Source organism: Pseudarthrobacter cremeus (genome assembly GCF_051857465.1).
In the GTDB taxonomy this organism is placed as follows: domain Bacteria; phylum Actinomycetota; class Actinomycetes; order Actinomycetales; family Micrococcaceae; genus Arthrobacter.
Genome location: NZ_JBPZHC010000002.1, coordinates 169,322 through 222,766 on the forward strand (window position 1 = coordinate 169,322; position 53,445 = coordinate 222,766).

Here is a 53,445-nt window from a genome sequence, read left to right on the forward strand (position 1 = left end):
TGCCCCGGCCGCCGCGGACCGCGGCGCTCGGCCCCGGCGGCGTAGAAAAGTCCGTGCCGGCACCTTCCCGGGTGCTTCGCACGGGGGCGTCGTTCCCCGCAGCAACGCCAACGACGGAAGTGCGCGACGACGACGCCCTCCTGATGATTTTCACTTCCGGCACGGAGGGGGCCAGCAAAGCCGCCGTACTGACGCATGCAAACTGTTTCTGGACCAACCTCTCGCTCTCGCGGACCCTGGACATCGTCAGCACCGACGTGGTGCTGGCCGTCCTTCCCCAGTTCCATGTGGGCGGTTGGAACATCCAGCCGCTGCTGGCGTGGTGGACGGGCGCCACGGTGGTCCTGGAGCGTGGGTTCGAACCGGGCCGGGTGCTGCAGCTGATCTCCGAACGGCGCGTGACCATGCTGATGGGCGTCCCCACCCATTACCTGATGCTGGCCGAGCACCCGGACTTCGGCCAGGCCGAACTGGGAAGCCTGCGGCATGCCGTGGTGGGCGGGGCGCCCATGCCTGCGCCGCTGCTGCGGATCTGGCACCGCCGCGGAGTAGCCCTGAGTCAGGGTTACGGGCTGACCGAGGCCTCACCCAACGTCCTGTGCCTTGCCAATGAGGACGCCGAACGCATGGTGGGCTTCTCCGGCAAGCCCTACCCGCACGTTGCGGTTGCGGTGGCGGACCCGGTCACCGGGGAAGTGTACGACGGCGAGGCCACGGGCGAGCTTTTGGTGGGCGGCCCGGGGGTTTTCGCGGGGTACTTCCGCGACCCTGCCGCCACGGCTGCAGTCCTCGCTGACGGCTGGCTGCGCACCGGGGACCTGGTGGAACGTGATGCCGACGGGTACATCCGTGTGGTGGACCGGCTCAAGGACATTTACATCTCCGGCGGCGAAAATGTGTCACCGGCCGAAGTGGAGGAAGTTCTGCTGTCCCATCCTGCCGTGGCGCAGGCCGCGGTGGTGGGAGTGGAGGATGAACGCTGGGGCGAAAGCGGGCACGCCTTTGTGGTGGTCCGGCCCGGCATGGCAACGGATGAACAGGAACTGCTGCTGCACTGCGCGTCCCAGCTGTCCTCGTTCAAGGTCCCCGCCACGGTGGCGATGGTGGGTTCACTGCCCCGCACGGCACTGAACAAGGTGCTCCGCGCCAGGCTGCGGCAGGAACTCGCGGGAAGCCATCCCGGTGTGCGGGGACAGGCGCCGCAGCACACTGAAGGCGGCCGCAGATGAGTGCCGTTCCCCGCACCGCCAGGGGCACGCGCACCCGGGCCAAACTGCTCGAGGCCGCAGAGACCGTCTTCGCCTCCGTGGGCTACCACGAAGCCTCCATCGTGAAGATCACTGAGGAGGCGGGCGTCGGGCTTGGCACCTTCTACCTCTATTTCGACGGCAAACAGACCATTTTTGACGAGGTGGTGGAGGACCTGAACCGGCGGGTCCGGCATGCGATGGCCGACGCCGCCCGCAGCGCCGGGACCAGGCTCGAGGCTGAACGGGCGGGTTTCCGGGCGTTCTTCCGGTTCACGGCCCAGCACCCGGCGCTCTACCGGATCATCCGGCAGGCCGAGTTCGTCTCGCCCGGGGCGCTCCGGCTGCACTACACCCGGATCGTCAACGGCTATATCGAAGGGCTCAAAGCCGCGCAGCTCAGCGGGGAAGTCCGGGAAATGGACCCCACTGTGGCCGCGTGGGCGCTGATGGGAATCGGCGAGCTGATCGGCATGCGCTGGGTGCTCTGGGACGAGGAAGGCGCCGACCCCATCCCGGGAGCGCGCCCCGATGTGCCGGAGGACGTCTTCGAGGAAATGATGCAGTTCATCGAGCGCGCCCTGGCACCCGGCCCAAGCGCGGCATCCGGCCCAAGCCCCGCACCCGGCCCGAGCGCCGCCGTCGGGCCTGCCCCGGGCAACACCGGCAGTCCCGCCCCAAGCCCCACCCCCAGCTCTTCCCGGCCCGATGAAGGGGACACCGCATGACGCGAGAAGCCAGCAACGCCACGTACCGCACGGCCGAGGTGGAGGTCCGCGGCGGCACCCTGCACACCGCCCTCTGGGGTCCCGAGGATCCGGACGCGCCCACCATCCTCGCCGTCCATGGGGTGACGGCCTCCCACAAGGCCTGGCAGCATCTGGCCGAGGCTTTGCCTGACGTGCGGATCATCGCCCCGGACCTGCGCGGGCGCGGCCGCAGCAACGGACTCCCCGCCCCGTACGGCATGCCCACCCATGCCCAGGATCTGGCAGCCGTCCTGGCAGCTTTCACCACGGAGCCGGTGGTCGTCGTCGGCCATTCCATGGGGGCCTTCGCAGCCCTGGTCCTGGCGAATCTTTTCCCGGAGCGTGTACGTTCCCTGGTCCTGGTGGACGGCGGCCTGCCGCTGCAGGTTCCGGCCGGAATTTCGGACGAGGACGTGGTGGCCGCGGTGCTGGGGCCAGCCGCCGAACGCCTGAACTCAACGTTCCCCAGCCGCGAGGTGTACCGGCAGTTCTGGCGCCAGCACCCGGCGTTCAGCAGCGACTGGACCCCGTTCGTGGAGGCATACGTGGATTATGACCTGACCGGCCAGGAGCCCGAGCTGCGGCCGGCCACGAAGTACCAGGCGATGGCGGAGGACACCGCCGAGCTGCACCGGGGCGCGTCGCTGCTCAAAGCACTGGATGAACTGGCGGTTGATGCCCAGGTGCTCCGTGCTCCGCGAGGCCTGCTGAACGAACCTGCCGCCCTCTACGCCCCCGGCTACCTGGAGGCGTGGGCGCTGAAGCTGCCCTCACTCCGGGTCCGTGAGGTGCCGGACGTCAACCACTACACGATCGTCATGGGCGAGGCCGGCGCCGGCGCTGTTGCCGAAAGCGTGCAGGAAGCGCTGGCAATCCGGTAGCGGGCATGATTCCATTCACTGTGTGACAGAGCCGGCCGCCAACATCCTGAAGCGGCCATACCGCTGGGTCACCATCGGCGCCTGCGCCCTGGTGTTCCTGGCCACATTCGAGTCGCTGGCCGTGACCACCATCATGCCCGTTGTCAGCCGGGAGCTCGACGGAGCCAGCCTGTACGCGCTGGCCTTCGCCGGGCCGCTGGCCACCGGGGTGATCGGCATGGTGGCGGCGGGAAACTGGTCCGACCGGCGCGGACCCGGGGCACCATTGTTCGCCTCAGTGGCCCTGTTCGTGCTGGGCCTCCTGATCGCTGGCACGGCCATGTCCATGCCGCTTCTGGTGTCCGGCCGGCTGGTGCAGGGCCTTGGCGGCGGGGCCCTGACGGTGGCGCTATACGTGGTGGTGGCCCGCGTCTACCCCGCAGTTCTCCACCCCGGGATCTTTGCCGCCTTCTCCGCTGCCTGGGTGATCCCCTCCCTCGTGGGCCCGTTCGCGGCGGGCATCGTGGCGCAGCTTCTGAGCTGGCACTGGGTCTTCCTGGGGGTGGTGGGACTGGTGGTTCCCGCCGTCGTCATGATTGTCCCGGTGCTCCGCGGCCTGGACCGGCAGTCCGCGGACGCCGACGTCCCGCCGTGGGCGGTGGGCAGGCTGGGGTGGGCCGGACTCGCAGCGCTCGCGGTCCTGGGGCTGAACCTCTCCGCGGGCGCCACCCTCTTTCCGGCGGCACCGGCAGTCCTCGCCGCGGCCGCCGTTGTTGTCGCCCTCCTGGCGGTGCGCCCGCTGGTCCCCGGCGACACCCTGCTCGCCCGCCGTGGCCTGCCCAGCGTCATCCTGACCCGTGGCCTGGCCGGAGCAGCGTTCTTCGGCGCCGAGGTGTACCTGCCGTACCTGCTGATCGAGGAGTACGCGTTCCCGCCGACGTTCGCCGGGCTGACCCTCACCGGCGGCGCGCTGGCCTGGGCCGGTGCCGCGGCCATCCAGGGCCGCCTGGGCGCCAGGCTGACTCACCGGGCGGCCGTGTGGACCGGCGCGGTGTTGGTCCTGGCTGCCATCCTCCTCGCCCTGGTGACAACGGCACTTCACTGGCCTGCCGCCGTCGCGATTGCCGGCTGGATATTCGCCGGCGGCGGCATGGGGCTGCTTTACCCGCGGCTCAGCGTGATGACCCTGGCGCTGTCCAGCAAGGAAAACGAGGGCTTCAACAGCTCGGCGATGTCCATTTCCGACTCACTGGGCGGGGCGCTTGCGCTCGCCGCTACGGGCATCGTGTTCGCGGCATTTACGACGACGGCGGCACAGTTCGCCGGGGTCTTCGCGCTGACGTCGGTGATCGCGGTCGCCGCGGTAGCCGTGGCGCCGCGCGTGGCCCGCTGACCCCGCCCGGCAGGGCGATGAACCAGTCCAGGGACATCGTCATTTCCGCGATCAGCCTTGCCACGGTGTGTTTTCTCCCGGGGTTGGGGGTGCCGACGCTTTGGTCAGGAAAGCCGGGTGGCGCGGAGAACGGTGTCGCCGATGACCGCTTCCCGTCCGTCCGGATCGGACACGTGCCGATCGCGGGTGGTGAGCACCTCCACCTGCCAGTCCGGCGCGGTGAGGTCCAGCTCCTGCACCAGCTGCGCCGGGGTGTAGAACATGTCCGGCGTGGTGTGGGTCTGGGTGCCCCACGGCGGCAGCATGTCCGGGTGGTGGCCCACAATCAGCAGGGTACCGCCGGGCTTGACCGCCGAGGCCGCCGTGCGCAGCGGTTCCTGCCAACCCATTGTCCGTGAGTGCAGGAACTGCGAGGACACCAGATCGTACTTCTCCTCCGGCCGCCATTCCTCCAGGTCGCACTGCTGCCAGTGGATGCGGCTGGGGATGGCGCCGGGACCTTCCGCGTGCACGCTTTCCCGGTCCAGTGCCGTCTTTTCGTGTGCGGCCGCCCGTTCCAGGGCGACGGCGGAGACGTCGACGGCGGTGACGGTCCAGCCTTGCTGGGCGAGCCAGATGGCATCCGCGCCCTCGCCGCAGCCGACGTCGAGGGCCTTGCCGGGGTGAAGCCCGGAAGCTTCGCGGACGAGCTGGGGGTTGGGTTTTCCGCTCCAGAGCTTCGGTGTGCTGCGGTACCGTTCGTCCCAGGATTCGGCGGAACTTTGCTCCGCTTTATCTTCAGGCCCCGCGGCGCCGTGGTCCGTTGCGTGGTGGTGGTCCGCACCCTGTTGCGTCATGCCTCAAGGGTGCCCCTCCCGGGCACATGAAGGCAACGCCCGGCGCGCACTTGGCGGGGGTTGGGCCGCCCCGGGCGGCGCCCGTGGACGGCCGGACCGCCCGCTGCTGATAGACTGGTGGAACTTGATGTGCAGTGATGCCCACTTTTGTTCCGGTTCATCAACCGGTTCCCCTGCTGGATTCCCCGGATTCCGCGGCCAGGGAGTGGGATTTTTTCATGTGAGAGGCACATCCTGCGTCGATGAACGCGTTCTATTTGGTCCCGGCCGCCGTTTTGTACAAATGGCAGCTGGCCGGTTGATCACCTGACTTTTCTTCGGCGAACCCCTGAGCCAACCGGCGTCGGGGGCCGATATCCGCATGGATACCGCCTGAAAGACCTTTACTTACATGACTACTTTCGCTGCCCTCGGCACGCCCAAGGTCCTCGCTGACTCCCTCACCGCGCAGGGAATCACCGAGCCGTTCCCCATCCAGGTCAAGACCCTCCCGGACACGCTGTCAGGACGCGACGTCCTGGGCCGCGGCCGCACCGGCTCCGGCAAGACCATCGCTTTCGCCATCCCGCTTGTAGCACGACTCGCTGAGCGGGAAGCGGCGCACTTCCGCAAGCCCGGCCGTCCGATGGGCCTGGTCCTGGCACCGACCCGCGAACTGGCCACCCAGATCAACGCCACCATCGAGCCGATGGCCAAGGCCATGGGCCTGACCACCACTGTGATCTTCGGCGGCATCTCCCAGGCACGCCAGGAAAAGGCCCTCCGCGCCGGCGTCGACATCGTCATCGCCTGCCCGGGCCGCCTGGAGGACCTGATCCGCCAGCGCATCCTGACCCTGGATGCCGTGGAAATCACGGTCCTGGACGAGGCCGACCACATGGCCGACCTCGGCTTCCTGCCCGTGGTCAAGAAGCTCATGGACATGACCCCCAGCCAGGGCCAGCGCTTGCTCTTCTCCGCAACCCTGGACAACGGCGTGGACAAGATCGTCCAGCGCTACCTGTCCAACCCGCTGACCCACGCCGTGGACGAATCCCAGGCTGCCGTGACCACCATGGAGCACCATGTGCTGGTGGTCAACGACCAGACCGTCAAGAAGCAGCTGATCGTGGAGCTCGCCTCCGGTGCCGGCCGCCGCGTCCTCTTCATGCGGACCAAGCACCACGCCCGCAAGCTGGCCAAGACCCTGACCGACGCCGGGATCCCCGCCGTCGATCTGCACGGCAACCTGTCGCAGAACGCCCGTGACCGCAACCTGGCCGAGTTCTCCTCCGGTGACGTCCGCGTCCTGGTGGCCACCGACGTCGCAGCCCGCGGCGTGCACGTGGACGACGTCGAACTGGTCATCCACGTTGACCCGCCCACAGAGCACAAGGCCTACCTGCACCGCTCAGGCCGCACGGCCCGCGCCGGTTCAGACGGAACCGTTGTCACGCTGACCCTCCCGGAGCAGCAGAGCGACGTCAAGAAGCTCATGAAAGCCGCCGGCGTCGAGGTCAACTTCGAGCGCGTCACCGCCAACTCCCCGCTGGTTGCGGAACTCGTGGGCGAAATGGCCGACAAGATTGATCCCCGCACCCGTGCAGCACTGCTGGCCAAGAAGGCCGCACAGCAGGGCGGGGGCACCTCCACCGGTGCCAACGCCGAGCGCAAGCGCGCCCGCCGCACCACCCAAGCCGCACCCACCGCGGGTGGCCGTGGCGGTCGTGGCGGACGCGGACGGGTTTCAGCCGAAGCCCCCCGCACCGACGGTCCCCGCGCCGAGCGCCGTGCAGTGGCTTTCGAGGGCCGCACCGAGGCCCGCGCAGCGTTCGACCGCGTTGCCGAGCAGAACGAGGACCGCGCCATTGCAGCAGCCGCTGCACGCCGGAACTCCCGCGGCCGTGGCACTGCGGCTGCAACCCACCGCAACGACGTCCCCGCGGCAGGTGGCCGTGCATCGGCTGGCCGCGGTTCAGACGGGCGCGCAGCGGATGGGCGCACTGATTCCCGCGTAACCCGCAGCGACGCTCCCCGCGGCGGTACCGGTCGCCCGGCTACCTCCGGCGGACAGCGTGGCGGCCGCCCGGCAACCGGCCAGCGTGCCGCAGCCGGCGCAGGCGCCGGCGCAGGTGCCCGGACCGGTGGCTCACGCACCGGCGGATCCGGCCAGCGCTCAGCAGGCGCCGGTGCAGCCGGTGGCAACAAGGCAGTCTGGTCCTCCAACACCGGTGGTACCTCGGGTGGATCCTACGCAAGCAACGGCGGCGGCGGCCGTTCCAGTGAAGGCCGTCCGGCCCGCAGCGCCGGCCCGCGCCGCGCGTCGGCTCCGGCGTCGAACGAACGCCGCAGCCGCTAAGAGTAGGGTATTTCGCTACGCAAAGTAGCTGGTGATACGCAAAATGCCGGGCGCTACGGGTATATCCGCAGCGACCGGCATTTTGCGCAGCGCCAATCGCAGGCCAGGTAGCCCGGCGCAGCGCCAGGCTGCAAGCTACCAGCCGCGGGCACGCCACTCCGCGAGGTGCGGGCGTTCCGCGCCGAGCGTTGTGGGCTGGCCGTGGCCGGGGTGGACCACGGTGTCATCCGGGTAGACATCGAACAGCCGCTCGCTCACATCGGTGATCAGCTGGTTGAACCGCTCAGGGTCCTTCTGGGTGTTGCCCACGCCGCCCGGAAAAAGTGAGTCCCCGGAGAAGATGTGGGCAGGTCCGGCCGGATCCTGGTACACCAATGCCACGGAGCCGGGAGTGTGTCCTCGCAGGTGCACGGCGGTCACGTCGAAGCCGTCGAAGTTGCCGACGCTCCCGTGGTCCAGCAGAACATCCACCGTCACCGGCAGCTCCGGGGCGTCATCCGTCCCCGCTGCGGTCCGCACCCCCGTCGCTTCCACCAGGGCCGCCAGCGCGCGGACGTGGTCCCAATGCTGGTGCGTGGTGGCGATCAGCTCCAGTGTGGGCGTTGCCGCGGTATCCGCGGCAGCGTCCTGCAGGAGCGCCTGGATGGCCGGAAGGTCATCCGCGGCATCAATCAGCAGCTGTGCCCCGGACTGCTTCGCGGTCAGCAGGTAGACATTATTGTCCATCTCGCTGACCGGGATCCGGCGGATGGTGATGTCCCGTAAGTCATGAATGAGCGTGTCCATGGGGACCAGTTTATTCACGGCCCTCGGACACCCAGTTCGGATCGGCAGAGCGGGAGCCGACGACGGCGTCCGCGGCCTGGTCCAGTGTGTTCAGTTGCGCCGGGGTCAGGTCCAGGGACAGCGCGCCCAGGTTTTCGTCGATCCGGTACGTTTTGCGCGTGCCGGGGATGGGGACAACGGGCAGTCCCAGCCGCCTGCCCTGGGCAAGCAGCCAGGCGAGTGCCACCTGCGCGGGTGTCGCGGCCAGTTCGGCGGCCACCACCGCGATGGCGGCCACCACACCCTGGTTGGCGTCGGCGGCGTCTTCGGCGAACCGGGGGATCCGGCGTCGGAAGTCACTGGCTCCCAGGCTGGAAGCGTCCACGGTACCGGTGAGGAATCCCCGGCCAAGCGGCGAATACGGCACAAAACCCACGCCCAGTCCGGCCGCCTCAGGAACAACGTTGCGTTCCACGTCGCGGCTCCAGATGGACCATTCGCTCTGGACTGCGGCGATCGGGTGCACGGAATGGGCCTCGGCCAGCTCCGCGGCGGTCACTTCAGACAGGCCAAGGTGCTTGATCTTGCCCTGCTGCACCAGCCCCGCCATGGCCTCCACGGTTTCCACAATCGGAACGCGGAGGTCACGGCGGTGCATGTAGTAGAGGTCGATCACGTCCGTGCCCAGGCGCTTTAGGCTGGCTTCCACGGCCTGCCGGACATAGGCCGCGTCCCCGCGGATGTCCGTGTACCCCGCCGTCGGAGTGCCGACCAGGGAGAACTTAGTGGCCAGCTGAATCTCACCCCGGCGCTCCTTGAGCAACTGACCGATGAGCTCCTCGTTGCTGCCACCCCCGTAGATGTCCGCGGTGTCAATAAAGCTGACGCCGGCATCCACGGCATGGTGCAGGGTTTTCAGGGCCTCGCGCGGGTCAACGTCGCCGTAGACCGGGGTGAGGGCCATCCCGCCGAAGCCGAGGGGACTGACCTTGAGGCCGTCGCCGAGGTGTACCAGTGGTGCAGTCATGGGTGCGCTCCGTTCCTTGAGGACTTGTCCCAGCCAAGAACCCCGCTGCGGGCCGAGGTATTCCGTGCCGGCGGCCTTCCCGACGTCCGCAAAGCATCGAGCGGCGAGCTCTCGGCGTTATGGGGCGGACTTAGCGCCGGGAAGTCGCCACTCGATGCGGTGTCCGGTCATGCGCGGTCTCCGGTAATGCGCGGCGGCCTAATGCCAGGGGATGATCCGGTCCGCATTCCGCCGCGTGGCCTCAATCAGCGCGGCGTTGGCCTCGTCCGGACCCGTCGCCCACGCTTCCGCGGCCGCCTGGTCCATGCCAAACTCCACATGCCGGTCCACCAGCCGGGCAAGCCGCAGCTCGGGAGGGGTGTCCATAAACCAGACCTCGTCCAGCTGTGCCCTGACCTCTTTCCACTGCGGCGGCTCGGCCAGCAGGTAGTTGCCTTCGGTGATCACCAGCGGCACGGAGGCCGGGACCGCGATGGACGCGGCCACGGGCTCGTCCAGCGTGCGCCGGAACTCGGGTGCGTAAACCACTGACTCGTCACGCCGCACCAGCCGCTGCAACAGCGACAGGTACCCGCCGACGTCGAACGTGTCCATTGCGCCCTTGCGCTGGCGAAGGGGTGTGCCGTCTATGATCGCGTTGCCCAGGTGGAAGCCGTCCATGGGCACCACCATGGCCAGCTCCGGGCCGAACTGCTGTTGGAGCCACGAGGCAAAGGTGGATTTCCCGGAGCCGGGCGCACCCGTGATGCCCAGCAGCGTGCGCCGCCCGCCGTCCAGTCGAAGACGCAGGGCAGCAACAGCCTGGGAAATCTCGGGGGAGTCCATGGCAAAAGCCTAACGGGGGCTGCCTCGGCGGGCGCGTCGGGCGTTCCACCCTGGTGACCATGGCGCAGGCGGAGGTCACCCGGACCGCTGGGAGAGCAGCTGTTCAATCCGTTCCGGGGCGTAGAGGCTTTCTTCAACCAGCCGGCACAGTCCCACGGCGGTGGAAGTCCGGCTGTCGGCCGGGACGATCTTCAGATCCACGAGCGATGGTTCGAAGGCGTCACTAAGGATCTGCTGCCGGCAGGCGTCCAGGAATCCCGGAAGCACGCCTACCAGCCCCCCCACCGCAATCCGGCCCGGGTTGAGTGTTCCCACTGTGGCCGCAAGCACCCGGCCGAGGATCCGCCCGGCTTCTGCGACCGCCGGGCCCACGGCGGGGTCGCGTCCATCCTCATCAACCAGCTGCCGCAGCGTCCGATAGCGGGCCAGCTGCGGTGCCGCCAGCAACGCCCGCCCGGACGCGACGGCGGCGAGGCAGCCGTCCCGTCCGCAGCGGCATCGCCGGCCGGCCGCCTCCGGAATGCGGACATGGCCGATGTCCCCGGCGGCGCCATGGGCGCCGCGGACCAACGTCCCGCTGACGATGATGCCGGAGCCGATGCCGGTGCTGACCTTCACCGCAACCAGGGACTCGAAGGGTTCGCGGACCTCGCCGACAGCCATGGCCCGGGCGTCGTTTTCCAGCAGGACAGGGCAGTCGAGCCTGGCCCCCAGCACCTCCTGCAGCCGTTGGAGGTCCCAGTGCGCCAGGACAGTGCGCTCGAGCCCCAGCCGGTGGAGGGGGTCCACGGGGGCCGGCAGTCCCACCCCGGCTCCGACCGGCTGCCGCCCATCGAGCAGCCGGAGTGCCTCCGCGGTGAGGCGATCAACCACGAGGTCCTGGGAGTCCCGGATTTCGATGGGGATGCGTGCGGAGGCCACGATATCCCGGCCCAGGGACAGGAGGTGGAGCCCGGCATGCGTGTGCCCGATCTCCAGGGCCACCACGAGCTTGTTGCGGTCATCGAAGCGGAGCGCGCGCGGGGGCCTGCCTCGCTGGGAACGCAGGGGAGTGGATTCGTAGACCAGGCCTGCCGCGAACAGAGCGTCGAGCCGCTCGTACAGCGTGGACCGTGCCATGCCGGTCATCTCCAGCAGGTCCGCGCGGCTGTGACCCGCCACGTTCGAACGCAGCAGCTGCAGAAGGTGCCCTGCGCTGGTCGCGGGCCCTCCAGGGGGCTGGCCGGAACCGCCGATGAGCGTCCTGGAATGGATCATGCGGGCAGGCTCCCAATGAAGACTTTGACCGCGGGCTTGGCAGCCGGGTCATTGACGTGGTGTGGATCACACAATTATGATCGATCATCAGACAAAACGCCTAACCACTCCCGCAGGAGGCTTCCATGTCGGACCTTGCCCACGATCCCGTCACCCGGCGAGCCGTGCTGAAGGGAGGCCTCACGGCGCTGGCAGCAGGTCCCCTGCTCGCCGCCTGCGGCGTAAACACCAGCGGGGGTGGAGGCGCCGGCTCGGTCAGTTTCCTCTCCACCCAGTTCGCCCCGGTGGAAGAACGGCAAAAATATGAGGCGACGCTCAAGAAGTTTGCGGGGGATGTCAGCGTCGCCTACAACCCGGTGGATACGGGGGTCTTCAACACCACCCTCAAATCCCAGCTCTCGGCCGGAAAGGTGGAGGTAGGCATTGCGGGCGGCCTGCATGGGGACCTGGTCCCCTTCGCATCGCAGCTGGAGGACCTCAGCTCACTGATGAACGACCTGTCCTCGGCCGGCTATTCCAAGGACGTGAAGGAGCTGGCCAAGCTCGGCACGGACGTTCCGCGCTATATCCCCTGGATCCAGGCGACATATGTGCTGGCGATCAACAAGAAGGCGCTCGCCTGGCTGCCATCCGGGGCCGACGTCAACAAGCTCACCTACGACCAGTACCTGGCATGGGCGAAGGCCGCCAAGGCGGCGAACGGCCGGCCTGTATTCGGCATCCCCGCCGGACCGAAAGGCCTCCACCACCGCTTCTACCAGGGTTTCCTCCTGCCCAGTTTCACCGGGGGACAGGTCACCACCTTCCGCAACCAGGATGCGGTCACCGCGTGGACCTATATGCGCGATCTGTGGGCGAACATGAATCCCGCCTCCACCAATTATGATTTCATGCAGGAGCCGCTGGGCAACGGCGAGGTCCTGGTGGCCTGGGACCACGTGGCCCGCCTCATCAACGCAGTCAAGGACAAACCGGACGACTGGCAGATGGTCCCGGCGCCGTCCGGCCCCAAGGGCAAGGGCTACCTCCTGATCGTGGGCGGCATGGCGGTGCCGCAGGGTTCCTCCCAGAAGGACAAGGCGTTCCAGCTCATCAAGGCCCTGTCCAAGCCTGAGGCCCAGATCGAGACCCTCAAGTCCAACGCCTTCTTCCCCGTGGTGAAGACGGATCTTGGCGGCGACCTCCCGGGCGGCATCGCACTGGAAGCCAAAGCCGTCAAGGCGCAGGAGGAGGCCTCCGACGTCCTGCTGGCACTGCCGCCGGTGGGCCTCGGAGACAAAGACCCGCAGGTGTCCCAGCTGTTCAAGAACTGCTTCCAGGAGATTTGCCTTAACAACGCAGACGTCAAAACCACCTTGGACCGCCAAGGAGCGGAACTTGCCAAGATCATGGACGCGCTCAACGTCCCCTGCTGGCCGCCGGATCCCAAAGCAGCCCAATGCAAGGTCGCCTGATGGCGGCCCCGGATGCACCTGCGGCTGCCAAACCGCAGCTTTCCCCGGCCGGTCCGAAGGGCCGGCCGCCAAGGAGGAAGGGAAACTCCGCAGCCCTGCTGTTGATTGCCCCGTCCATCGTGTTCATGACCCTGCTCTTCGGCTGGCCAATGGTCAGCGGCATCCTGCAGGCATTTGGTGGCCCGCAGGGACTGACCACGGCGAACTTCTCCCGGATGGCACAGGACCCGTATTTCTGGTCCTCGGTGGGCAACACGCTGCTGCTGATCCTGGTCATGCTCCCGATCCAGTTCGTCCTGGCCCTTGCCATGGCCCTGCTGATACGGGCCAAGCCGCGGGGGTCATCGGTCTATTTCTACATCTGGGCCATTCCCCTGGCGGTCAGTGATCTCGCGGCCGGCCTGGTCTGGCTGACAGTTTTCACCGACCGTGGCTACCTCAACTCGCTGCTGGCGTCCCTTGGCATGGCCCCTGTTTCCTGGCTGGCCTACGACAACTATGCCTCGATGTTTGGTGCGGTGCTGATTGCCGAGGTCTGGCGTGCCACCTCGCTGGTGTTCGTGATCGTCGTGGCGGGCCTGCAGTCCATCCCCAAGGACTACGAGGAGGCGGCGGGCGTCTTCGGGGCCAACTTCTGGGGCCGGCTCTGGCATGTCACCTTGCCCCTGCTGCGTCCCAGCCTCCAGACGGCCCTTATCCTGAGGACCATCCTGGCCTTCCAGACCTTTGCCGTGGCGCTCGCCCTTACCGGCCAGAACTTCCCCCTGGTGGTCGGCGAGACGTACCGCTGGTACACGGGGCTGCAGGATGCCAATGTTGCCTCGGCCCTGGCATTGGTGGTCATGGCTGTCTCCATGGTGACCGCGGTCGGTTACCTGAAGCTCCTTCGGGACCAGTCGGAGGCGCCGCGATGAGCCACGCTACGACGTCCAAGGCCGCCGCAGCCGGCGCCCGCCCCGAAAACGAGGTGGACCGCAGGCCGCTGGCCAGGCAGCGCCGCAACCGGGTGCTGCTTCAGGTGGCCTGCATACTGGTCACGCTCTTCATGGCCGTACCGATCTACCTGATTGCCCTGGCCGCCATGTCCAGCCGGCAATCGCTGCAAAAGTTCCCGCTCAGCTTCATCCCGGACAACTTCTCCACCGAGACCATGCAGACCTTCCTGCAGTCGACGGGTGTCCTCGGCGGACTGATCAACTCCCTCCAGGTGGGTGTCTTCACCTTGGTGCTCTCGCTGATCGTCGGCGTCCCGGCGGGATACGCCGTCGCTCGCTTCGTCTTCCGCGGCAGGGAGCCGTACCAGCTTTTCCTGCTCTTCACCCGGGCGCTGCCCATTGTGGTGCTGTCCGTGCCGCTGGCACAGCTTTTCCTCCAGACCGGCCTGTACGACAGCGTCCTCGCGGTGGTCCTGCTCCACTCCGCACTGGCACTGCCCACGACCATCCTGATCACCGCGTCGGTGTTCCTGGGCGTTCCGCGCGACGTCGAGGAAGCGGCCCGGATCTTCGGCTGCAGCCCGGTGCAGGCGTTCGTCAAGGTGGTGATGCCTATGGCTATCCCGGGCATTGCCGCCGCGTCGATCTTCACGTTCGTCATGTCGTGGAACGAAGTTCTTGGTGCTTCGATCCTCACCCTGAACCAGCGCACCCTGCCGGCGCAGGTCCTCAGTTCCCTCTCCGAATCGCCGCTGGCCTACCGGTTCGCCGGTGGCTTCCTGCTGGTTGTTCCCGCATTGGTCTTCATTTTCTTCATGCGCCGCTACCTCACCAACATGTGGGGTTCCACCATCCGCTGACTGCATTCCAGAGAGGCTGTCCCATGGCTGACATCTCGATCAAGGGTCTCCACAAGACCTACCCGGGCAGTACCGAGCTGGCCACAAACGACGTCTCCCTCGAGGTGGCGGAGGGCGAGTTCATGGTGCTGCTGGGACCTTCGGGGTGCGGGAAGACAACCCTGCTGCGCATGGTGGCCGGGCTGGACTTCCCGGACCAGGGCAGCATCTCCATCGGGGGGCGGGATGTTACCTACCTGCCGCCACAGAACCGCAACCTTTCGATGGTTTTCCAGTCCTACGCGGTCTTCCCGCACCGGAAGGTCCGCACCAACATTGCCTTCGGGCTGGTGATGAAGAAAATTCCGCGGGACGAGCTGGAGCGAAAGGTGGCATGGGCGGCGGACCTGCTGCAGCTCACTCCCTACCTGGACCGCTACCCGGCACAGCTCTCCGGCGGCCAGCGGCAGCGCGTCGCCGTCGCCAGGGCAATCGTGATGGATGCGGATGTGCTGCTCATGGACGAACCCCTGTCCAATCTCGACGCACTCCTCCGCTTGGACTTCCGGGCAGAGCTGAAGAAGATCGTCAAACAACTGGGTTCCACCACCCTCTACGTCACCCATGACCAGGTTGAGGCGATGAGCCTCTCGGACCGGGTCGCCGTGATGAAGAAAGGCCAGATCGTCCAGCTGGGCCACCCCATCACCGTGTACGAGGAGCCGGCGGACCGCTTCGTCGGCGGATTTATCGGGTCCCCGCCGATGAACTTCCTGGACGGCCGGCTCACGCAGCAGGGCGCCTTGGAGGTGGGCGGCCAGAGCACTCCGGCCCCGGATTTTTTGGCCAGGGCGGCGAGCCACACGGGAGGCACCCCGGTGATGGTGGGCATTCGGGCAGAGAACATCTCGATCGTGGAACGGGGGTCGGAAGGTTCCCTCGATGCCAACGTGGAGGTGGTCGAGCCGCTCGGCCACGCCACCCTGCTGACGGTGGACCTCGGCGGCCAGACGGTCAAGGTGCAGGTCCCCTCGACCGTCCGGGTCTCTTCCGGAGACAAGGTGGGGCTGCGCTTTGACCAGAGCGCCCTGCGCTTCTTCGACACCGAGACCCAGTTGGGCCTGACGGCATGAGCGCCAACGGGGACGCCTACCCCATTCAGAACCTCGACGAGCTGGGACGCCGGGCCAGGGATGTCCTGGCAGCAAACGACCTCGGCACCATGGTGACGGCCGCGCCGAACCTGTATCCGCATATGTGGAGCTGGGACGCCGCCTTCGTCGCCGCAGGCCTGTCAACGATGAACGTGGCCCGCGCCCTCCGGGAGCTTGACTACCTGCTCGCTGCGCAGTGGACGAGCGGGATGATCCCCCATATCGTGTTTTCCGACGTCCCCGGGTACTTTCCCGACGTCGAGAGGTGGGGGACCCGCAGCGCGTCACCGGAGGGCGTGCAGTCCAGCGGCATCTGCCAGCCTCCTGTGCACGCCACCATGCTCCGGCGCATCGTGGAGCGGGCGACGGCGGCAGGAGGGGAAGACGCCGGTCTCGCCGTGGAGTTTGCGCGCCGGACGCTTCCGCAGTGGATCCGCTGGCACGAATGGCTCCGCAGCAGCCGCGGCGGTGACGGTTCCGGGCTGCTGACGATTTATCACGGCTGGGAGTCCGGGATGGACAATTCACCACGGTTCGACGGCCCGTACTCGAGGGTGCAGCCAGGGGAAATGGAGCCGTTCGTCCGCACCGACACCCTGAAAGTCACGGACCTCAGCCAGCGGCCCAGCGACGAGGAATACAGCCGATACCTCTGGCTCGTGCAGCAGATGGCTGACGTCGAATTCGACGATCACCGGTTGCCGGACGTCATGGACTTCCAGGTCAAGGACGTCTTCATGTCCGGGATTTTCGCCGCGGCAAATGAGGACCTCGCTGTGCTGGCGGAGCAGTTCGGCCGGCAAGAGGACGCCGCCACGCTGCGGCAGTGGGCCCAGGAGTTCCGCGAAGGCGTCGACGCCACGGTGGACGAACGGACTGGGCTTGCCCGGGACCGTGATGTGCTGACCGGCGAGTGGATCGGGCTACCCACCATGGCCGGTTTTGCGCCCCTGATCTCCACCACGAGCCAGTCCGTCCTGGAACGGCAGCTGGAGATTTTCGAGGGGCCGGACTGGACCGGAGACCCGCGCCTGGCTTTCCCGCTTCCCGCTTCTACCTCCACGACGTATGAGGGCCTGAAGCCGCGCCAGTACTGGCGCGGACCGGTCTGGCCGGTCATGAACTGGTACCTGGCGGCCTGCCTGCGCAGCCGCGGCGACGTGAAGCGGTACCGGAAGTTCCGGGAGGCTTCTCTTGCCCAGCTGATGGAAGGCCACTTCGGCGAGTACTACGAGCCCTTCACCGGTGAGCCGCTTGGCAGCATGGACCAGTCCTGGACGGCAGCCGTGGCCCTGGAATGGCTTGCCGATACCGACGACGGCTGAACTGTGGGTGCGCTTGGGCCCCATGCTCCCGAAGTGTCCCGGCCACCCGTGCGCCTGCTCATTGCCGGCGCCGGTGCGCGCGGCTCAGCCTATGCGCGTCTCGCTGCCGCAACCGGGCAGGCAACCGTGGTGGGTGTAGCCGAGCCGCGCCCCTTGCTTCGCCGGAGCCTCGCTGCCGAGCTCGGTGTCCCAGACACCGGCATCTTTGAAGACTGGCAGTCAATGCTTGCTGATCGTCGGCAGGCGGACGGAATCATCATCGCAACTCCGGACCGGGAGCATGGGGGACCCTTCGCGGCGGCCGTTGCCCACGGCTACCCCGTCCTCCTGGAGAAGCCGGTCGCCGTCGACCCTGCCGGCTGTGCCGATCTCGCGCGGACCAGCCGTTTGTCGGCCACCCGGACGGTGGTCTGCCATGTCCTGCGCTACACGCCGCTCACCACACTGCTCAGGCAACTGCTGTCCGGCGGGGCAGTAGGCCGGATCATTTCCGTCCAGCACCTGGAACCCGTGGGTTTCTGGCATTTCGCTCATTCCTACGTCCGCGGCAACTGGCGCCGGGAAGATGAGTCCAGCCCCTTCCTGCTGGCCAAGTGCACGCACGACGTTGACTGGCTGTCATTCATCATTGGCAGCCGGCCCCTGCGCATTTCCTCCTTTGGCCGCTTGACGCACTTTCGCCCGGAGGAGGCGCCGGAGGGCGCATCGGGGCGCTGTACCGATTGCCCCGCCGAGCCCCTCTGCCCGTATTCCGCCCTGCGGATTTACGGGGCCGGCCGCCCTGCCGACGGTACGCCCCCTGACCCCGCCAAGGCCTACTTCGCGGAGGTGGTTGACCCGGGCGGGACGCCGCAGTCGTTGAGGCAGGCCCTGGCCACCGGTCCTTACGGCCGCTGTGTTTACTCCTCGGACAACGACGCGGTGGACCACCAGGTGGTGAACATCGAATATGAGAATGGCACCACGGCGGCGTTCACGGCCACTGCCTTCACTGCTGCGGGGCCCCGGCGGACCCGGATCTTCGGCAGCCGCGGGGAGATCCAGGTGGAGGCGGGTGGCATCGCCGTCTACGACTTCCTTACCGGGTCGACCACCCTCCATCCAGTTCCTGCGGCCGCTCCGCCGCTGCCGGGGGAAAAGCACGACGGCGGCGACAGGGGCCTCATCCAGGCGTGGGTGGGTGCGCTGGCCACCGGAGACTGGTCAGGAGTTGTGTCCGGGCTGGAGGAATCCCTCACCAGCCACGCTGCGGTGTTCGCCGCCGAAGAGGCCCGCCGGGCAGGCGCTGTCGTGCCGGTGGGGACTTTTAGCTTCAGCCCTTGACGGGGCCGGCGATCCTGCCTCTTCCGGCAGGCAGCGCCTTCAGCCCGGCCGCGCAGCCCACAATCCCGGCAATAAAAACCACCTTCAGCACGCTGAAGGGTTCGACGCCGGTGGCCATCGCCCAGCCCACCGTCAGGGCAGCGCCGATCCCCACCCAGACGGCGTAGGCCGTGCCGAGCGGGATGCTGCGGATGGCCAGGCCCAGGCCGATCATGCTGAGGGTGGCCGTCACGGCGAAGACAAGGGTCGGGAGGGGTTGGGTGAAGCCGTCGGACAGGCCCAGGGCGGTGGCCCACACGGCTTCCAGTACGGCGGAGGCGAGCAGCAGAAGCCACGCAACGGAACGCGGGTTCATCACGCCACCACCTTCAGGCCGACCACGCACGCGGCGATGCCGGTGAGCAGGAGCAGGCGCGCCGTCGTCGGACGTTCAGCCTTGGTGATGATCGCGTAGGCGGAGGTCAGCACCACGCCCACACCCACCCACACGGCGTAGGCGGTTCCGGTGGGGATGGACAGCATGGCGATGGACAGGCCGGCCATGCTGGCGAGAACGGCCGTGAGGAAGAGGGTCGCGGGTGCGATGCGGCGCCGTCCGGACGCCTGGAACGTCCGGTGCAGCGCGGCGGCCCAGACGGCCTCGAGCGCTCCGGAAAGAATGAGGATTAACCACGACATGACAGATCCTTTGGCCAGTCTTGTCGCGTGCCGGGTACTGAACCGTCGTCCGGAGGCTGCGTTGCGGAGCCTTGGATCCAAGCCTAGCAAACGCCCGACGCCGGCTCGCCCCGTTGGTGGCCAACCTCACCGCCGGCGAAGAGCCGGGAAGCCACCCAACGCGGGGTCACTAAACGCCCGATATGAGGCCTTGATCGGGCGAGAAGTGACCCCGCGTTGGAGTTGGAGGGGGCGTTGGGCTTAGAGGGCGCCGCCTGCTGCCGTGGGGGCCGAGCTGTCGCGGCCGCCGTCGCCGATGGTTTCGCGGGCGATGAAGTTCTCGATATCGAACAGGTTGTCGGCGCGTTCGGCGATGTTCAGCAGGGTGGTCATGGAGGAGACCTCCTCCACCTGCTCCTTGAGGAACCACAGGATGAACTGCTCGCCCAGGGCGTCGTCCTCGCCGCGGGCGGCCCGGAAGAGGGCCTCGATGTCGCGGGTGACTTCCTGCTCCTGCTGCAGGGCAAGAGCGAGCGGTTCGGTGACCGTGGAGAAGTCGTTGCGGACGGTTGGAACACCCGGGATGGTGAAGGGGATGTCGCGGTCCAGCATGTACTGCACCATCATCATGGCGTGGTTCCGTTCCTCCACCGACTGCCGGTAGAAGTAACGGGCCAGCTGCGGAAGGTCCTGGTTGGCGAACCAGGTGGCCACGGCAATGTACTGCTGCGAAGCCGCGAACTCGTTGCCGATCTGGGTGGACAGAAGCGCATTAAAAGAGGTGGTCATAGCCCGAGTTTAGGGTCGGCCGGCCGCAGTGACCAGTGTGGGAAGGCTCGGATAACGGAGGCGAGGCTACCCTGTCACGCGGTCGATCGACACCACGGCAAGGAAGCCGCGGCCCAGGATTTCGGGGGAGCGGACATCGGAACCGACGACGGCGTCGTAGCGGCCCAGTGCCTCAGGTTCCGGTGCGGGGGCTGCTTCGGTTTCGGCGTCTGTCCCGCCGTCGGCATCCTCCGCGGCACCTGGGCTGACGGTTGCCTGGCCCTGCAGCAGCACGGCGATTTGGCCCTCGAAGACTGGGTGCGCCCGCTTTTTGGAGAGCTCGATGATGGACGTGAAGCCTTTATAGGTGTCACTTCGGGTGACTACGTTCAGGTTGCGGACGTCCCCGGTGGGGAGGGCGCCGTGGTATGCCGCTTCCCCGGAGAACCTGAAAGGACGGTACTTTTCGAGCGGATGTTCAGCGCCGTCCACGGTCAGCAGGAGCAGTTCGCCATCGATCACAGTCAGTACGCGTTCCATCCCCGGGAACGTGGAGAAATCGCCGGCCTTGGTGACGTCGGCGATGCTGACACGCCAGTCCCAGGCGCCGTCCTGTGCCGAGGCGGCCTTGGGGTGGCTGGCCAACTCCCGGGTCACACCGCCCTTGTTGCGCCACGGTTCGTTCTTGAGCTCTGCAAAGCGGATGATCTCCATCCGACCAGCCTAGTTTGTTGCCGGACCCCAGAGGCCATACCGCAGGGGCGTGGCATGCTGGGTGGATGCGCCAGGGGATCACCGAAAAACAGACCCGGCTGCTGACAACGTGGCTCGGTGGCTTCACGCTGGTGCGGGATTACTCCTGGCCCCTGCAGGACACCACAGTGCTGCACATTGCCACGCCGGCGGGAGCCTTCATCGTCAAGGCGAGCACCACGAGCCACCACATCCGCCGCGAAATTGCCGCCCATGCCTCCGGCTTTGAGGGGCTTGAGGGCCGGGTCCCCGCCCTGCGGCATGCTTCCGTGGAGGCCGGGATCCTGGTGACCGAATTCCTGCCCGGGGCGCTGGTCGAGGGGACGCCCGCGGAGAACGATCCGGAAACCTACCGCCAGGCTGGGGAACTGCTGAGGCGGATCCACCAGCCTGCGGGGAACTCGCGCCACTACGCCAAGGCCTTGGCCACGAAGACGCGCTCGTGGATGGACCGCGCCCACGGGCTGCTGACGGAGACGGACCTCAAGCGCCTCGAGCATGAACTGGCTGGCCTGAATCCAGGCCGGCGAGGCCTTGCCGAGGCATTCCATGAAGGGCTGGGCAGGATTGTGGGGCCGGCGGAAGCTGATCTGTGGCGTCTGGAGAACCTGAACCAGGCGGTCGGCACAGTGGTGTGGGCCCACCAGATCGGCGACGCAGCTTTCGAGGAGTCCGGGCGCGGCATGGTGGAGCGTGTGCTGTCCGGTGCCTGAATGGCTGGACAGCAGAGGCGCCGGGGCCGTGTGCCTGCTAATCTCCTCCGGGGGGACAACACGAAGTCAGCCTGAAGGAGCCGGGAATGTTCGTTAAAGTCTGTGGTCTCAGTACGCCCGAGTCTGTCCGAGAGGCCGTCGACGCCGGTGCGGACGCCGTCGGCTTTGTCCTGACGGCCAGCCCCCGGGCGGTCTCGCCGTCCCAGGTTGCCCGGCTGAAGGCGGACATCCCCTACGGCGTGGTGGCAGTGGGAGTCTTCCGGCATGAGCCCGTAGCGGACGCTGTGGCGATCGCCCGCGCCGCAGGCCTGGAGTGGATCCAGCTGCACGGGGACCTCACCCCGGAAGACGTCACCACGGTTCACGACGCCGGCATGAAGCTGATCAGGGCAGTCACCATGGCAGCGACGGCGGACGCGTTCGCCGACTGGGGCGAGGAACTCCTGTTGATCGATGCCGCCGTGCCGGGATCCGGCGAGACCTGGGACTACGCCTCCATGGTGGACGTGACGGAGCTTCAGGACCGCAAGTGGCTGCTGGCCGGGGGGCTGAATCCGGAAAACGTTGCCCAGGCAGCCGCGGCTGCTGGAGCGTGGGGCGTGGACGTCTCCTCTGGCGTCGAGGCTTCCCGCGGCGTGAAGGATCTGGCCAAGATCCGGGCCTTCATCGAGGCCGCCAAGGGCTGACCGTTCCAGGGGCGAAGGTTTCAGGGGCTAATCAGGGCAGACCCCAACGTTTTTGTCAGACCCCGCAGGGCACAATGGACAGATGAAGACACTGCTCAACATCATCTGGCTCGTTTTCGGCGGATTCTGGCTCGCACTGGGCTACTTTATGGCAGGCGTTATCTGCTGCCTCCTGATCGTCACCATTCCGTGGGGCATAGCGTCGTTCCGGATCGCTTCCTACACGCTGTGGCCGTTCGGGCGCATGGTGGTGAACAAGCCGGGCGGGACGGGCGTGTTTTCGCTGCTCGGGAACGTCATCTGGCTGCTCGTGGCGGGCATCTGGATTGCCATCGGCCACGTGGTGACGGCGTTCGCCATGGCCATCACCATCATCGGGATCCCGCTGGCCATCGCCAACCTCAAGCTCATTCCCGTGAGCCTGATGCCGCTGGGCAAGCAGATCGTCCCCACTGACCGGCCGTTTATCGCCAGCTACCGCTAGCCGGCCGACTGCCCGTCTGCCTGCAACTGCGCATCTGCCTGCAACGCCCGGAGGACGCAGAACTCGTTCCCGTCGGGGTCAGCCATCACCACCCACGTCACCTCCGGTCCTTGGCCGACGGAGACGCGGGAGGCGCCCAGGCCTTCAAGCCGCTGAACTTCCACGGCCTGGTCTTCGGGGCGGAGATCCAGGTGCAGCCTGTTCTTGAGCTCTTTCCGCTCGGGCACCTTCAGGAACAGCAGGTCCGGGCTGATGCCCTCGGCCGGGCTGCCCGCCGGCGGCTCCAGCACGATTTCGTCGTCCGCCTCGTATGTCCGGCGCCAGCCAAGGGCCTTTTCCCAGAAGTCGGCGGGGATCTTGGGGTCGGTGGAGTCGATGCAGAGGGATTGGATTCGCAGGCTCATCCGAGCAGTCTTGCACCGGCTGCCGCGGCCGTAAAGCCTCTGTCGGCGCTGGCGTGAGGCGTTAGGCCAGCTCGCCCTGCAGGTTCCGGCGTGCCGCGTCCGCCCACAGTTCCCGTGCGCGTTCACTGTGGAACAAAGGGTCCAGGTCCAGCAATTGACGAACGACGGCGGCGCGCCCGGCCGCGAAATCGGCGTCGCCGATGTGCGCGTAATCTTCCCGGACGGCGGCCACGTACCGGGCGTAGGGCTCAGGCTCCCCGCCGAGAACTGACAGGTCCGCGTCGCTGAGGAGAGCGCCGTCGTCGTCCCCTGGTTCGGGTCGGTGGTCTGAGGTCAGGCGCACCAGCCTGGACACCTCCTCGACCTCCACAGCCGGCAGCCCGGCGTGGGAGAGCCGCTCCTCGGCAAGACGGGCGGATTCCTCCTCGTCCTGGCCGGCGACCCCGCGATAGACCGCATCGTGGAACCAGGCTGCCAGCAGTACGGTCCGCGGCGGGTCGGCGGGATCGGTGAGCAGATCGAGGGCTTCGAGCACCGAAAGCAGGTGGGTGCAGCCGTGGTAGCGGCGGTGCTCCTCGCTCCAGCGGTCAAGCAGGTCCAGGAAGAGAGCGTCGTGGCCGGGCATGATGGATTCCCAGCGGTTGAGCAGCGGAACCTTCAGCGATTTGTTGCGCTGCCGGGCCGGGATCCGCAATCCGCTCGCGATGAGTTTCCGGACCAGGATCCGGGCCTCCACGGGAACGGCTCCTGCCGCCACCAGGTCGGCGAAGCGGCGTTCGGGGACATCGTAATGGTCGCCGTCGAAGGCCCGGTCCGGGATGCCTGCTGCGGCGCAAAAGGCATGCAGCTCCTCCAGCGAGGTATCCGAAACCAGGTGGGAGAAGTGGGTGCCGTGGGCCGGCCACAGGGGCGGATCCAGGTAAATCGCCATTCTGGAAGTCTAATGCGGCCCGGGCTGTGGAGTGAGGCAAGGAGTGTGCGGAGCGGTTGGCGCGGAGAGCCGGTCAGGAGCCTGCGGGCAGGATGTTCTGGTTGCCGCGGAAGACGTTCTGCGGATCGAAGTCACGCTTGACCCGGGCCAGCCGTGCATAGTTGCCGTTCCCGAACGCGGCCCGGATGCGGTCCTGCCCTTCGTTGCCGATGAAGTTCAGCCACACACCGCCCGTGGCGTAGGGGGCGATCTTTCCCCGGAAGTCCTTCACCCAGGCTTTGGCGCGCTCACCTTCCTCAGGGGTCGGGGAGATGCCGTACGGGTGGCTTACCCAGGCCGCGTTCCGGTTGATCAGCGGTGTGGCGGCAGCGGCATTGCCTCCCACAGCTCCACCCCAGCGCGCGATGAGCTGCTGGGACGTGGCATCGGGGAGGTTCCGGGCCGATTCCACGAACAGGTCCAGGGCCTCGTCGGGAAGCTCGTCATGGTAGTCCGCGCTCCAGTAGTTGTAGTGGTCAGGCGGGTCGTCAAGGGATGACTGGAACTCCGCGTACAGCGTGTCTCCCACCAGGTCCACCGCAGGCCCAAGTTCCCGGAACGGCCTGGCGTGCTGGGACCCTTCTTCGGGGTCGCCCGCGTACACATAGGCCACCAGGACGGCCATCTTGCCCACCATCTTCTCCGGCACAAAGGGCTCGGCCGGTGCCGTCACGTACAGGAGCGCCAGGCCCACCCCGTCCGGAGCTGCCAGGGCGAGATCCCTGAACGCCCGGGAGACGTCGGTGGCGGCATCGCCGGGCCACAGCCACATCCCGGCATGGACAACCGGACCGAGCCTGTGCCCCCGGAAGGTGAATGACGTGGCCACCCCGAAGTTGCCGCCCCCGCCGTGGAGCGCCCAGAATAGCTCCGGATTCTCCCGGACGCTCGCGGTGACCCGCTCGCCGTCGGCCGTTACCAGGTTGACCGAGACCAGGCTGTCGCAGGCGAACCCGAAGGAGCGCTCCAGCCAGCCGGACCCGCCGCCCAGGGTGAAGCCGGCGATGCCGGTGGTGGAGGCCCGCCCGCCGGTCACAGCGAAGGCATGCTCCTGGGTGGCATGGTCGAACTCGCCCCACATGACGCCGGCCCCGGCGGTGATGATGCCCGATTCCGGGTCCACCGCGATCGACTTCATCGGCCGGACATCGATCACCAGGCCGTCGTCGTTCGTGGACATTCCGGCCACCGAGTGGCCCCCGGCGCGGACGGCAATCGCCAGTGAATTCCCGCGTCCGTAGCGGAGGGCTTCGGCCACCTCCGTGTCCGTTGAACACTGGGCGATGACCGCCGGGCGCCGGTCGATCATGGCATTGAAGACCTTGCGGGCTGGGTCATAATCGGGACTGCCGGGCCTGATCCACTTCATCACAACGCTCCTCAGCGGCTGCGGCCCCTCCCCTCCCCATAGCGTAGGACTCAGGCCCGGGAAGATTCCACAGTCAGCCGCGCTGACCTGCGGCTACAACCGCAGCGGACCATCCCGGAATCGTTGAAATTCGGCTTGGGAAGGGGGATGATCAGCACCTATGGCCAATTGCTCGGGGCATGGGGAGGTTTCGATGGAGATACCAGGCGAAGGCCAGTTGCAGGGTGAAGCCGGTTCCATCTGGCTCGCCTCAGCCCCGCAGACCGGCTATCCGGCGCTGGATACAGACATCGAGGCCGACGTTGCCGTCATCGGAGCCGGTGTCGCCGGGCTGACTGCCGCGTTGGCGCTCAAACGTGCCGGGCATACTGTGGCGGTCATCGAGGCCGCCCGGGTTGGAACAGGCGTCACCGGCCACACCACCGGCAAGGTCACCTCCCTGCACCGCCTTGCCTATACCGACCTCGTCCGCAGGCACGGCACCGACACCGCGCGCATCTACGGCCAAGCCAACCAGGCAGCGATCGGGCACTTACAACGGGTCGTCGCCGCGGAGGACATTGACTGCGACTTCCGCGTCGTCGCCAACTACACCTACGCCGAAACCGACGAGGCGCTGGAACGTGTCCGCGCCGAAGCCGGTCTCGCCGCACGCCTCGGCCTCCCCTCGAGTTTCACCACTGATGTGCCGCTGCCCTTCCCGGTCATGGGCGCGGTCCGGTTTGACGGGCAGGCACAAATCCATGCGGTGAAATACCTGCAGGGCCTCGCGCGGGCCGTCCAGGGGGATGGCAGCCGGGTGTTCGAGCAGACCCGGGCCCTCGCAGTCCGCGACGGAATTCCCGGCGTTGTGGACACGGAGGGCGGCACGGTCCGCGCCCGGGACGTCATCGTCGCCACGAATGTGCCGTTCGGCGACCAAGGCCTTTTCGAATCCCGGTGCCAGCCGCACCGTTCCTACATCATCGCCGGACCCATGGACGGACCGCCGCTGGATGCGACGTTCATCAGCGTCGACGAACCGATGCGCTCCATCCTGACGGCCAGCGTCAACGGCGAGAATTACGTGCTGGTGGGCGGCGAAGGCCACCGAGTGTCCGGGGCGGGGGACACCGTCGGGCGTTATGGCAGGCTTGCCGCATTCGCCCGTGACAGGCTCGGCGTCCGTGAGGTCGGCTACCGGTGGTCAACCCAGGACAATATGCCGGTGGACGGACTGCCCTACGCCGGGCTCTTGTCCCCTGACGCGGCGCACGTGTATGTGATCACCGGGCTGCGCAAATGGGGCCTGACCAATGGAACAGCGGCCGCCCTCATTCTCACGGATGCCATCAGCGGCAGGGGAAACCCGTGGGCCACGGTGTTCGACAGCAACCGAATAACCCCGGCAGCCAGCGCTGACGGGGTGGCTGACGAAGAGACCACCCCTTCGGACGCGACCGGTGAAGCCAGCCCACAGCGCGGCAAGGTCACGCTGGCCCCTGGACAGGGAACCGTCATCGAAGTAGACGGCGAGAGCACCGCCGTCTACAAGGACACCGACGGGCAGGTCCACTCGCTCTCGGCAATCTGCACCCACCTGGGCTGCACCGTCGAGTTCAATCCTGCCGACACCACATGGGACTGCCCCTGCCACGGTTCCCGATTTGCCGCTGACGGCACGGTCATCCATGGACCCGCCAATGCCAACCTCCCGCCCGGGCCGGAACACCTCCCGGAGGGCATCAACTAGCGGCCGGACCCCGCAGGACCGCAAATGCGGACTATTATGGGCAAATGCCCACGATTCGCGTTTCCGAAGCAGCCCGGTTCCTCGGTGTCAGTGACGACACCATCAGGCGCTGGACAGAGAACGGCAGCCTCACCCCGGTCAAGGACGACGCCGGCCGGCTGGCGGTGGACGGCCTGGAACTGGCCCGGCACGCCCAGAAGCTCGCGCAGCTTCCCGACGATCCGCACCGCGCCGGAAGTTCGGCGCGCAACCGGTTCGTCGGACTGGTCACGGGCATCACCGCTGACAAGGTCATGGCCCAGGTGGAACTCCAATGCGGCCCGTTCCGTGTGGTCTCGCTGATGAGCAGCGAAGCCGTCCGCGACCTCGGCCTGGAACCCGGTTCCGTGGCCACAGCGGTGGTCAAAGCCACCACCGTGATCATCGAAACGCCGCACGGCAAGGGCTCCGCATGAGGCGCATGGCGGGCATTGCGTTAGCGCTGGCGCTGGCCATGATGCCACTGGCCGGCTGTGCTGACACGGGGCGTCCGGCAGCGAACGACGACGGCGCGGCCGCTCAGCGAAGGACGGTCACCGTGTTTGCAGCCGCCTCCCTCAAGGGAGCCTTCACGGACCTGGCCGGGAAGTTCGAAGCAGCCAATCCAGGAACGCGCGTCACCATCAGCTTCGCCGGCTCGGCCGATCTCGTCACCCAGATCAGCCAAGGCGCCCCTGCCGATGTCTTTGCCTCGGCCGACACCCGCAACATGGCTAAGATGCAGGACGAAGGTCTCCTGGACGGCGAACCCCGCGACTTCGCCACCAACACCCTCGCCATCGTGGTTCCGGCAGGCAACCCCGCAGGCATCACCGGCTTCAGTGACCTGGTCAAGCAAGGCGTCAAGGCGGTGGTCTGCGCCAGCCAGGTTCCGTGCGGGTCGGCCACGAGAACGATTGAGCAGGAGACCGGCACCACGCTCAAACCGGTCAGCGAGGAATCCTCGGTCACCGACGTCCTGGGCAAGGTCACCTCGGGGGAGGCCGACGCGGGACTCGTCTACGTCACTGACGCCATCGGCGCGGGCACCAGGGTGGAACAGGTGCCTTTCCCTGAAGCCGCCAAAGCCATCAACACCTATCCGATCGCCGCCGTAAAGGGCGCCAGAAACCAGCCCGCGGCTGACGCCTTTGTGGAGTTCGTCCTCGGCGCCGAAGGCCAGGCAGCCATGGCGGCGGCCGGCTTCGGAAAGCCGTGAATCCGCGCAGGCCAGCCACCTATACCGGCATCCCCGGCTGGATCTATGCCGTCGCGGCAGCGGGCGCGCTGTTGGTCCTGCTCCCGCTTGTGGCCATGGTGGCCAGGGTCAACTGGGCCCGGTTCGTCCCGCTTATCACCTCGGAACCGTCCCTGGCTGCCCTTGGCCTGAGCCTCCGCACTTCCGCAGCGAGCACGCTCCTGTGCATTGTCCTGGGGGTTCCGCTCGCCCTGGTCCTGGCCCGCGGCAGTTTCCGCGGCCAGCGGGTCCTGCGTTCGCTGGTCCTGTTGCCGCTGGTGCTTCCGCCGGTGGTGGGCGGCATTGCCCTGCTATACACGTTCGGCCGGCAGGGCCTGTTGGGCAGGACCCTGGAAATGGCGGGCATCCAGATAGCGTTCTCCACCACCGCGGTCGTCCTGGCCCAAACATTTGTTGCACTGCCCTTCCTGGTGGTCAGCCTTGAGGGGGCGCTGCGTACGGCCGGGCCAAAGTATGAGGCCGTGGCCGCCACGCTCGGTGCCAGTCCCAGCACGGTTTTGCGCCGTGTCACCCTGCCGCTGGTTCTGCCCGGCCTGGCCTCGGGCGCCGTCCTCTCCTTCGCCCGGAGCCTGGGCGAGTTCGGCGCCACCCTCACGTTCGCGGGCAGCCTGCAGGGGGTGACCCGGACCCTGCCGCTGGAGATCTACCTGCAGCGGGAAACTGACGCCGATGCCGCCGTCGCGCTTGCCCTCGTCCTTGTGGCCGTTGCTGTGGCCGTGGTGGCGCTGGCATACCGCGGTTCAGGCATGCCCGGCCGGGAAAGTACGACGACGGCGCCCGCCCCGGGCGGTGACCTCCGGTGACGTTTACGGTCCAGGCAGCCGTGGCAGGCCGCGGTTTCGACGTCTCCCTGACGGTGGGCCCCCGCGAAACCGTGGCGGTCATGGGACCGAACGGCGCAGGCAAGTCCACGCTGTTGAACGTGATTGCCGGCCTGCTGCAGCCGGATTCCGGCCGGTCCGAGCTGGACGGCAGGACGCTCTTTGACCTCGCGGACGGGCAGAGCCGGTGGAGCGCCCCGCACCGGCGCGGCACAGCGCTCCTGGCCCAGGAGCCGCTGCTTTTTCCGCACCTCAGCGTGCTGGAGAACGTGGCCTTCGGGCCGCGCAGCGCCGGTGCTGCGAAACGCGCGGCAACCGCATCGGCCCTGCATTGGCTGGGGGAAGTCGAGGCAACGGACCTTCAGTCCCGCCGCCCGGCGGAGCTGTCCGGCGGCCAGGCGCAGCGCGTGGCGGTGGCGCGGGCGCTCGCCGCCGACCCCGGGCTGCTGCTGCTGGACGAGCCCATGGCCGCGCTGGATATCCATGCCGCCCCGCTGCTGCGGCGCCTGCTCAAGCGCGTGCTCGCGGACCGGCGGGCCATCGTCATCACGCATGACCCGCTTGACGCCCTGATGCTGGCCGACCGGGTGGTAATCCTCGAGAACGGCAGGATCAGCGAGGACGGCCCCGCCCGCGACGTCCTGCAGCGGCCGCGCAGCCGGTTCGCGGCCGGGCTGGCGGGACTCAACTTCGTGACGGGACAGATCACCGGACACGGGCTGAAGGCCGGGGCCCTGAATCTCTACGGCCAGCATGACGACCTCCCCGGCCCGCTGCCCACCGGGCAGCCGGGCGTGGCTGTCTTCCCGCCGTCGGCCGTTTCGGTCTTCCTCACGGAGGCGCACGGGAGCCCGCGGAACTCCTTCGCCGTGGCCATCACGGACCTGGAGCCGCACGGGGACGGCATCCGGGTCCGGGCCGGGAAAGGCGGGCTGCTGAGTGCCGATATTACGACGGCGGCCGCCGCGGATCTCGGGCTGACCCCGGGAATGCAGGTGTACTTCGTGGTCAAGGCCGGAGCCGTCGCCATCTACCCGGGCTGAACGCTGACACTGAGCGGGCCAAACCAGTCAGGAGGCCCCGCCGGACTCCGCCGGGCGGGCGCATAATAATTCGAAAGCGGACGTTGGCGCACGGCCAGCTCCATCCCTCGCGGAGGGCGCCATGAAGACGATGTACAACGCGTGGTACAAGTACGGAACGCCGCCGTGGGTGGGAAGCGCCCGCAGTGAGCTCGTCCGGCTCGTGGAGGGAGGGCAGCTGAAACCCGGCCGTGCCGTCGACCTGGGCTGCGGAGAGGGCGATAACGCCATCTTTCTTGCCCGGCACGGATTCGACGTCACCGGTGTGGACTTCGCGCCCGCCGCGATCGCCAAAGCGAAGGCCAAAGCACAACGGGCGGGCGCCGCCGTCGAATTCCTTGTTGACGACCTGACCAACCTGCGCCAGCTGCGCGGAAGGTTTGACGTCCTGGTGGACTACGGCACCTTCGATGACCTCACAGCGCCACAGCGGAGCGCCTATCTCCGGAACGTGATCCCGCTGGCCAGGCCGGGCGCGAAGTTCCTGATGTGGAACTTCGAGTGGGAACCCCGGACCTGGGAGAAGCGGGTGTGGAACCTGATCCCCTTCGGGAACCTGACCCTTCGGCCGGGCTACATCGAGGAAACTTTCGCCCCGATGTTCGACGTGGAAAAGATCGCCGGCGAAAGCGGCCTGAAAGGGTGGCCGCGGGGCTGGGCGGCGTACCTGATGACGCGCCGTGCGCCGCAGCCTGAGGGCTACATGCCCGGCATATCCAGGAATTCGTAGACCTGGATGCTGGCGCCGGGCATCATCAGGTGCGGATGCCCGTCGAGCAGCGCCTGGGCGCCCGCCAGGTCCTCGGCCTGGATGATGCCGTAGCCGCCGATGTGGTTGGTGCTGCTGACGTCCGATACCCCGGTGGCGGTTATCTCCTTGCCCTCGCCGAGCGGATTTCCCATGTCCACCAGGCCGCTGCCCGCGCGGTCTGCCCACTGCATCCACGCCTTCATGCCCTCCTGGGCGGCTTCCGGCGTGCTCTGGGCCATCTGTTCCTGGGCCGACTGCGGTGCGACGTAAAGAACAGCAAATTTCTTCATGGCAATCCTCCGCTTGACTGGCCGGGGCCCCTTGCCTCCGGACACAACGATCCTAGGATGATTCGGGCGGCGGGGATACAGTGCAAGGGAGATCAGCAGTCCGCCAGCGCAGCCGGAAGCATGGGTTCGCTGTCGGCAAACAAGAGCCAGCAAACACGCACGTCAGAGTTGAGCGTAGTACACTCAACTTAGCGATCGTGAAACCCGGAAGGAGCTCTCTTTGGACGTCAAATTCACCACCAAGAGCCAGGAGGCTCTCTCGGCTGCGGCCATGAACGCCTCCACGGCAGGCAATCCCCAGGTGGAACCCGCCCATGTGCTCAAGGCCCTGATGGATCAGCGCGAGGGGGTCGCCGTCGCGCTGCTCCGGGCCACCGGCGCCGATCCGGACGCCGTGAGCGTCCAGGCGAGCACGGCCATCAAGGCCCTGCCGGCAACCTCCGGCGGTTCCACCCAGCAGGCGCAGCTGTCCCGGCCGGCGCTGCAGGCGATCCAGAACGCCAAGAACGAGGCGGACAGGCTCGGTGACACGTTCGTCTCCACTGAGGTCCTGTTGCTGGGGCTCTCAGCCGGAAGTGACGCCGTCGGCCGCTTAATGCGCGACGCCGGCGCCTCCCATGAGGCGCTGCTCGCCGCCCTGCCGGGTGTCCGCGGCGACCGCAAGGTCACCAGCCCGGACCCGGAAAACACCTTCCAGTCGCTCGAGAAGTTCGGCACCGACCTGACGGCGATGGCGCGGTCAGGCAAGCTGGACCCGGTGATCGGCCGCGACAACGAAATCCGGCGGATCATCCAGGTGCTCAGCCGCCGCACCAAGAACAACCCGGTCATCATCGGCGAGCCCGGCGTCGGCAAGACCGCCGTCGTCGAGGGCCTGGCCCAGCGGATCGTGGCCAACGACGTCCCGGAGAGCCTCCGCGGCAAGACCCTCATCGCACTGGACCTGGCGTCCATGGTGGCCGGGGCGAAGTACCGCGGCGAGTTCGAGGAGCGGCTGAAGGCGGTCCTGGAGGAGATCAAGAACTCCGAGGGGCAGATCGTCACGTTCATCGACGAGATCCACACCGTTGTGGGTGCAGGTGCCACGGGGGAGTCGTCGATGGATGCGGGCAACATGCTCAAGCCCATGCTGGCCCGCGGTGAGCTGCGGCTGATCGGTGCCACCACGCTGGACGAGTACCGCGAGAACATCGAGAAGGATCCGGCCCTCGAGCGCAGGTTCCAGCAGGTGTACGTGGGTGAACCGAGCGTGGAGGACACCATCGGCATCCTCCGCGGCCTGAAGGAACGCTACGAGGCCCACCACAAGGTGACCATCTCGGACTCCGCCCTGGTGGCCGCCGCCACGCTGTCCAACCGCTACATTTCGGGCCGCCAGCTGCCGGACAAGGCCATCGACCTGGTGGACGAGGCTGCGTCACGGCTGCGCATGGAGATCGACTCCGCGCCCGAGGAGATCGACCAGCTGCGCCGCGCCGTGGACAGGCTCACCATGGAAGAGCTGGCTCTCGAGAACGAAAAGGACACCGCCTCGGTGGAGCGCCTGGCTGCCCTCCGGGCGGACAAGGCGGACAAAAAGGAAGAGCTGGATGCACTGAACGCGCGCTGGGAGGCCGAGAAGGCAGGCCTTAACCGGGTGGGAGATCTGAAAGCCAAGCTGGACGAACTGCGCTCCACCTACGACAAGGCCGCCCGCGAGGGCGATCTCGAGACGGCGTCACGGATCCTCTACGGCGAGATCCCGGCACTGGAACGCGAACTGAATGCCGCGGCCGCCGCGGAAGAAGCGGTGGTGGACAAGTCCGCCCAGATGGTGGCAGAGCAGGTCACAGCTGACGACATCGCCGAGGTGATTTCAGCCTGGACAGGCATCCCCGCCGGACGGATGCTGCAGGGCGAAAGCGAAAAGCTGCTCCACATGGAGGAGGAGCTCGGCAAGCGCCTGATCGGCCAGTCCAAGGCGGTGACCGCAGTGTCCGACGCCGTCCGCCGGGCCCGTGCCGGCATCAGCGATCCCAACCGTCCCACCGGCTCCTTCCTGTTCCTGGGTCCCACGGGCGTGGGCAAAACGGAGCTTGCCAAGGCGCTTGCCGATTTCCTGTTCGACGACGAACGGGCCATGGTGCGGATCGACATGTCCGAGTACGGCGAAAAGCACTCCGTGGCGCGGCTCGTCGGCGCCCCTCCCGGATACGTCGGGTACGAGGAAGGCGGCCAGCTCACCGAGGCCGTCCGCCGTCGGCCGTACTCGGTGATCCTGCTGGACGAGGTGGAGAAGGCCCACCCCGAAGTATTTGACATCCTCCTGCAGGTGCTCGACGACGGCCGCCTCACCGACGGCCAGGGCCGAACCGTGGACTTCCGCAACGTGATCCTGGTCCTGACGTCCAACCTGGGCAGCCAGTTCCTGGTGGACCCGACGCTTGATCCCGCGGCCAAGCGGAACGCCGTGATGGCCACCGTCCACGCGTCCTTCAAACCGGAGTTCCTGAACCGGCTGGACGAAGTGGTGCTGTTCGACGCCCTCACGGTGGACGAGTTGGCGCACATCGTGGAACTCCAGGTGGCCGAGCTCGGCAAGCGGCTGCATGACCGCCGGCTCAGCCTGGATGTCACCGAAGGTGCCCGCGCCTGGCTGGCCATGTCCGGCTTCGATCCTGCCTACGGCGCCCGGCCGCTGCGGCGGCTGGTGCAGCGGGAGATCGGCGACCGCCTGGCAAAGGCCATCCTGTCCGGGGACATCGCGGACGGTGACACCGTGCTCGTGGACACCGCGGCCGACGTCGACGAACTCACCATTGAGGGGCTGGAGGCAAAGACCGGGCCCGACGGCGGTGCTCCCGCCGGCACGGGACTGGTGGTGCGGCGGAAGAACTAGGGCTTCGGGTCAGGGAAGCGCGCTGGCGTTGATGACGTTGCCGCCGTCGGCCGTGACGTAGCAGTCCACGCGGCGGTCGCCAGATGCCCAGCTCGTGCTGCTGGGGTAGGCGCGCTGGAAGTTCAGGACGTAGTCGTTGGCTGCGGGACCGAGCCTCGCCGCCTGGCAGGCCTCGAGGGCCTTGGCGGCGAGTGCTTCCCGGCCCGGGTACGGGCCCTTGGTGGGGTAGCGGAACACCGCGACGAGTTGGGCAGAATGACCGGTATCGCAGGCCACCACGGTTGACCGCAGGGACTCGGGGTCAAAATCCTTGAAGCAGTCGCCCAGCCGGAAGTCCGCCGGTGCTACGCCTTCGCGGGGCAGCGCAAGCGGTGTGGGCAGGGGAGTGGGTGAGATTTCGACGACACCCGAGCCGCCGTCGTCGGAGGTCTTTGCCGAGTCCTTGCCCAGCCACATGGCGAGCCACACCAGCCCGCCAATGACGCCCAGCAAAACCACCACGAAGACAGCTTTCAGTAGAATGGATCCGGTCCGCCGAGGCTTCCGGGGCGAGGCGTCCGGGGCGTCCGTGGGCGACGACGGCGCATCCCCCGGGGCGGCCACCTGGGGCAGCCCTGCGGTGGGTGGAGCGGCGGGTTTGGGCGGGACGGGACGCATTCCGCCCGGCGCACCCTGTGGGCCCTCAGCAGCCGGCCTGGCCGCGGCGTCCTGCTGGTTCATCCGGATACCCTCCTGGGTGTCGCCTCGTCTTGCCGCCGCTCCGCGCACCCGGATCGGCAGCTGTTGAACAGACTCTATCCAACAAAAAAGCCGGGAACCCCGCGGTGCGCCGCGGGAATGGTACCCGACATGTCGTTTACGGGTCCGCGCCGGGGCGCAGTGGGCGCCGAAAGCATGTAATCTAGGTGTACGACAAATTGACCAAACATTCCGGGGCCTCACCGATAGCCAAGGTGACCACCTCCGGTCCGAGTACAAAAGGGGGTCACGCCATGGGGCGCGGCCGTCAAAAGGCAAAAGCTACCAAGCAGGCTCGGGATATTAAGTACTATTCCCCGAACACTGACTATTCGGCACTTCAGCGCGAGCTCAAGGGCCCAGAAGGTCGTGCCACGAGCCACTTCGCGAATGAGCCGGTTGAACCGGATTATTCAGCTTATGTGGATAAGTACGCGGACGATTTGGAAGAAGACGACGACGAGGTAAAAACCCGTCGCATCGGCTAGTTGTCGCAAACCTGTCCCGCCGTAAGGCGGCAGGCCCTGTGACGCCGCAGTACCTTCGGACGCATGCAGCTTGGCCGTGGGTACAGCGCTTCTTTTCCAGTACACCGGATCCGGGCGGACCCGCGGTGCTGGCCTCAGTTATCAGGCCCGTCGCCTGTGCCGGACTCCGGTGCAGGCGGCGGGCTTTTTGGTGTTGACTGAGGGGGTCGATGCTTTTGTGCCGCCGCGAAAGGACCTGCCATGCCAGGAAACACCACTTCACGCAGCTACTCCCACGGTGAGCCGTGCTGGGCTGATGTCCAGACCCGCGACGTGGACGCAGCCAAGGCCTTCTATGCAGCCGTGTTCGGCTGGACCTTCAAGGACATGCCCACGCCGGACGGCCGCAGCTACGCCCAGGCGTTCATCGCCGAGGACCTGGTGGCCGTTGTGGCCCCGCAGAACCCGCACCAGGAATCGCTGGGCACCGACGCCCAATGGAACGTCTACTTCGCGGCCGAGGACGCCGGCGCAGTCGCCGAGGAGACACCGCACGCCGGCGGGCAGGTCCAGTTCGGCCCGGAGACGGTGGGCGACACCGGCGTCATGGTGTTTGTGGATCCCCCGGGCGGCGGGACCACCGGCGTGTGGCAGCCCGGGACGCACACCGGCACCGGACGGTACAACGAGCCCGGTGCCCTCTCGTGGACAGAGTTGCTGACGCCCGAGCCGCAGGCCGCCGTCGGGTTCTTCCAGCATCTGTTCGGCCATGAGGTCACGGAGTACCCCCAGGACGACGGCGGCACCTACACCACGCTGATGGTGAACAGCGCCGAAGTGGCCGGCGTTGTCGCTGCAGATGCTCCCGCGCGGTGGCAGATCTACTTCGGCGTCTCCGACGTCGCCGAAACCGTAAAGAAGGCTGTGGCGGCGGGCGCGGTGGTGCTGATCGAACCGGGCGACGATGACCCGGAAACCCCTGGTGCGACTGCCACGCTAAAGGACCCGCAGGGCGGCGTCTTCAGCCTGCTGGAGGTCTAAGAAACCCGCATCGGAGCACCCGAAGAGGGGACCTCGGACTCTACCCCACTGCCGCCGCCGCGCCCAGAATCGGAGCACTGGTTGTGTCGGAGGCGAAAGGCGGCCGCCATGATGTGGGGTTACGGAAACGGCATGTGGTGGATGTGGGTCTGGGTACCGCTGATGCTCATCGGCATCGCCCTGCTGGTGCTGCTGACGGTCAGGATGTTCGGCGGCGGCTATCGTGGCGGATTCGGGCCGGGCGGCCCCCATGATGGCAGCGGTCCACCGCCCATGGGGCGGAGCAGGGCCCGGCAGATCCTGGACGAACGTTTTGCGAAGGGCGAACTGACAGCGGAGCAGTACCGCGAACAGCTTCGGGTGCTCGGTGAGGGTCCTTAGTGCAGCCCATCAGCCGCCGCAAGGCGCTGCTTCTGGGCGGACTGGGTACGGCGGCAACGGTGGCCGGCGGCGCCGGGGTGCTCTGGACGCTGGGAAACTCCCGGCCGGCCACTGTCAGCGGAGTCGAACTGGCAACGCCGCCGGAGGCAGGAAGTGCAGGCGGTCAGCTGCAGGTGCGGCTGGAAGCTGCTCCGGGACAGATCCCGCTGGCGGGCCGGCAGGCCGCGGCCCTCGCTTACAACGGGAGCATTCCGGGCCCGACTCTTCGCCTGCGTGCAGGCGACGTCCTCAGGATCAAGCTCGTCAACAACCTGGCGGCGCCCACCAATCTTCACGTGCACGGGCTCCACGTCACACCGGAAGGCAACGGGGACAACGTCCTCATCACGGTGGAACCCGGGGCCACCTTCGACTACGAGTACAGGCTTCCGGAGGATCATCCGCCGGGCGTGTACTGGTACCACCCGCACCACCACGGGATGGTGGCCGACCAGATCTTCGCGGGACTTTTCGGGGCGATCATCGTGGAGGACCCGGAGCCCATCGGGGCAAGCATTGAGCGGGTGCTGGTAATTTCCGACACCAGCCTGGACGGCCTGGGGAACATCGCCGGAGCCACGGACATGGACCGGATGATGGGCCGGGAGGGCCAGCTGATCCTGGTCAACGGCCAAAGCGGCCCGCAGTTCACAGCCCGCCCCGGGGAGCGGGAAAGGTGGCGCATCGTCAACACGTGTGTATCCTGCTACCTCAGGCTCCGGCTCGACGGCCAACAGCTGCAACTGCTCGGCATGGACTCCGGCCGTTTCCAGACTCCGGAGGACATCGAGGAGCTGCTGCTTATGCCGGGCAACCGGGCAGACCTGCTGGTGACCACAACAGCGGGCGACTCCGTGCTGCGTGCCCTGTACCAGGACCGGGGGAGCATGCCCGGAATGATGGGGGCGGGATCAGGCGCGCGGAACCCCGCAGGCCAGCCCGACGGCGCCGCACTGGCTGCTCTTCGCGTGGCCGGTGAGCCGGTGGCGCCCCTCCCGGCGGTCCCCGCTTCCCAGGGGCTGGGAGACCTGCGCTCCTCCGCTGTTGCGGCCCGCCGGCAGATCGTCCTGGCCGCGGGCATGGGAGGCGGGATGGGGATGGGCGGCGCCGGCATAATGCGGTTCACCATCAACGGGCGGGAATTCAACTCGGCCCGGACAGACATCACGGCCACGGCCGGGGACATCGAGGAATGGACGCTGACCAACACCAGCCCCATGGACCATCCGTTCCACCTGCACGTGTGGCCGATGCAGGTCATCGAGCAGGACGGCGCGGCCGTGGACGCCGTGCGCTGGCAGGACGTGGTGAACATTCCGGCCAACGGGCGGGTGAAGGTCAGGGTGCACTTCAGGGACTTCCGCGGGCGGAGCGTCTTCCACTGCCACATCCTTGATCACGAGGACCTCGGCATGATGGGCGTCATCGACGTCCAGTAAGCAGCTTCCAGTAAGAAGACGGCGCAGCAAGAAGCCCGGAGCTTCACAATGAAGCCCCGGGCTGCTTGAGGAGTGGCTAGGCGTAGGCGTTGACCAGGCGGACTGCGCCGCCGTCCACGCCCTTGGCGCCCTGCACGTAGTCCGGGCCTGTCTTGAGGATCGAATCCGAATCCGTGGTGACGGTGCCCATGATCCAGGACGGCAGGCCACGGTCGTTCAGGCGGGCCACGGCGGCGTCGGCAGCTTCGGCGGAGACGATGGCCACCATGCCCACGCCCAGGTTCAGGGTGCGCTCCAGATCGGCCAGCGGCACGTTGCCCAGTTCGGACACGAGCTTGAAGATGGCCGGCAGTTCCCAGGTGGCGCGGTCCACGGTGGCAACGAGGCCCTGCGGCAGCACGCGTGCCAGGTTTGCGGCGAGGCCGCCGCCGGTGACGTGGCTGAAACCGTGCACGGCATTGGTGCTGTTCACCGGGAAGGTACGGGCCAGGTCCAGGCAGTCTGCGGCATAAACACGGGTGGGTTCCAGCAGTTCCTCGCCGAGGGTGCGGCCGAGTTCGGAAACCTGGCGGTCCAGTGCCCAGCCGGCGTGGTTGATGACGCGGCGGACCAGGGAGTAGCCGTTGGAGTGCAGGCCGGAGGAGGCCATGCCGATCACCACGTCGCCGGCACGGACACGGTCCGGGCCCAGCAGGTCGGAAGCCTCGACAACCCCGGTGGCAGCGCCCGCGACGTCGTATTCGTGCTCGCCCAGCAGGCCAGGGTGCTCGGCTGTTTCGCCGCCCACCAGGGCGGTCCCGGCCACGGAGCAGGCGGCGGCGATGCCGCGCACAATGTCCGCGATGCGCTCGGGGACCACCTTGCCGCAGGCGATGTAGTCGGTCATGTAGAGGGGCTCGGCGCCCACCACCACGATGTCATCCACCACCATGCCCACCAGGTCAAAGCCGATGGTGTCGTGGATGTCCATGGCCTGGGCGATGGCCACCTTGGTGCCCACACCGTCCGTGGAGGTGGCCAGCAGGGGGCGCTTGTAGGTCAGGAGCCTGGAGACGTCGTACAGGCCGGCGAAGCCGCCCACGCCGCCGATCACGGAGGAGTTGTGGGTGGCCTTGACGGCACCCTTCATCAGCTCTACGGCGCGGTCGCCGGCTTCAACGTCAACGCCGGCGGAGGCGTAGGTGATGCCCGTTGCGTTCTGTGAGCTGTGGCCGGCGGCGGGGGTAGCGGAAGTCATACGGACTCTTTCTTGTCGGCGCCGGTGGAGGTGGCTGCGTGGTGAATCTCGGGCACACGGTCTTCTTCAGTCAGCAGGTCCTCGAACTCAGCGTCCGGTCCGGGATCGCAGCCGTCGGAGCCTTCGTCGTCCGCCGGGTCCTCATCGTTGGCGATGGTGGCAACGGCCAGTGCGGCAGTGGAACCCGGGAGGGCGGACGGCGACGGCGCCAGGCCGCCGAGGTCGGTTCGCTCCAGCAGGTTCTTGCCCAGTTTGTCCGAGCCCGGCAGCGCGATGGGGTACTTGCCCGTGAAGCAGGCGGTGCACAGGCGTTCCCGCGGCTGCTGGGTGGCGCCGATCATCCCGTCCTCGGAGATGTACGCGAGCGAATCCGCGCCGATCGCCTGGGAGATTTCCTCGATGGTGGCGCCGTTGGCGATCAGTTCCGCGCGGGAGGCGAAGTCGATGCCGTAGAAGCAGGGCCACTTGACCGGAGGGGACGAGATCTTGATGTGGACAGTGGCGGCGCCGGCTTCGCGGAGCATCCTGACGATGGCGCGCTGGGTGTTGCCGCGGACGATCGAGTCATCAACCACCACCACGCGCTTGCCGCGGATCACGGACTCGAGCGCGTTGAGCTTCAGCCGGATGCCCAGCTGGCGCAACGTCTGGGAGGGCTGGATGAAGGTGCGGCCGACGTAGGAGTTCTTGACGAAGCCGTGCGCGAACGGGATGCCGGATTCCTCGGCGTAGCCCACGGCTGCGGGGGTGCCGGACTCCGGGACCGGAATGACGATGTCCGCTTCCTGGGTATTTTCGCGGGCCAGCTGGCGGCCCATTTCCACGCGGGACTCGTACACGGAGCGGCCGGCGATGGCGGCGTCCGGGCGGGCGAGGTAGACGTATTCGAAAACGCAACCCGCCGGCGTCGGCTCCGCGAAGCGCTTGGAACGGACACCGTCCTCATCAATGGCAATGAATTCGCCGGGTTCGATTTCCCGGATGAAGCTGGCGCCCACGGTGGCCAGGGCGGACTGCTCGGAGGCAACCACCCAGCCGCGTTCCAGCCGGCCCAGGACCAGCGGGCGGATGCCGTAGGTGTCGCGTGCAGCGTAGAGGGTTCCTTCATCCATGAAGACGAAGCAGAAGCCGCCCTTGATCTTGGGCAGGAGTTCGGTGGCGGTTTCTTCGAGGGTCTTGCCCTCCTCGCCCTCGAGCAGGGCCGTGACCAGGGCGGTGTCAGAGGTGTTGCCCTGCTTCATTTCGCCGCTGAGCAGGCCGCCGTTGCGTTCCTGGATCATGGCGTTGAGCTCGGCGGTGTTGGTCAGGTTGCCGTTGTGCGCCAGGGCGACAGTGCCGGTGCTGGTGGCGCCGAGGGTGGGCTGGGCGTTGGCCCAGTGGCTGGCTCCGGTGGTGGAGTAGCGGCAGTGTCCCACCGCCAGGTGCCCGGTCAGGGTGTTCAGCGTGGTCTCGTCGAAGACCTGGGAAACGAGGCCCATGTCCTTGTAGACGTTGATCCGCTTGCCGTCGCTGGTGGCTATACCAGCCGACTCCTGACCGCGGTGCTGCAATGCATACAGCCCGTAATAGGTAAGTTTTGCAACCTCCTCACCTGGTGCCCAGACCCCGAAAACGCCACAAGCGTCCTGAGGGCCTTTTTCGCCAGGGAGAAGATCATGAGAAAGTTTTCCATCGCCGCGTGCCACTGGTCGATTATCTCACGACATGCGGTAAGACTTTTCCGCCGCGGGGTTTGTGACCGTGCTGCCGTTCGTGCTGGCGGCCGCGACTAGGGCTGCTCGCCGTCGTCGGGCTCGGAATCCGGAACCGCCTCAACGATGGCGCGTTCCTGGCCCTTGACGCTCAACCAGTCCAGCAGCAGGGCCACGACGGCGCCCAGGATGGCACCGCCGGCGCCGAACGTCACCAGGAAGAATCCGAACACGGCCCCGCGGTCAAATTCCTCGTCCCCCGGAAGCCCATAGGCAACCCCGGCCGCCACCAGAACTCCCACCAGGGCGCCGAGGATGAGGAACGGCACGTACTTGGGGGCCCGGCGCACGGTGACCTCGCGGCGCTCAGCGGGAGTTTCTTCAAAAGCCATGCCATCTAGCCTACTCATCCGCAACGTCACCTCCGGCCCGATATCATCGGCTCCATTGTCCAGGCCTGTGAGCTTGTCCAGTTCGTCGGCGCGGGCAGCGAGCATCACAATGAAGGCGTCGGAGAACCCGCGCAGGCGCTTGCAGACCTCCAGGCCGTCCAGGTCCGGGAGGTTCAGGTCCAGGGTGACCAGGTCAGGCCGCTCGCTGCGGACCACTTCGATGCCCGGCAGGCCGGCGGCGGCCACGGTGACCAGGAATCCCTGTTTTACCAGGACACGCACCAGAAGCCCGCGGATGTCCGGATCGTCTTCAATCACAACGGCTCGACGTGTTTGGGGCATGGAAGGCAGCACAGGCGACCGCTCCGGTCCGGGACCACAGAGGGTCTTGTTTCAAAGTTGGGACCGAATTGATGGGACCTTGAGCAACGTTGGCCACACTCGAAGGGAAGACCCGACGTATCGCAAGACTTGCCGGAGGACGGTGCACGGCTCATGGAAAAAACCGAATCCGCAGAAGCACTTCCGGGCATCGTCGCCCGCTCGCTGCTCCTGATCAGGGAGGGCCACTTCGCGCGGAGCACGCTTCACTACCTGAGCCACACCTGGAAAGTGCGCACGCTGAACCGGTCGTTGGCCCGGGCGCTGGGGGAGTCCTGGGAGGCGTCCAGCTGGCCCGGCAACAGGCTCGCCGTCGGCGTCGAAATGTCGGAGAAGGTCGAACAGCTCACGCGCCTCCTCAGCCGCGAAACCGAAGTGCACGGCCGCCTGGTGGCACTCTTGAAGTAGCCGTTCCCTGCAGACCTGTTCCGTGCCACACTTGAGGACAATCGAGTGGCTGGGGGATACCAGGTCAGGAGATTGCGGTGCATTGGTTAACAGGTTGGGCTTACCTCTTAGCAGGACTCATCACCATGGACACGCTTCTGGTGGTCCTGTGGCTGATGGACAAAGACTGGCCCAGCCGCTGGCGGAAAAAGCCCTGATCAATTCGCCCGCCCCAACTGCCCCTGGCGCCCGCCGGCTGCCGGTGTGCTCAGCGCAGGTCGCGGCGCATCAGTATCCGCGGGAAGCCATTGAGCACCGACTCCGTCTCCGCGGCCTTGATGAACCCCGCCTTCTCAAAAAGCCTGCGCGTTCCCACATAGGCCATGGTGAGGTCCACTTTGCTGCCCTTGTTGTCCACCGGATACCCCTCGATGGCCGGCGCGCCGTAGCTCCGGGCGAGATCCACGGCGCCCTCCAGCAGGTGATGGGAGATCCCCTTGCCCCGGTGGCCCGGCCGCACCCGGATGCACCAGACGGACCACACTTCGAGGCCGTCCACGTGTGGGATTTTGCGGTTGCGGGCGAAACTTGTGTCGGCGCGCGGATGGACACCCGCCCAGCCCACGACGTCGCCGCCGTCGTACGCCAGGACACCGGGCGGCGGGTCCTGCCCCACCAGCTCCCTGACGAAGTCTCCGCGGGCCGTCCCGCGCAGCTCCAGGTTCTGCCTGGACGGGATGCGGTAACTCAGGCACCAGCACACGTTGGCGTCCGGCCGCTTGGGACCCAACACCGCTGCAACGTCCGCAAACACCGTCGCCGGACGGACCTCAACGCCCATGGTTGCGCTCGCGGAAGGGGGTAGCCGGAAAGATCTGGCCGGAAAGCGCTAGACGCCCAGCGCTTCCTTCAGTGCGGCGACGTGCCCCTGGGCCTTGACCTGGTACTGGGCCAGTGCCACTTTGCCCTCAGGATCCACCACCACGGTGGAGCGGACGATGCCCTCGGTGATTTCACCGTTGACGAGCTTTTCGCCCCAGGCGCCATAGGAGAGGGCCACCTTGTGGTCTTCGTCGGAGAGCAGCGGAAAGGTCAGGTCAAAGTCGCCGGTGAAGCTGGACAGCTTCCCGGGGGCGTCCGGCGAAACCCCCACCACTTCGTAGCCGGACCCCTGGAAGGAGGAGAGGCTGTCCCGGAAATCGCAGGCCTCGGTGGTGCAGCCGGGAGTGGCCGCGGCCGGGTAGAAGTAGACGATGACATTCTTGCCGCGGTACTGGGCAAGGGAGGTCGTTTTTCCGGAAGCGTCCTGGAGGCTGAAATCCGGGGCCTGGGTGCCGGGCTGAAGTTTGACGGTCAGTTGGGGGCTCATGCATTCCTCCGGGAGGTGGGGGCGGCTAAGGGCAAAACAAGTGAAGCGGCTTCCCGCTCTATGCACAACTTCGGCGTCACCTTCCGTATTCCGTGGCGCCTGGCGCCAGGCAACATAAAGTTAACATTCGGTCCATTGACTTCAGACAGCGCAGGGATAGCGTTAGAGATACACGATTTCGGTCTCCGCCACGTTTCCGCTCGATCGGTCTTCACGCTCAGGCCGGTCTTCTGCCCTTTAGCGCCCGCCGCAGAAAATTCCTAGGCTGTGTGTCCTTCATGACCGCAAATTTCATCAGAGCCCTTGCCGTTAAGTCCCTGGACATCCCGGACAAGAAGCGGTGTCCGGACAAGGCCGAGTTCGATCTCGTCACCGTTGATGACTACTCGGTGGCCCGCTTGATCCTGGCGCCCGGCTGGCGTTGGTCCGAATTGGTTAAACCCACCGAACTGACGGAGTTCTGTGAGCACAACCATCTCGGGTACTGCGTCTCGGGCAGCCTGGAGATTCAAACGTCCGACGGCGTGAGGTCCACCATCCACGCCCATGACACCTATGCGCTTCCTCCCGGCCATGATGAGTGGGTGGTGGGATCGGAGCCGTTCGTCGCCGTCGAGTTCCTGGGTGCGGCGTCCTTCGGGCGCCCGCGGAGCCGCGGAATGCACGCGCTCATCTGAGCTGCCCGGACGCCGTCCGGACCGGTTGCCCCGCACTAAACGCTGGTGAGGGTTCCGCCTTTGGTGAGGCTCCGCAGCCGGGCCAACAGAACGGCAGCGGGAACATCGGCGTCGATCACGGTGAACTGTGCATATTCGGGCAGGGACCGGTAGGCGTCCCTGAAGGACACCAGTTCCGCCAGCGTTTCGTTGTCCGTGCCGCGCGCCACGATGCGCCGGTGTGCCACGACAGGGTCTGCGTCCAGATGGACCACGGCGTCCGCAGCGGGAAGGGCCGCAAGCAGCCCGGGCAGCACCTTCCCCCGCGGCAGGCCCTTCGCTGCCCGCAAGGCCAGTTGGCAGTAGAGGTGCCGGTCCATCACCACCAGTCCGTCGAAGCGGCTTGCCCGGGCATGGGATATGAGCACGTTGACTGTGCGGAGGGTGGTTTCCACGGCGTCGGCGAGCCTGCCCGGCCAGCGGATTCCGAGGCGTTCCGCCACCACGGACATGCTTCGCCGGCCCGCGTGGTTGCTCAGCAGCAAGGCATTTCCACCTTCTGCGCGGGCCGCGGACACCAGGGTGCGGGCGGCCGTGGATTTTCCCGAACCGTCGATTCCGGTTAGGACAATGAGCACGTGGCCTCCTTCCGCCAAGGGTTTAACGGCGGAGCCCTGCTGATCGTCCCGGCATGCGGGGGAAGTCACATGAGGGCGCTACGTCAGTAGTCTTCTACGTCCTGTTCGCCTACGTGGCGACGGCCAAGGCCGACATGGCGCCGCCGCTGGTGAACCAGGGCTTCACGGAATCTCGCGCAGCACACCCGAACGCCTGGTGATGACACCCACGGCGGTTGTCCTGTCGGCCCTGTTCCTGATCCTGGCCCTGCAGTAGGCGTGGTTCAAACCCGGGACCGGGTCCCGGAGTCCGGGCGGGGGTGAAGCCGACGACGGCGGCCATCCGGCCGCCGTCGGGCGCTCACGGGACCTTACTTGCAGAAGGTCGACAACGCAGTGTTGGCTTCCTGGTTTTTGGCCTGCATCCCGGCGAGCTTGTCCTGGTCCGGTGTCTCCTTGGAGGCCTCGTCCGCGTAGTCGATGTAGGACCCGAGGGCAGGCTTGAGGTCATCAGAAGCCACAGCTTCGATGGGCCGGATCTGGTTGGCGAGGCGCACCAGGCCGGTCTTACCGACCTTGTTCGCCTGGTTCGAGAGGACAACCTGAACGCGCTCGCAGGTCTCGGCGGTGGAAAGTTGGTTCGGAGCCGTGCAGGCCGAAGCGGAGAACACGAGGCCGGCAGCGACCAGGACGGTGGCGAGTTTCTTCATGGGTCCCTCAGTAGGCGGTTGAGGTTTCGATTGTAAGCAGAGACCGCGGTCCGGCGCCGGGTCGGCGGTGTTGGCGGGCGTAGTGTGACCCGCGAACAAACGGGGTCCGGGGCCTGCAGAAGGGGGCGTCAGGCTCTGGCGGGCCTGCTGCCGAGGTGCCTAAACTGGCAGGACAACCGTGCGGGTTCCCGCATGTGTGGGCCCGTGCGGATCGGTCCTATCCAAGGAAGCATTATGGCCCGCACAACGCAGAATTCAGGAAAAGTACAACGACGTACCGCCCTCTGGTTCATCGCCCTGATGGGTCTGCTGGCGCCTGCCGTCCCGGCCGCGGCTGCTCCGCCAGAAGACTCAGAAATCGTCCTCCCGGGCGCCACGTCGGCCGAGGGCATAGCCGCCGGGGAGGGAACCACCTTTTACGCAGGCGATTTGGGTACCGGTGACATCTTCCGCGGTGACATCCGCACCGGCGAGGCAAAATTGTTCATCGACGCCCCCAACGATGGCAGAGCCGCCGTCGGCATGAAGGCCGATACCCGCAACGATCTCCTGTTCGTGGCGGGCGGCGCCACCGGCAAGGCCTTCATTTACGACACCGAATCCGGGAAGCCGGTCAAAACGGTCGAACTGGCGCCAGGTTTCATCAACGACGTCACGCTGACACCGGACGGAGCCTGGTTCACCAACTCTGCCGCCGCCGAGCTGTACTTCATTCCGGTCAGCCGGAGCGGTGTGGTGGGGGAGGTCCACAAGCCATTCCTGAAGCTGACCGGGCCGGCAGCGGACGCTTCTGATCCCTTCAACCTCAATGGCATCGCTTCTGCCCAGGGCGGGAAGACGCTGATTGTCGCCCACTCCGGAAATGGCGAGCTCTACACCGTCAATCCGGAGACCGGCGCAAGCGCCCTCATAGGGGGAGTGAGCGTGCCCAATGTCGACGGAATCCTCGTCAGGGGCCATCAGCTGTGGGCCGTTCAGAACTTCACGAACCAGGTCAGCCACATCAGGCTGTCCGGGGACCTTTCTTCGGGAAGGGTCCTGGACGTCATCACGAGTGAGGACTTCAACATTCCCAGCACTGCCGCGCTGTTCGGGAACACCTTGGGCGTTGTGAACGCCCAGTTCATGGATGTGAAGGACAAGGATTTTGAGGTGGTGCTGGTCCGCGCACGGAACTAAGCTCCAGCACCGAAACCTCCAGGCGCCTGTCGGCTCCCAGGAACGGCTGCGCTCACAGGAACGGCTCTGCCCCGCAAGATCGTTGCGGGGCAGAGCCGTCTGTGCGGGGCAGGTCAGTGCTGGCCGAGGTTTCCGCCCAGCGGCGGAACGTTTCCGGTCACTGTGCTGTCCTCGCGGCGCTGGCCGGCACTGCGCGTTTCGCCGTCCGCGGTTTCGTCGGATTCACCGTCGAAGTCCACCAGACCGTTGGTCTGGTCGAAGGGGTGCCCGGGCGAGCGTTCGCCGCCGCCCACGGTGCTGGCTGCCGAGCCGGTGCCGGCCGTCGTCGTGGTGCCGGTAACTGTATCCGAGGGGACATGCCGGATCGGCGTCGGTTCGCCGGCCCGTACTGGCTCGTCCGCAACCGGTGCAACCGGGGTCACGGTCACGTCCCGCGCGTCGGTGTCGTCCTTCTTGCCGCCGCTCATGGCTGCGGCTGCCCCGGCAACTGCGGCCACTCCGGCTGCTGCTACCTTGCCGGAGATGCCGGCCTTGCCTGAATCGCCGCGTGATGCGGCAGCATCCTCCACCCCGGGGGTGCCCACAGTGGCGCCCTGATTGACGGAGCCACGCCAGGCGCCGCTGGCGTAGCCTGCGTCCTCGATGAAGTCCTTGAACCGCTTCAGGTCTGCCTCGGCCTGGCGGTCAACCACGTTCAGCTTGTCGCCGACCTTCTCGATGATGCCTTCGGGATCGTATTCGAGGCTGAGGTGGATGGAGGTCTGGCCGCCGCCCACATCTTCGAACTCTACGGCACCGGCGTTGGTGGCGCCTTCGGTGGCGGCCCAGGCAACCTTACGGTCCGGGACCTGCTCCAGGACCCTGGCGGTCCACTGCCGGCGGACGCCGGCGATTTCCGCCACCCATTCCAGCTGGTCGTCGCTGGTCTGCTTGACGCTCTTCACCCCGCCCATGAAATGCGGAAACTCTTCGAACTGGGTCCACTGGTTGTACGCCGTGCTCACCGGTACGTTCACCAGAATGCGTTTTTCCACCTTCGTGCTCATAGCGGTCTCCTTTGTGTAGAACCGGATCTGATGAAGGGTTCAACAATTCATCAGCATGCTTAGCATATAGTCCGATCCGAGCTCATGGCCAGCCTCTAGGGGCCATTTTCCTGAGCCAAGGTAGCTGTTGAGCCTCAGTGGGCGGCCTCCTGGGGGTCGTCCGGTTCGGCGCCTTCGGCCGGTTCCTGCGAGTGAACGCGGATGTCGGTGGGGTCCGCGGATTCGTCCCCCTCGGCCGGCGCCTCGGCGTGAATGCGCTGCGCCGTTTCTGATTTTTCCTTCATGACAGCTGCTCCCGTGGTGTGCGTGGATAGTCCCCCGATCATCATTCAGCGCCCGTGCGGACGGGGTGTCAAGATCCTTGGCTGGACCTCTGGCCGCTTGGACCGTTCTGTGCTGGACTAGGGAAGCACTGTGCCGCTTCACCAAACAAAAAGCTCTATTGGCCAGCCGGCTGGGCTGGCTGTTTTGGGAAGGAACATTTCATGGCAACGCACAAAATCGGATACTTCGTTGGGAGCCTGGCCACCGGCTCCATCAACCGCACGCTCGCCACCGCCCTGATCAAGCTGGCCCCGGAGAACCTTGAGTTCACCGAGATCCCCATCAAGGACCTGCCGCTCTACAGCTACGACTACGACGCCGATTTCCCGCCCGCAGGTCGGGCCCTCAAGGAAGCCATCGAAGGCTCGGACGGCATCCTGTTTGTGTCCCCCGAATACAACCGCTCCATCCCCGGCGCCCTGAAGAACGCCATCGACTGGGGCTCCCGGCCGTGGGGGACAAACTCCTTCGCACGCAAGCCCACCGGCATCATCGGCGCGTCACCAGGCGGGATCGGGACCGCAGTGATGCAGTCCTCCATGCGCAGCGTGCTGAGCTTCCTGGACGCCCCCCAACTGAACGCCCCGGAGGTCTATATTCAGTTCAAGCCCGAGGTCTTCGGCGCCGACGGCGAGATCAAGGATGCATCCACCGCCAAGTTCCTGCGGCACTACATGGACGAGTACGGCGCGTTCGTCGAGCGGGTGCTGGCAGCCAACGCCCCGGGCCACATCGGTGACCTGGAGCCTGATCCGGACAAGCTTTCACGGTAGGTGCCCTGCGCTGAGCCAGGTCAGTCCAGGGGTAGGGTGACCGTGATGGTGGTGCCCTGCCCTGGCTCGGAGCGGATGTCCACGGTGCCGCCGGCTTCGTGGACTGCCACGGACATCAGCCGCAGGCCGTAACCGTGGTGCCGCCCGCTGACGGCGAGCCGGCTGTCAAAGCCTGAGCCGTCGTCGGACACCACCAGCCGTACGCCGTGGCCCACTGCCGCGAGCTGGAGGCTGAGTTCGGAAGCATCCGAGTACTTGTAGGCATTGCTCAAGGCTTCGCGGGCCGATTGGTAGAGCAAAGACGCGCAGTCCGCCGGGATCTCGATGCCCCAGTGCGGAGTATCCCAGCGGACTGCTGTGCCTTGCTGGCGGAGGGGACCGGTGAGCCGGTCAATGCAGCCGGCGAGCCCCAGGCTATGGAAATCGAGGGGATGGTGATCAGTGATCACGCCTCCCACTGCGTCTACTTCTTCCAGAGCTGGTCGGTTTCCCATGACTCTTCCTGCTTCCCCCGCCATCATTTGTGGTGATAAGCCCAGCGTGAACCCATAACTGCATGGGTTCGCAAGGCTTAGCTCAAGATCGAATCAATTTTGTTCTCAGGGATGTTCGCCGGAATCAGGAGCCATCCGATTCGCGCGCTGATAGCGTTATCGCCCACCAACGAAGGAGGGGCCATGACCGTCAACTCACCTGAATCCCTGCCCGACGACGAGGAGCCGCAGGGTGCCGCTGTGAAGGATACGGCGGGGAACGGCGAAGCAGGGAAGGCCGACGACGGCGTCCCCACCGGTGCTGACGGCGTCGGCTTGGGTCTGACTCATGAGCCGACTACCTTCGAGCCCGAAGAGGACCCGGAAGCGGACTAAGGCGGGACCAAAAAGTCGTCGTTGATCTCGGTGAGTTCCCCAGGGCTATACAGGGCATTAGCGGTCCAGATTTGGTCAGCCAACCGAAAAGCTGCCACGGCATTTGGGTTTCTTTACATATTTTGGGGAAGCCTGCCTCGATAGCATGAGGTGACCGGACAGAGCCGTCCGGTCACCTCAACGCAGAAGGAAGCCCATGGCAGCGGTTACGGTGGACGATATCCTCTCGGATCTCCCCCTGGGTTTCGCCAGCCTCATCCTCCGGCCCGCTGCGGCCGGCGTTGAGATTGACCGGTTCCTGATAGTGGACGCGGATGATGAAACGTCCGACGGCGGCGCGGCCTTTGTCCTGCTGATCGGCGTCCGCGGACGCTCGGCTTTGCCCGCTCTGCGCCGGCTCTTGAAGAACCCGCCGCCGGTGGTCGCCGTCAAGGGACAACGTGAAGAGCTCGCCGAAGCGGAAGAGCTGCTCCGCGATGCCGGCACTGGCCTGCTCCTGGTGGATCCGGGGGCTGACTGGGACCGGCTGTTGACCATCGCCAGGGACCGCATCCAGCCGCCCAGCTACCAGCGCGAGGTGCTGACTCTGCTGGAAGAGGACCTGTTTGCCATCGCCCAGACCACCGCAAGGCTCACATCAAGCCACGTGCTCATCGAAGATGCAGCCAACAAGGTGCTGGCATATTCCACTGTTTCGAATGACATCGACGAGCTGCGAAAGGCATCCATCCTCGCCCGGCGCGGTCCGCGTAAATACGAACTGCTGCTCAAGGACCTGGGCGCCTACCGTGAACTGCACAGGACCCGGCTGCCGGTGCGTGTACCGGCCCGGCCACAGGACGGACTGCGGGAACGCGTGGCCATCACACTGTTCGCCGGGGACCGGATCATGGGCTACATCTGGCTGCAGGAAACCGGGGCCGGTTTCGGCGCGGACGTCGACTACGTGCTCACCGGATCTGCTGCACGGGCCTCGGCCGAACTGATCCGTTACCGCAACCAGCAGTCAGTACATATGCGCGAAGACCGCATTGTGCGGATCCTGTCAGGTCCGGCGGAAGCCTCGGCCAGCGCACACAGCGAGAAGATCCCCGCGGAGCGCCCGGCCGCACTGATCCTGATAGGAATATCCGATGCCGAAGCCCAGGCCGACGACGCGGCCCTGAAGCACGGCGAACTCGCCAATCTCGCATCCATCCACGCCGCTGCGTACAAGGCGTCCGCCGTCGTGGGCCAGTTCAAGGGCGACACCGCGGTGATTGTCCCTGGCCTGCAGTCAATTGCCGCGGAGCCCGGGCTCCGGAGCCTGGCCGAATCAATCATCCGGGATGCCGGCAAGCACCTGGGCATCAGCCCGTTCGCGGCCGTCGGTCCGGTAGTCCCGGACTTGCTCTCCCTGCACGCAACCACCCGTATCACCGCTGCCCTGTTGGGTTGCGTGGGCACATCTGCGGACACATCGGTTGCAACCGTGGACGACTTCGAGGGCGAGATCCTCTTCCGCGAGGCGGTGCAGAATTTCACGTCCTCCACGTTCCGCCACCGCAGCCTCACAGCGCTGCTGCGGCAGGACGCCGAACTCGCCGAAACCCTGCACGCGTACTTCGAAGCATCCCTCGACGTCGCCGAGTGCGCCAGCAGGATGGGGCTGCATAAGAACACCGTCTATTACCGGATCGGCAAGGCTTCCCGGGCCACTGGCCTGAACTTCGGCAACCCCCGGGACTCGCTGGTGGCCCTGCTCCACGTCCAGGAATGGGCCGGCACACGCAAAGAACAATGGGGCAGGAAATGACCACAGAACTCAAGGCGCCGCCGCTCGACGCGATACTGGCGGACATCGTCCGCAGCCACCGGCCACAGCGGGAAGCGGGTTCTGTCCCGGCCAACATCCCCTTCCTCGCAGCGGTCCCCTTCAACAGGTTCGGAATCGCCGTTGCCACAGCCTCCGGTGAGGTGTTCAGTTCCGGCGATGCCGATGTCCCGTTCTCCATCCAAAGCATCTCCAAAGTGTTCACCCTGGCATTGGCGCTTCGAGGCGACAGTTCAGGAAAGCTATGGACCCGCGTGCTGCGCGAACCCTCCGGCACCCCGTTCAATTCCCTGGTGCAGCTGGAAGTGGAGCACGGAATCCCGCGGAACCCGTTCATCAACGCCGGCGCCCTGGTGGTCACCGACCACCTGATGGAAGAAACCTCCGACGCCGCCACCCGGCTGTTGCGGTTCCTCACCGCCCAGGCGGCCAGCACGGGGCCCTTCATCGACGAGGCCGCCGCAGCCAGCGAGCTTTCCGGCAGCAGCCGAAACCTGGCGTTGGCGCACTTCCTGAAAGGCTTCGGCAACCTGAAGCAGGCCGCGGAATCAGTGGTGGAAAACTATGTCCGCCAATGCTCCATCATGATGACCTGTGTTGAACTCGCCAAAGCCGGCCTCTTCCTCGCCCGGGACGGCCAGGGGGCGCTCGGAACAGTGGTGTCACCCAGCGAAGCGAAACGCATCGGCTCCATCATGCTGACGTGCGGGATGTACGATGCCGCGGGCGAGTTCGCCTACCGCGTGGGCCTTCCGGGAAAGAGCGGCGTGGGCGGCGGCATCCTGGTCATAGTTCCAGGTGTTTGTGCCATCTGCGTCTGGAGCCCGCGGCTGGATGCCAAAGGGAACTCCCTAGCCGGCACCGCCGCTCTTGCCGATCTTTCCGACCGCACAGGCTGGTCCGTTTTCTGAACCCCTGGCTGCACCCCACAACTTCCTTCCCAACCCAGCAGGATCTTCTCCGTATCGAAAGGATCAACCATGCCCATCGACCCCAATGACGAGGTTGCAGCGAACCAGCTCGACGGCGGCCATGCGCACGCCAGCGAAACAGCCCTCCACGCGGAGGACAAGGGCTACCACAAGAACCTCAAGCCGCGGCAGATCCAGATGATCGCGATCGGCGGTGCGATCGGCACCGGCCTGTTCCTGGGCGCGGGCGGCCGCCTCAACGCCGCCGGACCGTCCCTGGTCATCGCCTACGCGGTCTGCGGTTTCTTTGCTTTCCTCATCCTCCGGGCACTGGGCGAACTGGTGCTCCACCGGCCCTCGTCGGGCTCGTTCGTCTCCTACGCCCGTGAATTCTTCGGTGAGAAGGCCGCCTTCGTCTCCGGCTGGTTCTACTGGATCAACTGGGCCACCACCACCATCGTGGACATCACCGCAGCCGCCATGTACATGCACTTCTTCGGCCACTACATCCCCTGGATGGCAGAGGTACCGCAGTGGGCCTGGGCCCTGATCGCCCTGGTGGTGGTCCTCGCCCTGAACCTGGTCTCCGTGAAGGTCTTCGGCGAGATGGAATTCTGGTTCGCCCTGATCAAGGTCGCGGCCCTGGTCATCTTCCTCATCGTCGGCACCTACTTCGTCATCTTCGGCACCCCCGTGGACGGCCAGCAGGTGGGCCTGAGCCTCCTCTCGGACAACGGCGGTATCTTCCCCAACGGCCTGCTCCCCATGATCATCCTCATGCAGGGTGTCCTGTTCGCCTACGCCTCCATCGAACTGGTCGGCACGGCCGCCGGCGAAACCGAGAACCCGGAAAAGATCATGCCCAAAGCCATCAACTCCGTGGTCTTCCGCATCGCCGTGTTCTACGTCGGCTCCGTCATCCTCCTCGCCCTGCTCCTGCCATACACCTCCTACGAAAAGGGCGTCAGCCCCTTCGTGACCTTCTTCGGCTCCATCGGCATCCAGGGTGTGGACGTCATCATGA

58 protein-coding genes, 2 pseudogenes and 1 riboswitch (2 of these 61 only partly in view) are annotated in these 53,445 nt (G+C 66.7%); of the genes and pseudogenes, 35 read left to right on the forward strand and 25 right to left on the reverse strand.

Annotated elements, in window-relative coordinates; genetic code table 11:
• The 4 genes in view from ACS5PJ_RS04465 to ACS5PJ_RS04480 are tightly spaced (at most 22 nt apart) and all read left to right on the forward strand, a layout consistent with a single transcriptional unit that may run on beyond the window.
• Positions 1-1,229 carry the 3' portion of a class I adenylate-forming enzyme family protein gene (locus tag ACS5PJ_RS04465; protein WP_439433710.1) on the forward strand. It extends 376 nt beyond the left edge of the window, so only the last 1,229 of its 1,605 coding nucleotides appear in the window; its start codon lies beyond the left edge, outside the window; the stop codon is at positions 1,227-1,229.
• A complete protein-coding gene (locus ACS5PJ_RS04470) occupies positions 1,226-1,975 on the forward strand; it encodes a TetR/AcrR family transcriptional regulator (protein WP_439433711.1) in 750 nt (249 codons plus the stop codon). The genes ACS5PJ_RS04465 and ACS5PJ_RS04470 overlap by 4 nt, the downstream gene beginning before the upstream one ends.
• The gene (locus tag ACS5PJ_RS04475) at positions 1,972-2,877 is read left to right on the forward strand and encodes an alpha/beta hydrolase (protein ID WP_439433712.1); all 906 of its coding nucleotides are present in this window, start codon (positions 1,972-1,974) and stop codon (positions 2,875-2,877) included. The genes ACS5PJ_RS04470 and ACS5PJ_RS04475 overlap by 4 nt, the downstream gene beginning before the upstream one ends.
• A 22-nt stretch (positions 2,878-2,899) precedes the next feature.
• A complete protein-coding gene (locus ACS5PJ_RS04480) occupies positions 2,900-4,249 on the forward strand; it encodes an MFS transporter (protein ID WP_439433713.1) in 1,350 nt (449 codons plus the stop codon).
• A 104-nt stretch (positions 4,250-4,353) separates the two neighbouring features.
• On the opposite strand, the gene ACS5PJ_RS04485 is transcribed toward ACS5PJ_RS04480, so the two are convergent.
• Positions 4,354-5,085, reverse strand: coding sequence for a class I SAM-dependent methyltransferase (locus tag ACS5PJ_RS04485; RefSeq protein WP_439433714.1), 732 nt, complete (start codon positions 5,083-5,085; stop codon positions 4,354-4,356).
• A 391-nt stretch (positions 5,086-5,476) separates the two neighbouring features.
• Here ACS5PJ_RS04485 and ACS5PJ_RS04490 point away from each other — a divergent pair, with 391 nt between their 5' ends.
• Positions 5,477-7,423, forward strand: a complete 1,947-nt coding sequence (locus ACS5PJ_RS04490) for a DEAD/DEAH box helicase (protein ID WP_439433715.1) — start codon at positions 5,477-5,479, stop codon at positions 7,421-7,423.
• 135 nt (positions 7,424-7,558) lie between these two features.
• Here ACS5PJ_RS04490 and ACS5PJ_RS04495 read toward each other — a convergent pair whose 3' ends face one another.
• The 4 genes from ACS5PJ_RS04495 to ACS5PJ_RS04510 all read right to left on the reverse strand — a co-directional run bounded on the left by ACS5PJ_RS04495 (position 7,559) and on the right by ACS5PJ_RS04510 (position 11,297).
• A complete protein-coding gene (locus ACS5PJ_RS04495) occupies positions 7,559-8,209 on the reverse strand; it encodes an MBL fold metallo-hydrolase (RefSeq protein WP_439433716.1) in 651 nt (216 codons plus the stop codon).
• A gap of 10 nt (positions 8,210-8,219) precedes the next feature.
• Positions 8,220-9,215 carry an aldo/keto reductase gene (locus tag ACS5PJ_RS04500; RefSeq protein WP_439433717.1) on the reverse strand — a complete coding sequence of 332 codons (996 nt, stop codon included), beginning with the start codon at positions 9,213-9,215 and terminating at the stop codon, positions 8,220-8,222.
• A 198-nt stretch (positions 9,216-9,413) separates the two neighbouring features.
• Positions 9,414-10,040 carry a nucleoside/nucleotide kinase family protein gene (locus ACS5PJ_RS04505; RefSeq protein ID WP_439433718.1) on the reverse strand — a complete coding sequence of 209 codons (627 nt, stop codon included), beginning with the start codon at positions 10,038-10,040 and terminating at the stop codon, positions 9,414-9,416.
• A gap of 75 nt (positions 10,041-10,115) precedes the next feature.
• Positions 10,116-11,297 (reverse strand): ROK family transcriptional regulator, encoded by a 1,182-nt coding sequence (locus ACS5PJ_RS04510; RefSeq protein ID WP_439433719.1) that lies wholly within the window; start codon positions 11,295-11,297, stop codon positions 10,116-10,118.
• Between the two features lie 125 nt (positions 11,298-11,422).
• Between ACS5PJ_RS04510 and ACS5PJ_RS04515 the strand changes: the two genes are divergently transcribed.
• Genes ACS5PJ_RS04515 through ACS5PJ_RS04540 form a run of 6 tightly spaced genes read left to right on the forward strand, consistent with a single transcriptional unit; the run spans position 11,423 to position 18,327 of the window.
• Complete coding sequence (locus ACS5PJ_RS04515; RefSeq protein ID WP_439433720.1) at positions 11,423-12,751, forward strand: ABC transporter substrate-binding protein; 1,329 nt, start codon at positions 11,423-11,425, stop codon at positions 12,749-12,751.
• Positions 12,751-13,665, forward strand: a complete 915-nt coding sequence (locus ACS5PJ_RS04520) for a carbohydrate ABC transporter permease (RefSeq protein WP_439433721.1) — start codon at positions 12,751-12,753, stop codon at positions 13,663-13,665. Before ACS5PJ_RS04515 ends, ACS5PJ_RS04520 begins: the two co-directional genes overlap by 1 nt.
• Entirely contained in the window at positions 13,662-14,546 is an 885-nt protein-coding gene (locus ACS5PJ_RS04525; protein WP_439433722.1) for a carbohydrate ABC transporter permease, read from the forward strand. Before ACS5PJ_RS04520 ends, ACS5PJ_RS04525 begins: the two co-directional genes overlap by 4 nt.
• A gap of 23 nt (positions 14,547-14,569) precedes the next feature.
• The gene (locus ACS5PJ_RS04530) at positions 14,570-15,658 is read left to right on the forward strand and encodes an ABC transporter ATP-binding protein (RefSeq protein ID WP_439433723.1); all 1,089 of its coding nucleotides are present in this window, start codon (positions 14,570-14,572) and stop codon (positions 15,656-15,658) included.
• Positions 15,655-17,004 carry a glucosylglycerate hydrolase gene (gene ggh / locus ACS5PJ_RS04535; RefSeq protein ID WP_439433724.1) on the forward strand — a complete coding sequence of 450 codons (1,350 nt, stop codon included), beginning with the start codon at positions 15,655-15,657 and terminating at the stop codon, positions 17,002-17,004. The genes ACS5PJ_RS04530 and ggh overlap by 4 nt, the downstream gene beginning before the upstream one ends.
• A 33-nt stretch (positions 17,005-17,037) precedes the next feature.
• On the forward strand, positions 17,038-18,327 hold the full coding sequence (locus ACS5PJ_RS04540; protein ID WP_439433725.1) for a Gfo/Idh/MocA family protein: 1,290 nt from the start codon (positions 17,038-17,040) through the stop codon (positions 18,325-18,327).
• Here the strand turns inward: ACS5PJ_RS04540 and ACS5PJ_RS04545 are convergent.
• The 4 genes from ACS5PJ_RS04545 to ACS5PJ_RS04560 form a co-directional block, all read right to left on the reverse strand.
• Positions 18,317-18,682: a DMT family transporter gene (locus ACS5PJ_RS04545; protein ID WP_439434111.1), complete on the reverse strand. Its 366-nt coding sequence runs from the start codon at positions 18,680-18,682 to the stop codon at positions 18,317-18,319. The genes ACS5PJ_RS04540 and ACS5PJ_RS04545 overlap by 11 nt on opposite strands.
• Complete coding sequence (locus ACS5PJ_RS04550) at positions 18,682-19,005, reverse strand: DMT family transporter (protein ID WP_439433726.1); 324 nt, start codon at positions 19,003-19,005, stop codon at positions 18,682-18,684. Before ACS5PJ_RS04550 ends, ACS5PJ_RS04545 begins: the two co-directional genes overlap by 1 nt.
• Positions 19,006-19,014: 9 nt before the next feature.
• Positions 19,015-19,080, reverse strand: a riboswitch (guanidine-III (ykkC-III) riboswitch).
• Between the two features lie 165 nt (positions 19,081-19,245).
• A complete protein-coding gene (locus tag ACS5PJ_RS04555) occupies positions 19,246-19,773 on the reverse strand; it encodes a ferritin (protein WP_439433727.1) in 528 nt (175 codons plus the stop codon).
• 66 nt (positions 19,774-19,839) lie between these two features.
• Complete coding sequence (locus tag ACS5PJ_RS04560; RefSeq protein ID WP_439433728.1) at positions 19,840-20,466, reverse strand: HutD/Ves family protein; 627 nt, start codon at positions 20,464-20,466, stop codon at positions 19,840-19,842.
• A 65-nt stretch (positions 20,467-20,531) separates the two neighbouring features.
• Between ACS5PJ_RS04560 and ACS5PJ_RS04565 the strand changes: the two genes are divergently transcribed.
• From ACS5PJ_RS04565 to ACS5PJ_RS04575, 3 genes are all read left to right on the forward strand, one after another.
• The gene (locus ACS5PJ_RS04565) at positions 20,532-21,218 is read left to right on the forward strand and encodes a protein kinase family protein (protein ID WP_439433729.1); all 687 of its coding nucleotides are present in this window, start codon (positions 20,532-20,534) and stop codon (positions 21,216-21,218) included.
• A gap of 86 nt (positions 21,219-21,304) precedes the next feature.
• On the forward strand, positions 21,305-21,904 hold the full coding sequence (locus tag ACS5PJ_RS04570) for a phosphoribosylanthranilate isomerase (RefSeq protein ID WP_439433730.1): 600 nt from the start codon (positions 21,305-21,307) through the stop codon (positions 21,902-21,904).
• An 82-nt stretch (positions 21,905-21,986) separates the two neighbouring features.
• Positions 21,987-22,388 (forward strand): YccF domain-containing protein, encoded by a 402-nt coding sequence (locus ACS5PJ_RS04575; RefSeq protein ID WP_439433731.1) that lies wholly within the window; start codon positions 21,987-21,989, stop codon positions 22,386-22,388.
• Here the strand turns inward: ACS5PJ_RS04575 and ACS5PJ_RS04580 are convergent.
• The 3 genes from ACS5PJ_RS04580 to ACS5PJ_RS04590 all read right to left on the reverse strand — a co-directional run bounded on the left by ACS5PJ_RS04580 (position 22,385) and on the right by ACS5PJ_RS04590 (position 25,131).
• A complete protein-coding gene (locus tag ACS5PJ_RS04580) occupies positions 22,385-22,792 on the reverse strand; it encodes a VOC family protein (protein ID WP_439433732.1) in 408 nt (135 codons plus the stop codon). The two genes, ACS5PJ_RS04575 and ACS5PJ_RS04580, sit on opposite strands and share 4 nt — an antisense overlap.
• 61 nt (positions 22,793-22,853) lie before the next feature.
• On the reverse strand, positions 22,854-23,723 hold the full coding sequence (locus ACS5PJ_RS04585; RefSeq protein ID WP_439433733.1) for a DUF4031 domain-containing protein: 870 nt from the start codon (positions 23,721-23,723) through the stop codon (positions 22,854-22,856).
• Between the two features lie 73 nt (positions 23,724-23,796).
• Complete coding sequence (locus ACS5PJ_RS04590; protein WP_439433734.1) at positions 23,797-25,131, reverse strand: FAD-binding oxidoreductase; 1,335 nt, start codon at positions 25,129-25,131, stop codon at positions 23,797-23,799.
• A gap of 193 nt (positions 25,132-25,324) precedes the next feature.
• On the opposite strand from ACS5PJ_RS04590, the gene ACS5PJ_RS04595 reads away from it, so the two are divergent.
• The 7 genes and pseudogenes from ACS5PJ_RS04595 to ACS5PJ_RS04625 all read left to right on the forward strand — a co-directional run bounded on the left by ACS5PJ_RS04595 (position 25,325) and on the right by ACS5PJ_RS04625 (position 30,772).
• Entirely contained in the window at positions 25,325-26,863 is a 1,539-nt protein-coding gene (locus ACS5PJ_RS04595) for an FAD-dependent oxidoreductase (protein WP_439433735.1), read from the forward strand.
• Between the two features lie 44 nt (positions 26,864-26,907).
• Positions 26,908-27,318: a TOBE domain-containing protein gene (locus ACS5PJ_RS04600; RefSeq protein WP_439433736.1), complete on the forward strand. Its 411-nt coding sequence runs from the start codon at positions 26,908-26,910 to the stop codon at positions 27,316-27,318.
• Positions 27,315-28,100, forward strand: a complete 786-nt coding sequence (gene modA / locus ACS5PJ_RS04605) for a molybdate ABC transporter substrate-binding protein (RefSeq protein ID WP_439433737.1) — start codon at positions 27,315-27,317, stop codon at positions 28,098-28,100. Before ACS5PJ_RS04600 ends, modA begins: the two co-directional genes overlap by 4 nt.
• Complete coding sequence (locus ACS5PJ_RS04610) at positions 28,097-28,942, forward strand: ABC transporter permease (protein WP_439433738.1); 846 nt, start codon at positions 28,097-28,099, stop codon at positions 28,940-28,942. The genes modA and ACS5PJ_RS04610 overlap by 4 nt, the downstream gene beginning before the upstream one ends.
• 20 nt (positions 28,943-28,962) lie before the next feature.
• A pseudogene (locus tag ACS5PJ_RS04615) lies at positions 28,963-29,463 on the forward strand (ATP-binding cassette domain-containing protein); the annotation flags it as partial.
• A gap of 69 nt (positions 29,464-29,532) precedes the next feature.
• Entirely contained in the window at positions 29,533-30,003 is a 471-nt protein-coding gene (locus ACS5PJ_RS04620; RefSeq protein ID WP_439434112.1) for a TOBE domain-containing protein, read from the forward strand.
• Positions 30,004-30,124: 121 nt separating this feature from the next.
• On the forward strand, positions 30,125-30,772 hold the full coding sequence (locus ACS5PJ_RS04625; RefSeq protein ID WP_439433739.1) for a class I SAM-dependent methyltransferase: 648 nt from the start codon (positions 30,125-30,127) through the stop codon (positions 30,770-30,772).
• Here the strand turns inward: ACS5PJ_RS04625 and ACS5PJ_RS04630 are convergent.
• A complete protein-coding gene (locus ACS5PJ_RS04630) occupies positions 30,742-31,083 on the reverse strand; it encodes a YciI family protein (RefSeq protein ID WP_439433740.1) in 342 nt (113 codons plus the stop codon). The two genes, ACS5PJ_RS04625 and ACS5PJ_RS04630, sit on opposite strands and share 31 nt — an antisense overlap.
• A gap of 220 nt (positions 31,084-31,303) precedes the next feature.
• Here ACS5PJ_RS04630 and clpB point away from each other — a divergent pair, with 220 nt between their 5' ends.
• A complete protein-coding gene (gene clpB, locus ACS5PJ_RS04635) occupies positions 31,304-33,961 on the forward strand; it encodes an ATP-dependent chaperone ClpB (protein WP_439433741.1) in 2,658 nt (885 codons plus the stop codon).
• A 9-nt stretch (positions 33,962-33,970) separates the two neighbouring features.
• Here the strand turns inward: clpB and ACS5PJ_RS04640 are convergent, their stop codons facing one another.
• On the reverse strand, positions 33,971-34,681 hold the full coding sequence (locus ACS5PJ_RS04640) for a septum formation family protein (RefSeq protein ID WP_439433742.1): 711 nt from the start codon (positions 34,679-34,681) through the stop codon (positions 33,971-33,973).
• Positions 34,682-34,953: 272 nt separating this feature from the next.
• On the opposite strand from ACS5PJ_RS04640, the gene ACS5PJ_RS04645 reads away from it, so the two are divergent.
• The 4 genes from ACS5PJ_RS04645 to ACS5PJ_RS04660 all read left to right on the forward strand — a co-directional run bounded on the left by ACS5PJ_RS04645 (position 34,954) and on the right by ACS5PJ_RS04660 (position 38,066).
• Positions 34,954-35,187 (forward strand): DUF3073 domain-containing protein, encoded by a 234-nt coding sequence (locus ACS5PJ_RS04645; RefSeq protein ID WP_354149488.1) that lies wholly within the window; start codon positions 34,954-34,956, stop codon positions 35,185-35,187.
• A gap of 240 nt (positions 35,188-35,427) precedes the next feature.
• A complete protein-coding gene (locus ACS5PJ_RS04650) occupies positions 35,428-36,207 on the forward strand; it encodes a VOC family protein (protein WP_439433743.1) in 780 nt (259 codons plus the stop codon).
• 108 nt (positions 36,208-36,315) lie between these two features.
• Positions 36,316-36,588: an SHOCT domain-containing protein gene (locus tag ACS5PJ_RS04655; protein WP_439433744.1), complete on the forward strand. Its 273-nt coding sequence runs from the start codon at positions 36,316-36,318 to the stop codon at positions 36,586-36,588.
• Positions 36,588-38,066 carry a multicopper oxidase family protein gene (locus ACS5PJ_RS04660; protein ID WP_439433745.1) on the forward strand — a complete coding sequence of 493 codons (1,479 nt, stop codon included), beginning with the start codon at positions 36,588-36,590 and terminating at the stop codon, positions 38,064-38,066. Before ACS5PJ_RS04655 ends, ACS5PJ_RS04660 begins: the two co-directional genes overlap by 1 nt.
• A 76-nt stretch (positions 38,067-38,142) precedes the next feature.
• Here the strand turns inward: ACS5PJ_RS04660 and purM are convergent, their stop codons facing one another.
• The 4 genes and pseudogenes from purM to ACS5PJ_RS04680 all read right to left on the reverse strand — a co-directional run.
• Positions 38,143-39,303: a phosphoribosylformylglycinamidine cyclo-ligase gene (gene purM / locus ACS5PJ_RS04665; RefSeq protein ID WP_439433746.1), complete on the reverse strand. Its 1,161-nt coding sequence runs from the start codon at positions 39,301-39,303 to the stop codon at positions 38,143-38,145.
• Positions 39,300-40,988, reverse strand: coding sequence for an amidophosphoribosyltransferase (gene purF, locus ACS5PJ_RS04670; protein WP_439433747.1), 1,689 nt, complete (start codon positions 40,986-40,988; stop codon positions 39,300-39,302). Before purF ends, purM begins: the two co-directional genes overlap by 4 nt.
• Before the next feature lie 83 nt (positions 40,989-41,071).
• Positions 41,072-41,386 carry a hypothetical protein gene (locus tag ACS5PJ_RS04675; protein ID WP_439434113.1) on the reverse strand — a complete coding sequence of 105 codons (315 nt, stop codon included), beginning with the start codon at positions 41,384-41,386 and terminating at the stop codon, positions 41,072-41,074.
• A gap of 42 nt (positions 41,387-41,428) precedes the next feature.
• Positions 41,429-41,728, reverse strand: a pseudogene (locus ACS5PJ_RS04680) (response regulator); the annotation flags it as partial.
• Positions 41,729-41,881: 153 nt separating this feature from the next.
• Here ACS5PJ_RS04680 and ACS5PJ_RS04685 point away from each other — a divergent pair.
• Positions 41,882-42,175, forward strand: a complete 294-nt coding sequence (locus tag ACS5PJ_RS04685) for a hypothetical protein (RefSeq protein ID WP_439433748.1) — start codon at positions 41,882-41,884, stop codon at positions 42,173-42,175.
• A 247-nt stretch (positions 42,176-42,422) separates the two neighbouring features.
• Here the strand turns inward: ACS5PJ_RS04685 and ACS5PJ_RS04690 are convergent, their stop codons facing one another.
• Complete coding sequence (locus ACS5PJ_RS04690) at positions 42,423-42,995, reverse strand: GNAT family N-acetyltransferase (RefSeq protein ID WP_439433749.1); 573 nt, start codon at positions 42,993-42,995, stop codon at positions 42,423-42,425.
• Between the two features lie 48 nt (positions 42,996-43,043).
• Positions 43,044-43,523, reverse strand: coding sequence for a thioredoxin-dependent thiol peroxidase (bcp, locus tag ACS5PJ_RS04695; protein WP_439433750.1), 480 nt, complete (start codon positions 43,521-43,523; stop codon positions 43,044-43,046).
• Positions 43,524-43,801: 278 nt separating this feature from the next.
• On the opposite strand from bcp, the gene ACS5PJ_RS04700 reads away from it, so the two are divergent.
• Entirely contained in the window at positions 43,802-44,200 is a 399-nt protein-coding gene (locus ACS5PJ_RS04700; protein WP_439433751.1) for a cupin domain-containing protein, read from the forward strand.
• A gap of 35 nt (positions 44,201-44,235) precedes the next feature.
• On the opposite strand, the gene ACS5PJ_RS04705 is transcribed toward ACS5PJ_RS04700, so the two are convergent.
• Positions 44,236-44,817, reverse strand: coding sequence for a nucleoside/nucleotide kinase family protein (locus ACS5PJ_RS04705; RefSeq protein WP_439433752.1), 582 nt, complete (start codon positions 44,815-44,817; stop codon positions 44,236-44,238).
• A 53-nt stretch (positions 44,818-44,870) separates the two neighbouring features.
• Between ACS5PJ_RS04705 and ACS5PJ_RS04710 the strand changes: the two genes are divergently transcribed.
• A complete protein-coding gene (locus tag ACS5PJ_RS04710; RefSeq protein ID WP_439433753.1) occupies positions 44,871-45,017 on the forward strand; it encodes a hypothetical protein in 147 nt (48 codons plus the stop codon).
• A gap of 150 nt (positions 45,018-45,167) precedes the next feature.
• Here the strand turns inward: ACS5PJ_RS04710 and ACS5PJ_RS04715 are convergent, their stop codons facing one another.
• Entirely contained in the window at positions 45,168-45,506 is a 339-nt protein-coding gene (locus ACS5PJ_RS04715) for a hypothetical protein (protein ID WP_439433754.1), read from the reverse strand.
• 234 nt (positions 45,507-45,740) lie between these two features.
• Here ACS5PJ_RS04715 and ACS5PJ_RS04720 point away from each other — a divergent pair, with 234 nt between their 5' ends.
• Positions 45,741-46,685 carry an SMP-30/gluconolactonase/LRE family protein gene (locus ACS5PJ_RS04720; RefSeq protein ID WP_439433755.1) on the forward strand — a complete coding sequence of 315 codons (945 nt, stop codon included), beginning with the start codon at positions 45,741-45,743 and terminating at the stop codon, positions 46,683-46,685.
• 113 nt (positions 46,686-46,798) lie between these two features.
• Here the strand turns inward: ACS5PJ_RS04720 and ACS5PJ_RS04725 are convergent, their stop codons facing one another.
• The gene (locus tag ACS5PJ_RS04725; RefSeq protein ID WP_439433756.1) at positions 46,799-47,731 is read right to left on the reverse strand and encodes an SRPBCC family protein; all 933 of its coding nucleotides are present in this window, start codon (positions 47,729-47,731) and stop codon (positions 46,799-46,801) included.
• A 134-nt stretch (positions 47,732-47,865) separates the two neighbouring features.
• A complete protein-coding gene (locus ACS5PJ_RS04730) occupies positions 47,866-48,015 on the reverse strand; it encodes a hypothetical protein (protein ID WP_439433757.1) in 150 nt (49 codons plus the stop codon).
• 201 nt (positions 48,016-48,216) lie between these two features.
• Here ACS5PJ_RS04730 and ACS5PJ_RS04735 point away from each other — a divergent pair, with 201 nt between their 5' ends.
• Positions 48,217-48,828: an NADPH-dependent FMN reductase gene (locus tag ACS5PJ_RS04735; protein WP_439433758.1), complete on the forward strand. Its 612-nt coding sequence runs from the start codon at positions 48,217-48,219 to the stop codon at positions 48,826-48,828.
• A 20-nt stretch (positions 48,829-48,848) separates the two neighbouring features.
• Here the strand turns inward: ACS5PJ_RS04735 and ACS5PJ_RS04740 are convergent, their stop codons facing one another.
• Complete coding sequence (locus ACS5PJ_RS04740; RefSeq protein WP_439433759.1) at positions 48,849-49,322, reverse strand: sensor histidine kinase; 474 nt, start codon at positions 49,320-49,322, stop codon at positions 48,849-48,851.
• Between the two features lie 183 nt (positions 49,323-49,505).
• On the opposite strand from ACS5PJ_RS04740, the gene ACS5PJ_RS04745 reads away from it, so the two are divergent.
• From ACS5PJ_RS04745 to ACS5PJ_RS04760, 4 genes are all read left to right on the forward strand, one after another.
• Entirely contained in the window at positions 49,506-49,697 is a 192-nt protein-coding gene (locus ACS5PJ_RS04745; RefSeq protein ID WP_439433760.1) for a hypothetical protein, read from the forward strand.
• A gap of 196 nt (positions 49,698-49,893) precedes the next feature.
• On the forward strand, positions 49,894-51,492 hold the full coding sequence (locus ACS5PJ_RS04750; protein ID WP_439433761.1) for a PucR family transcriptional regulator: 1,599 nt from the start codon (positions 49,894-49,896) through the stop codon (positions 51,490-51,492).
• A complete protein-coding gene (locus ACS5PJ_RS04755; RefSeq protein WP_439433762.1) occupies positions 51,489-52,421 on the forward strand; it encodes a glutaminase in 933 nt (310 codons plus the stop codon). Before ACS5PJ_RS04750 ends, ACS5PJ_RS04755 begins: the two co-directional genes overlap by 4 nt.
• Positions 52,422-52,490: 69 nt before the next feature.
• A protein-coding gene (locus ACS5PJ_RS04760; protein WP_439433763.1) for an amino acid permease crosses the window boundary here: on the forward strand, positions 52,491-53,445 show its 5' portion. Its footprint extends 560 nt past the window's final position; 955 of the gene's 1,515 nt are visible here — the first part of the coding sequence; the start codon lies at positions 52,491-52,493; its stop codon lies off the right edge, out of view.

Excerpts from the sequence above, each read along its gene's own strand:
- ACS5PJ_RS04470 (WP_439433711.1), top strand. The coding sequence starts at position 1,226 with ATGAGTGCCGTTCCCCGCACCGCCAGGGGCACGCGCACCCGGGCCAAA.
- ACS5PJ_RS04475 (WP_439433712.1), top strand. The coding sequence starts at position 1,972 with ATGACGCGAGAAGCCAGCAACGCCACGTACCGCACGGCCGAGGTGGAG.
- ACS5PJ_RS04485 (WP_439433714.1), bottom strand. The coding sequence starts at position 5,085 with ATGACGCAACAGGGTGCGGACCACCACCACGCAACGGACCACGGCGCC.
- ACS5PJ_RS04490 (WP_439433715.1), top strand. The coding sequence starts at position 5,477 with ATGACTACTTTCGCTGCCCTCGGCACGCCCAAGGTCCTCGCTGACTCC.
- ACS5PJ_RS04495 (WP_439433716.1), bottom strand. The coding sequence starts at position 8,209 with ATGGACACGCTCATTCATGACTTACGGGACATCACCATCCGCCGGATC.
- ACS5PJ_RS04500 (WP_439433717.1), bottom strand. The coding sequence starts at position 9,215 with ATGACTGCACCACTGGTACACCTCGGCGACGGCCTCAAGGTCAGTCCC.
- ACS5PJ_RS04505 (WP_439433718.1), bottom strand. The coding sequence starts at position 10,040 with ATGGACTCCCCCGAGATTTCCCAGGCTGTTGCTGCCCTGCGTCTTCGA.
- ACS5PJ_RS04510 (WP_439433719.1), bottom strand. The coding sequence starts at position 11,297 with ATGATCCATTCCAGGACGCTCATCGGCGGTTCCGGCCAGCCCCCTGGA.
- ACS5PJ_RS04515 (WP_439433720.1), top strand. The coding sequence starts at position 11,423 with ATGTCGGACCTTGCCCACGATCCCGTCACCCGGCGAGCCGTGCTGAAG.
- ACS5PJ_RS04520 (WP_439433721.1), top strand. The coding sequence starts at position 12,751 with ATGGCGGCCCCGGATGCACCTGCGGCTGCCAAACCGCAGCTTTCCCCG.
- ACS5PJ_RS04525 (WP_439433722.1), top strand. The coding sequence starts at position 13,662 with ATGAGCCACGCTACGACGTCCAAGGCCGCCGCAGCCGGCGCCCGCCCC.
- ACS5PJ_RS04530 (WP_439433723.1), top strand. The coding sequence starts at position 14,570 with ATGGCTGACATCTCGATCAAGGGTCTCCACAAGACCTACCCGGGCAGT.
- ggh (WP_439433724.1), top strand. The coding sequence starts at position 15,655 with ATGAGCGCCAACGGGGACGCCTACCCCATTCAGAACCTCGACGAGCTG.
- ACS5PJ_RS04545 (WP_439434111.1), bottom strand. The coding sequence starts at position 18,682 with ATGAACCCGCGTTCCGTTGCGTGGCTTCTGCTGCTCGCCTCCGCCGTA.
- ACS5PJ_RS04550 (WP_439433726.1), bottom strand. The coding sequence starts at position 19,005 with ATGTCGTGGTTAATCCTCATTCTTTCCGGAGCGCTCGAGGCCGTCTGG.
- ACS5PJ_RS04555 (WP_439433727.1), bottom strand. The coding sequence starts at position 19,773 with ATGACCACCTCTTTTAATGCGCTTCTGTCCACCCAGATCGGCAACGAG.
- ACS5PJ_RS04560 (WP_439433728.1), bottom strand. The coding sequence starts at position 20,466 with ATGGAGATCATCCGCTTTGCAGAGCTCAAGAACGAACCGTGGCGCAAC.
- ACS5PJ_RS04565 (WP_439433729.1), top strand. The coding sequence starts at position 20,532 with ATGCGCCAGGGGATCACCGAAAAACAGACCCGGCTGCTGACAACGTGG.
- ACS5PJ_RS04570 (WP_439433730.1), top strand. The coding sequence starts at position 21,305 with ATGTTCGTTAAAGTCTGTGGTCTCAGTACGCCCGAGTCTGTCCGAGAG.
- ACS5PJ_RS04575 (WP_439433731.1), top strand. The coding sequence starts at position 21,987 with ATGAAGACACTGCTCAACATCATCTGGCTCGTTTTCGGCGGATTCTGG.
- ACS5PJ_RS04580 (WP_439433732.1), bottom strand. The coding sequence starts at position 22,792 with ATGAGCCTGCGAATCCAATCCCTCTGCATCGACTCCACCGACCCCAAG.
- ACS5PJ_RS04585 (WP_439433733.1), bottom strand. The coding sequence starts at position 23,723 with ATGGCGATTTACCTGGATCCGCCCCTGTGGCCGGCCCACGGCACCCAC.
- ACS5PJ_RS04590 (WP_439433734.1), bottom strand. The coding sequence starts at position 25,131 with ATGAAGTGGATCAGGCCCGGCAGTCCCGATTATGACCCAGCCCGCAAG.
- ACS5PJ_RS04595 (WP_439433735.1), top strand. The coding sequence starts at position 25,325 with ATGGAGATACCAGGCGAAGGCCAGTTGCAGGGTGAAGCCGGTTCCATC.
- ACS5PJ_RS04600 (WP_439433736.1), top strand. The coding sequence starts at position 26,908 with ATGCCCACGATTCGCGTTTCCGAAGCAGCCCGGTTCCTCGGTGTCAGT.
- modA (WP_439433737.1), top strand. The coding sequence starts at position 27,315 with ATGAGGCGCATGGCGGGCATTGCGTTAGCGCTGGCGCTGGCCATGATG.
- ACS5PJ_RS04620 (WP_439434112.1), top strand. The coding sequence starts at position 29,533 with ATGCTGGCCGACCGGGTGGTAATCCTCGAGAACGGCAGGATCAGCGAG.
- ACS5PJ_RS04625 (WP_439433739.1), top strand. The coding sequence starts at position 30,125 with ATGAAGACGATGTACAACGCGTGGTACAAGTACGGAACGCCGCCGTGG.
- ACS5PJ_RS04630 (WP_439433740.1), bottom strand. The coding sequence starts at position 31,083 with ATGAAGAAATTTGCTGTTCTTTACGTCGCACCGCAGTCGGCCCAGGAA.
- ACS5PJ_RS04640 (WP_439433742.1), bottom strand. The coding sequence starts at position 34,681 with ATGAACCAGCAGGACGCCGCGGCCAGGCCGGCTGCTGAGGGCCCACAG.
- ACS5PJ_RS04645 (WP_354149488.1), top strand. The coding sequence starts at position 34,954 with ATGGGGCGCGGCCGTCAAAAGGCAAAAGCTACCAAGCAGGCTCGGGAT.
- ACS5PJ_RS04650 (WP_439433743.1), top strand. The coding sequence starts at position 35,428 with ATGCCAGGAAACACCACTTCACGCAGCTACTCCCACGGTGAGCCGTGC.
- ACS5PJ_RS04655 (WP_439433744.1), top strand. The coding sequence starts at position 36,316 with ATGATGTGGGGTTACGGAAACGGCATGTGGTGGATGTGGGTCTGGGTA.
- purM (WP_439433746.1), bottom strand. The coding sequence starts at position 39,303 with ATGACTTCCGCTACCCCCGCCGCCGGCCACAGCTCACAGAACGCAACG.
- ACS5PJ_RS04675 (WP_439434113.1), bottom strand. The coding sequence starts at position 41,386 with ATGGCTTTTGAAGAAACTCCCGCTGAGCGCCGCGAGGTCACCGTGCGC.
- ACS5PJ_RS04685 (WP_439433748.1), top strand. The coding sequence starts at position 41,882 with ATGGAAAAAACCGAATCCGCAGAAGCACTTCCGGGCATCGTCGCCCGC.
- ACS5PJ_RS04690 (WP_439433749.1), bottom strand. The coding sequence starts at position 42,995 with ATGGGCGTTGAGGTCCGTCCGGCGACGGTGTTTGCGGACGTTGCAGCG.
- bcp (WP_439433750.1), bottom strand. The coding sequence starts at position 43,523 with ATGAGCCCCCAACTGACCGTCAAACTTCAGCCCGGCACCCAGGCCCCG.
- ACS5PJ_RS04700 (WP_439433751.1), top strand. The coding sequence starts at position 43,802 with ATGACCGCAAATTTCATCAGAGCCCTTGCCGTTAAGTCCCTGGACATC.
- ACS5PJ_RS04710 (WP_439433753.1), top strand. The coding sequence starts at position 44,871 with ATGCGGGGGAAGTCACATGAGGGCGCTACGTCAGTAGTCTTCTACGTC.
- ACS5PJ_RS04715 (WP_439433754.1), bottom strand. The coding sequence starts at position 45,506 with ATGAAGAAACTCGCCACCGTCCTGGTCGCTGCCGGCCTCGTGTTCTCC.
- ACS5PJ_RS04720 (WP_439433755.1), top strand. The coding sequence starts at position 45,741 with ATGGCCCGCACAACGCAGAATTCAGGAAAAGTACAACGACGTACCGCC.
- ACS5PJ_RS04725 (WP_439433756.1), bottom strand. The coding sequence starts at position 47,731 with ATGAGCACGAAGGTGGAAAAACGCATTCTGGTGAACGTACCGGTGAGC.
- ACS5PJ_RS04730 (WP_439433757.1), bottom strand. The coding sequence starts at position 48,015 with ATGAAGGAAAAATCAGAAACGGCGCAGCGCATTCACGCCGAGGCGCCG.
- ACS5PJ_RS04735 (WP_439433758.1), top strand. The coding sequence starts at position 48,217 with ATGGCAACGCACAAAATCGGATACTTCGTTGGGAGCCTGGCCACCGGC.
- ACS5PJ_RS04740 (WP_439433759.1), bottom strand. The coding sequence starts at position 49,322 with ATGGGAAACCGACCAGCTCTGGAAGAAGTAGACGCAGTGGGAGGCGTG.
- ACS5PJ_RS04745 (WP_439433760.1), top strand. The coding sequence starts at position 49,506 with ATGACCGTCAACTCACCTGAATCCCTGCCCGACGACGAGGAGCCGCAG.
- ACS5PJ_RS04750 (WP_439433761.1), top strand. The coding sequence starts at position 49,894 with ATGGCAGCGGTTACGGTGGACGATATCCTCTCGGATCTCCCCCTGGGT.
- ACS5PJ_RS04755 (WP_439433762.1), top strand. The coding sequence starts at position 51,489 with ATGACCACAGAACTCAAGGCGCCGCCGCTCGACGCGATACTGGCGGAC.